At 60.4% G+C, this 57671-nt stretch carries 49 protein-coding genes, 2 tRNA genes, 1 other RNA gene and 4 pseudogenes (1 of these 56 running past the window's edge); 31 read left to right on the forward strand and 25 right to left on the reverse strand.

Features of this window, described 5'->3' with window-relative positions:
* The 3 genes and pseudogenes from ACFQ3C_RS17600 to ACFQ3C_RS18915 all read left to right on the forward strand — a co-directional run.
* Nucleotides 1-209, forward strand: a 209-nt coding sequence (locus ACFQ3C_RS17600) for an LrgB family protein (protein WP_380794656.1), incomplete at its 5' end; no start/stop codon positions are given.
* 118 nt (nt 210-327) lie between these two features.
* A pseudogene (locus tag ACFQ3C_RS18910) lies at nt 328-526 on the forward strand (IS6 family transposase); the annotation flags it as partial.
* A gap of 112 nt (nt 527-638) precedes the next feature.
* Nucleotides 639-914, forward strand: a pseudogene (locus ACFQ3C_RS18915) (IS6 family transposase); the annotation flags it as partial.
* A gap of 28 nt (nt 915-942) precedes the next feature.
* On the opposite strand, the gene ACFQ3C_RS17610 reads toward ACFQ3C_RS18915, so the two are convergent.
* The 8 genes from ACFQ3C_RS17610 to ACFQ3C_RS17645 form a co-directional block, all read right to left on the reverse strand.
* A complete protein-coding gene (locus ACFQ3C_RS17610) occupies nt 943-2268 on the reverse strand; it encodes an aspartate aminotransferase family protein (RefSeq protein WP_380794661.1) in 1326 nt (441 codons plus the stop codon).
* A gap of 10 nt (nt 2269-2278) precedes the next feature.
* Nucleotides 2279-3250, reverse strand: a complete 972-nt coding sequence (locus ACFQ3C_RS17615) for a C45 family autoproteolytic acyltransferase/hydolase (protein WP_380794663.1) — start codon at nt 3248-3250, stop codon at nt 2279-2281.
* 13 nt (nt 3251-3263) lie between these two features.
* Complete coding sequence (locus ACFQ3C_RS17620) at nt 3264-4724, reverse strand: biotin carboxylase (protein ID WP_380794666.1); 1461 nt, start codon at nt 4722-4724, stop codon at nt 3264-3266.
* 12 nt (nt 4725-4736) lie between these two features.
* Complete coding sequence (locus ACFQ3C_RS17625) at nt 4737-7478, reverse strand: ornithine decarboxylase (RefSeq protein WP_380794668.1); 2742 nt, start codon at nt 7476-7478, stop codon at nt 4737-4739.
* A 64-nt stretch (nt 7479-7542) separates the two neighbouring features.
* Nucleotides 7543-8517 (reverse strand): carbon-nitrogen hydrolase family protein, encoded by a 975-nt coding sequence (locus ACFQ3C_RS17630; protein WP_380794670.1) that lies wholly within the window; start codon nt 8515-8517, stop codon nt 7543-7545.
* A gap of 68 nt (nt 8518-8585) precedes the next feature.
* Nucleotides 8586-9017 carry a universal stress protein gene (locus tag ACFQ3C_RS17635; protein ID WP_380794672.1) on the reverse strand — a complete coding sequence of 144 codons (432 nt, stop codon included), beginning with the start codon at nt 9015-9017 and terminating at the stop codon, nt 8586-8588.
* 12 nt (nt 9018-9029) lie between these two features.
* Nucleotides 9030-11801: a TRAP transporter permease gene (locus tag ACFQ3C_RS17640; RefSeq protein WP_380794675.1), complete on the reverse strand. Its 2772-nt coding sequence runs from the start codon at nt 11799-11801 to the stop codon at nt 9030-9032.
* Nucleotides 11802-11908: 107 nt separating this feature from the next.
* Nucleotides 11909-12865, reverse strand: coding sequence for a TAXI family TRAP transporter solute-binding subunit (locus ACFQ3C_RS17645; protein ID WP_380794797.1), 957 nt, complete (start codon nt 12863-12865; stop codon nt 11909-11911).
* A 330-nt stretch (nt 12866-13195) separates the two neighbouring features.
* On the opposite strand from ACFQ3C_RS17645, the pseudogene ACFQ3C_RS17650 reads away from it, so the two are divergent.
* The 12 genes and pseudogenes from ACFQ3C_RS17650 to ACFQ3C_RS17705 form a co-directional block, all read left to right on the forward strand.
* A pseudogene (locus ACFQ3C_RS17650) lies at nt 13196-13669 on the forward strand (IS6 family transposase); the annotation flags it as partial.
* A 505-nt stretch (nt 13670-14174) separates the two neighbouring features.
* Nucleotides 14175-15323: a TRAP transporter substrate-binding protein DctP gene (gene dctP, locus ACFQ3C_RS17655; RefSeq protein WP_380794677.1), complete on the forward strand. Its 1149-nt coding sequence runs from the start codon at nt 14175-14177 to the stop codon at nt 15321-15323.
* A 60-nt stretch (nt 15324-15383) separates the two neighbouring features.
* Nucleotides 15384-19133, forward strand: coding sequence for a response regulator (locus tag ACFQ3C_RS17660; protein ID WP_380794679.1), 3750 nt, complete (start codon nt 15384-15386; stop codon nt 19131-19133).
* Complete coding sequence (locus ACFQ3C_RS17665; protein ID WP_380794682.1) at nt 19130-19510, forward strand: Hpt domain-containing protein; 381 nt, start codon at nt 19130-19132, stop codon at nt 19508-19510. The genes ACFQ3C_RS17660 and ACFQ3C_RS17665 overlap by 4 nt, the downstream gene beginning before the upstream one ends.
* The gene (locus ACFQ3C_RS17670; RefSeq protein ID WP_380794684.1) at nt 19507-21030 is read left to right on the forward strand and encodes a response regulator; all 1524 of its coding nucleotides are present in this window, start codon (nt 19507-19509) and stop codon (nt 21028-21030) included. The genes ACFQ3C_RS17665 and ACFQ3C_RS17670 overlap by 4 nt, the downstream gene beginning before the upstream one ends.
* Nucleotides 21031-21152: 122 nt before the next feature.
* Nucleotides 21153-21857, forward strand: coding sequence for an IS6 family transposase (locus tag ACFQ3C_RS17675; RefSeq protein WP_380794686.1), 705 nt, complete (start codon nt 21153-21155; stop codon nt 21855-21857).
* A 98-nt stretch (nt 21858-21955) separates the two neighbouring features.
* The gene (locus tag ACFQ3C_RS17680) at nt 21956-23107 is read left to right on the forward strand and encodes an amidohydrolase (RefSeq protein WP_380794688.1); all 1152 of its coding nucleotides are present in this window, start codon (nt 21956-21958) and stop codon (nt 23105-23107) included.
* A 77-nt stretch (nt 23108-23184) separates the two neighbouring features.
* Nucleotides 23185-23891: pseudogene (locus ACFQ3C_RS17685) on the forward strand (IS6 family transposase).
* Between the two features lie 99 nt (nt 23892-23990).
* Nucleotides 23991-24353 (forward strand): hypothetical protein, encoded by a 363-nt coding sequence (locus ACFQ3C_RS17690; protein ID WP_380794691.1) that lies wholly within the window; start codon nt 23991-23993, stop codon nt 24351-24353.
* Nucleotides 24354-24461: 108 nt separating this feature from the next.
* On the forward strand, nt 24462-24833 hold the full coding sequence (locus ACFQ3C_RS17695) for a cation transporter (RefSeq protein WP_380794799.1): 372 nt from the start codon (nt 24462-24464) through the stop codon (nt 24831-24833).
* A gap of 243 nt (nt 24834-25076) precedes the next feature.
* A complete protein-coding gene (locus tag ACFQ3C_RS17700; protein WP_380794801.1) occupies nt 25077-26240 on the forward strand; it encodes an MFS transporter in 1164 nt (387 codons plus the stop codon).
* Nucleotides 26241-26324: 84 nt separating this feature from the next.
* Nucleotides 26325-27182, forward strand: coding sequence for a hypothetical protein (locus ACFQ3C_RS17705; protein WP_380794693.1), 858 nt, complete (start codon nt 26325-26327; stop codon nt 27180-27182).
* 353 nt (nt 27183-27535) lie between these two features.
* Here the strand turns inward: ACFQ3C_RS17705 and ACFQ3C_RS17710 are convergent.
* Together ACFQ3C_RS17710 and ACFQ3C_RS17715 are read right to left on the reverse strand one after the other, a co-directional pair.
* Nucleotides 27536-27610: transfer RNA gene (locus tag ACFQ3C_RS17710), tRNA-Asn, on the reverse strand.
* Between the two features lie 81 nt (nt 27611-27691).
* Nucleotides 27692-28603 (reverse strand): MBL fold metallo-hydrolase, encoded by a 912-nt coding sequence (locus ACFQ3C_RS17715; protein ID WP_380794695.1) that lies wholly within the window; start codon nt 28601-28603, stop codon nt 27692-27694.
* A gap of 40 nt (nt 28604-28643) precedes the next feature.
* Between ACFQ3C_RS17715 and ACFQ3C_RS17720 the strand changes: the two genes are divergently transcribed.
* Together ACFQ3C_RS17720 and ACFQ3C_RS17725 are read left to right on the forward strand one after the other, a co-directional pair.
* Entirely contained in the window at nt 28644-29960 is a 1317-nt protein-coding gene (locus tag ACFQ3C_RS17720; RefSeq protein WP_380794698.1) for an ATP-binding protein, read from the forward strand.
* Between the two features lie 118 nt (nt 29961-30078).
* Nucleotides 30079-30510, forward strand: coding sequence for a PACE efflux transporter (locus tag ACFQ3C_RS17725; RefSeq protein ID WP_380794701.1), 432 nt, complete (start codon nt 30079-30081; stop codon nt 30508-30510).
* Nucleotides 30511-30535: 25 nt separating this feature from the next.
* On the opposite strand, the gene ACFQ3C_RS17730 is transcribed toward ACFQ3C_RS17725, so the two are convergent.
* A tRNA-Ile gene (locus ACFQ3C_RS17730) sits at nt 30536-30611 on the reverse strand.
* 134 nt (nt 30612-30745) lie between these two features.
* Between ACFQ3C_RS17730 and purM the strand changes: the two genes are divergently transcribed.
* Nucleotides 30746-31825, forward strand: coding sequence for a phosphoribosylformylglycinamidine cyclo-ligase (purM, locus tag ACFQ3C_RS17735; RefSeq protein WP_380794704.1), 1080 nt, complete (start codon nt 30746-30748; stop codon nt 31823-31825).
* Nucleotides 31822-32412, forward strand: coding sequence for a phosphoribosylglycinamide formyltransferase (gene purN / locus ACFQ3C_RS17740; protein ID WP_380794706.1), 591 nt, complete (start codon nt 31822-31824; stop codon nt 32410-32412). Before purM ends, purN begins: the two co-directional genes overlap by 4 nt.
* A 46-nt stretch (nt 32413-32458) precedes the next feature.
* On the opposite strand, the gene ACFQ3C_RS17745 is transcribed toward purN, so the two are convergent.
* Entirely contained in the window at nt 32459-33661 is a 1203-nt protein-coding gene (locus ACFQ3C_RS17745) for an MFS transporter (RefSeq protein WP_380794708.1), read from the reverse strand.
* 193 nt (nt 33662-33854) lie between these two features.
* Between ACFQ3C_RS17745 and rnd the strand changes: the two genes are divergently transcribed.
* On the forward strand, nt 33855-35012 hold the full coding sequence (gene rnd / locus ACFQ3C_RS17750) for a ribonuclease D (RefSeq protein WP_380794710.1): 1158 nt from the start codon (nt 33855-33857) through the stop codon (nt 35010-35012).
* A gap of 2 nt (nt 35013-35014) precedes the next feature.
* Here the strand turns inward: rnd and ACFQ3C_RS17755 are convergent, their stop codons facing one another.
* Nucleotides 35015-35533, reverse strand: coding sequence for a hypothetical protein (locus tag ACFQ3C_RS17755; RefSeq protein ID WP_380794712.1), 519 nt, complete (start codon nt 35531-35533; stop codon nt 35015-35017).
* 139 nt (nt 35534-35672) lie between these two features.
* Here ACFQ3C_RS17755 and ACFQ3C_RS17760 point away from each other — a divergent pair, with 139 nt between their 5' ends.
* Nucleotides 35673-36083 carry a SufE family protein gene (locus ACFQ3C_RS17760; protein ID WP_380794714.1) on the forward strand — a complete coding sequence of 137 codons (411 nt, stop codon included), beginning with the start codon at nt 35673-35675 and terminating at the stop codon, nt 36081-36083.
* Nucleotides 36084-36096: 13 nt separating this feature from the next.
* Here the strand turns inward: ACFQ3C_RS17760 and ACFQ3C_RS17765 are convergent, their stop codons facing one another.
* The 4 genes from ACFQ3C_RS17765 to ACFQ3C_RS17780 all read right to left on the reverse strand — a co-directional run bounded on the left by ACFQ3C_RS17765 (nt 36097) and on the right by ACFQ3C_RS17780 (nt 39299).
* Nucleotides 36097-36783, reverse strand: a complete 687-nt coding sequence (locus ACFQ3C_RS17765; protein WP_380794717.1) for a DUF1638 domain-containing protein — start codon at nt 36781-36783, stop codon at nt 36097-36099.
* A 39-nt stretch (nt 36784-36822) separates the two neighbouring features.
* A complete protein-coding gene (locus ACFQ3C_RS17770; protein WP_380794719.1) occupies nt 36823-37530 on the reverse strand; it encodes a corrinoid protein in 708 nt (235 codons plus the stop codon).
* Between the two features lie 182 nt (nt 37531-37712).
* Nucleotides 37713-38732, reverse strand: a complete 1020-nt coding sequence (gene bmt / locus ACFQ3C_RS17775) for a betaine--homocysteine S-methyltransferase (protein WP_380794721.1) — start codon at nt 38730-38732, stop codon at nt 37713-37715.
* Between the two features lie 252 nt (nt 38733-38984).
* Entirely contained in the window at nt 38985-39299 is a 315-nt protein-coding gene (locus ACFQ3C_RS17780; RefSeq protein ID WP_380794723.1) for a DUF1476 domain-containing protein, read from the reverse strand.
* 157 nt (nt 39300-39456) lie between these two features.
* Here ACFQ3C_RS17780 and purC point away from each other — a divergent pair, with 157 nt between their 5' ends.
* The 9 genes from purC (at nt 39457) to ACFQ3C_RS17825 (ending at nt 51352) form a co-directional block, all read left to right on the forward strand.
* Nucleotides 39457-40218, forward strand: coding sequence for a phosphoribosylaminoimidazolesuccinocarboxamide synthase (gene purC / locus ACFQ3C_RS17785; RefSeq protein ID WP_380794803.1), 762 nt, complete (start codon nt 39457-39459; stop codon nt 40216-40218).
* 93 nt (nt 40219-40311) lie between these two features.
* Nucleotides 40312-40551 (forward strand): phosphoribosylformylglycinamidine synthase subunit PurS, encoded by a 240-nt coding sequence (gene purS / locus ACFQ3C_RS17790; protein WP_380794725.1) that lies wholly within the window; start codon nt 40312-40314, stop codon nt 40549-40551.
* Complete coding sequence (gene purQ, locus ACFQ3C_RS17795; RefSeq protein ID WP_380794727.1) at nt 40551-41219, forward strand: phosphoribosylformylglycinamidine synthase subunit PurQ; 669 nt, start codon at nt 40551-40553, stop codon at nt 41217-41219. Before purS ends, purQ begins: the two co-directional genes overlap by 1 nt.
* Before the next feature lie 156 nt (nt 41220-41375).
* Nucleotides 41376-43061, forward strand: a complete 1686-nt coding sequence (locus tag ACFQ3C_RS17800) for a sensor histidine kinase (RefSeq protein ID WP_380794806.1) — start codon at nt 41376-41378, stop codon at nt 43059-43061.
* Between the two features lie 5 nt (nt 43062-43066).
* Nucleotides 43067-44401, forward strand: a complete 1335-nt coding sequence (locus tag ACFQ3C_RS17805) for a sigma-54-dependent transcriptional regulator (protein ID WP_380794730.1) — start codon at nt 43067-43069, stop codon at nt 44399-44401.
* Between the two features lie 504 nt (nt 44402-44905).
* Nucleotides 44906-47704 (forward strand): Rne/Rng family ribonuclease, encoded by a 2799-nt coding sequence (locus tag ACFQ3C_RS17810; RefSeq protein ID WP_380794733.1) that lies wholly within the window; start codon nt 44906-44908, stop codon nt 47702-47704.
* Nucleotides 47705-47884: 180 nt separating this feature from the next.
* Nucleotides 47885-48637 carry a cytochrome c biogenesis CcdA family protein gene (locus tag ACFQ3C_RS17815; protein ID WP_380794735.1) on the forward strand — a complete coding sequence of 251 codons (753 nt, stop codon included), beginning with the start codon at nt 47885-47887 and terminating at the stop codon, nt 48635-48637.
* Nucleotides 48638-48716: 79 nt separating this feature from the next.
* Nucleotides 48717-49973: a hypothetical protein gene (locus tag ACFQ3C_RS17820; protein ID WP_380794738.1), complete on the forward strand. Its 1257-nt coding sequence runs from the start codon at nt 48717-48719 to the stop codon at nt 49971-49973.
* Nucleotides 49970-51352 carry a cytochrome P450 gene (locus ACFQ3C_RS17825; RefSeq protein ID WP_380794740.1) on the forward strand — a complete coding sequence of 461 codons (1383 nt, stop codon included), beginning with the start codon at nt 49970-49972 and terminating at the stop codon, nt 51350-51352. The genes ACFQ3C_RS17820 and ACFQ3C_RS17825 overlap by 4 nt, the downstream gene beginning before the upstream one ends.
* 78 nt (nt 51353-51430) lie before the next feature.
* Here the strand turns inward: ACFQ3C_RS17825 and ACFQ3C_RS17830 are convergent, their stop codons facing one another.
* The 8 genes from ACFQ3C_RS17830 to ACFQ3C_RS17865 form a co-directional block, all read right to left on the reverse strand.
* Nucleotides 51431-51658, reverse strand: coding sequence for a ribbon-helix-helix domain-containing protein (locus ACFQ3C_RS17830; protein ID WP_380794743.1), 228 nt, complete (start codon nt 51656-51658; stop codon nt 51431-51433).
* 4 nt (nt 51659-51662) lie between these two features.
* The gene (locus ACFQ3C_RS17835; RefSeq protein WP_380794745.1) at nt 51663-51839 is read right to left on the reverse strand and encodes a DUF4169 family protein; all 177 of its coding nucleotides are present in this window, start codon (nt 51837-51839) and stop codon (nt 51663-51665) included.
* On the reverse strand, nt 51836-53230 hold the full coding sequence (gene fumC / locus ACFQ3C_RS17840; RefSeq protein WP_380794747.1) for a class II fumarate hydratase: 1395 nt from the start codon (nt 53228-53230) through the stop codon (nt 51836-51838). The genes ACFQ3C_RS17835 and fumC overlap by 4 nt, the downstream gene beginning before the upstream one ends.
* Nucleotides 53231-53331: 101 nt before the next feature.
* Nucleotides 53332-53799, reverse strand: a complete 468-nt coding sequence (locus ACFQ3C_RS17845; protein WP_380794750.1) for an SspB family protein — start codon at nt 53797-53799, stop codon at nt 53332-53334.
* Nucleotides 53800-53895: 96 nt separating this feature from the next.
* Nucleotides 53896-55158, reverse strand: a complete 1263-nt coding sequence (gene chrA / locus ACFQ3C_RS17850) for a chromate efflux transporter (protein WP_380794752.1) — start codon at nt 55156-55158, stop codon at nt 53896-53898.
* 3 nt (nt 55159-55161) lie between these two features.
* On the reverse strand, nt 55162-55974 hold the full coding sequence (locus ACFQ3C_RS17855) for a chromate resistance protein ChrB domain-containing protein (protein ID WP_380794755.1): 813 nt from the start codon (nt 55972-55974) through the stop codon (nt 55162-55164).
* A gap of 119 nt (nt 55975-56093) precedes the next feature.
* Nucleotides 56094-56444, reverse strand: a transfer-messenger RNA (tmRNA) gene (ssrA, locus tag ACFQ3C_RS17860).
* 19 nt (nt 56445-56463) lie between these two features.
* A complete protein-coding gene (locus ACFQ3C_RS17865) occupies nt 56464-57207 on the reverse strand; it encodes a FadR/GntR family transcriptional regulator (RefSeq protein ID WP_380794757.1) in 744 nt (247 codons plus the stop codon).
* 124 nt (nt 57208-57331) lie between these two features.
* Between ACFQ3C_RS17865 and ACFQ3C_RS17870 the strand changes: the two genes are divergently transcribed.
* On the forward strand, nt 57332-57671 hold the start of the coding sequence (locus ACFQ3C_RS17870; RefSeq protein WP_380794808.1) for a DUF2182 domain-containing protein. The gene runs 395 nt beyond the window's last position; the window shows 340 of its 735 coding nt (coding positions 1-340); its start codon is at nt 57332-57334; its stop codon lies off the right edge, out of view.

Consider the following 57671-nt stretch of genomic DNA (forward strand, 5'->3'; position numbering starts at 1 on the left):
GCGCAGCTTTCGGCCCATTCCTCCTCGAAGCCGGCGGCGTAAGGGACGAGCGCGCCAAGGGGTTTGCGCTTGGCATGGGGGCGAGTGCCATCGGGACAGCGCGGGCCTTTCAAATGTCCGACACGGCCGGTGCTTTCGCCAGTGTCGGTATGATCCTGAATGCCATAATGACCATGCTTCTGGTGCCCCTCTTCCTTGCAACTAACTGAAAAGAGAATGCGTCGGGGTGCTGTCCGATCATACTAACTTGAGCGGGACAGGGGGGGCTGGATAGCGTTCATATTAAGAAAATCTGGCTCCGTCCACGGGTTCAAGACATCTTCGGAAATCATCTGCCTAGCTGTGATGTGTTGCATGGGTTTCCCGCTGTCATTGCTGAATGTCGAGGATTTTCTGCATGAGTGGCGGGATCGAGATAAGCCAAGAGACTGTCGGATTCTTGTGAAACAGGTTTGGCCCGATGCTCGCCGCTGAGATCTGGCGGAACCGGATCAGCCGTATGCGTGCAAGCTCGGACTGGCAATGGCACTGTCAGGGTTGAGACTGGCTCGAATTCGTCTGGCAGCTCTCAATCTGCATCTGCATGGCCGCAGGCATACGGGCGGCGAAGTGTGGGATTTACTACACTGAAGCAAATCGGCGCTGCCAATCGGCAAGAAACCGGTCGATGGCTGAACCGTCGGGCGGAGCACTGAAACCTTCCGCTCCGACGATGGGAGCGCGTAATACTCCGCTTCCGTCAGATGCGATATTTGCTGAAATTCGCCGCTGTTCATTCTTCCGTCTACAATCACTTCAACCAGCAACGCCACCTTTGCTCACGTGACGATTTCAAGCTCAATCGCGCCGATTCACTGGCCGAGTGGCATGGCCTCTGCGCGGCAAAAGGGGCAGCCCCACTTGTCCTTACATAAACGGGTTCGAATTGGTCTGACAGCTCCCTTAATTCTGCAGTGCTATTTCAATCGCGCCCGCCAGTTTTTGGACCAATTCGTTAATCTGGTCGTCACTTATAATGAACGGGGGCGCCAAAAGGACATGGTCGCCGGTTTGGCCATCGATTGTGCCACTCATCGGATAGCAGATCATGCCTGCGTCAAACGCTGCTTTCTTGATCTTGGGGGCGACTTTGCGCGACGGATCGAATGGCGCTTTGGTGTCCCGGTCCGCGACCAGCTCAATACCTTGAAACAGCCCACGGCCGCGTATGTCCCCCACATTGGGATGCTGGCCGAACTGGGCCTGTAACGCCGCCATCAGCTTGTCGCCTTGGGTGTTCACGCGGGGGATCAGTCCGCGATCCAACATGGCGTTAACGACTGCGACCCCAGCGGCGGCAGCGGTCGGATGCCCAAGATAAGTATGCCCATGTTGGAAAAAACCAGAACCGTTCTCGATCGTCTCATAGATTTCGCGGCTACAGAGCATGGCCCCAATCGGTTGGTAACCTGCACCCAAACCTTTGGCGATACACAGGATATCCGGCGACACACCGTCTTGTTCGCAAGCAAACAAACTACCGGTGCGTCCCATGCCACACATGACTTCATCAAGGATCAGAAGGATGCCGTATTGATCACATATCTCGCGGATGCGTTTGAAGTAACCTGGGGCAGGGGGCAATGCGCCTGCCGTTGCTCCAACAACAGGTTCGGCGGCGAAGGCCATCACGTTTTCGGGACCAATGTGCAGAATTTCTTCTTCAAGCAAGTTTGCGGCGCGCAGCCCATATTCTTGTGGCGTTTCGTCATTTCTTTTGAGACGGTATTCATAGCAGGGGTCAATATGGCTCATGTCGATCAAAAGTGGGCCGAACTGCGCGCGTCGCCATGCGTTTCCGCCAGCCGACAATGCACCCAAGGTGTTGCCGTGATAGCTTTGTTTGCGCGCGATCAGACGGCCACGCTGTGGTTCGCCCTTTTCGACAAAATACTGGCGTGCGAGCTTAAGCGCGGCTTCCATCGCTTCTGATCCACCAGACACAAGATAAACGCGGTCTAAACTGCCCGGTGCGTGCTCGATTAACAAATCTGCAAGTGCTTCAGCGGGCTCTGTTGTAAAGAAACCCGTATGTGCATAGGCCAGTTTGTCCAACTGGGTTTTGACTGCATCAATAATGGTTTGATCCCCGTGCCCCAAACAGGATACTGCTGCTCCACCGGATGCATCCAAATACTGTTTGCCATTGCCATCATACAGATAACATCCCTCCCCGCGTACAGCGATGGGCGGAAACTGTTTGGTATGGCGTGGAAAAATATGTGACATCGGCTGATCCTTATGCAGCGCCTGGGATTTGTACGTGGCGGCCGCCTTCTTGGAAATTTGCCATCTCCAAACGCCAAGTGGTGCCTGGCCAGCGTACTTCCATCTCCTGTAAACGTGGTCGGTAAACAGCGGTGTAGAGCGTGCCAAAGCCAGCAGCAAACGCGGTAGAATAGAGCGGTGGTCGCAAGAATGCTCCTATGAACTTGTCCTGCGGGTCACGATGCAGGGTTAGCCGTTGCAGCAGAAACCTCTCTCGCTCAACGGTAGCCGTAAAACGGGCATGGCTAAGCCATTCGACGTTCTCTTGATGGTTTGTTGCGACTGCCGCATGTGTAATTATAGTGCGCCGATCCGGGGCCATCATGGCGGTCAAGTACTTGCGTTTGGCATCCAGCACGGTCACGTTATAGCTCATATGGGTTGGTACCCGTGCCAAAACCACGCTTGCCTCTTCGGCGGTTGTACAGGTCTGCAAGACGTAGCGTAGGATCAGAGGTACCCCGAAACCATCGCCGACAACCCGCCTTCCGCCAAACGTCAGAGAGATAGCAAGACCAGCATCATTCATCCCGTCGACCAGACCCCAAAGCCCGTCTGACGTTCCCATGACCCCGCGGCCCTGCCAACCTGTGCGGAGCACCAGACTGTCAAAGGCATTCGAGTCATAATCGTAATTTCGCACCATCACAGGTTCTTCGCCTGGCCAAATGGCTTGGCTACATCCGGAAAGATAGGGAGGTGGACAATAGAAACTCAAGAAGCGCGCGGCGTGATCTCCACCGCCCGCTAGTTCACACAGATCGTCGTAGAGCGGCACAATTTCGGGCATATGCTCTTTAAGCGCGCGGCGGCTTTCTAGGTAACTGGGCCGTGCCGCGTCGCCCTCTTTCAGCCACCAGCGTTTGTAGTCAGGCCAATATTCCGCGAAAAGCCCGGCCCACTTGTGACCGGGCAAATCTTCGCTGATGGCACGCCAAAGCATCGATCGCTTCCCCTTAGAGAATTTTGAACGCGGGCTCTGCGATCGCTGGTCCAGCATTGGCAACGGGCAATGCTTTTCCGTTGACGCTTTGCTTGATGCCGTGGATCCATTTTTTCGCGCGCTCGTTCAGTTGGAAACTCTTTGTCATGGACCGGCCGCGGGTCACAAGAATACCAATGTCGGCGCCTTCATAGCGGTAACTGCCCGGTTGCATGATCTGCAAGAAGAAAGCTTCGTTCTCAGATTCGACCGCACGCCTGTGATAATCGAAGCGGTCAAAGACAACGCGCCCGTCTTCGAGCATCTTGTAAATGCCAGTTTCAGGTGCTGCCGTGCAGATATCAACGTTGTCGTCTGTATGCTTGATGACCATCTGCGACCAACTGTCGATCATGTCGGGGTCGGCCCAGCGATCATTCAACTCTGTGGTGTCTAATTCGAACTGTTTCTTCGAGAATTCGAGCAGGTGGAACAGAAACAATGGTGCGTCCGCATGCGCGAACGCCGCATGGTTCGTCATCGACGATGCGCCAGTAATGCGCGGGTTCAGTTCGCCGAGCCAAAGATCTCCGGTCTTTTTGTCGATCAGGAAATCAAGCTCAAAGTAACCACGATAGCCTTCTTTGCGCAGCTGTTCACCAAACTTAAAAGTCAAGTCGCGCGCCTTCTGGCGCACTTTGGGTGGAAATGCACTCGAGAGTATCTCGTTGCCGCACCAACCGCCGCGGTATGGTGTCAGTTCCTTGAAACCGACAAGTTCGGTCATCAGCGGGCCGACAATTGTACCTTCCTTGGTAGCACAAGCCTCGATCGCCGAACCCCGGCAATCAATGCGTTTCATGATCTTGATTTCGCCTTCGCCGATTATCTCGTGCTCGTGACGTCTGAAATCAGCCTCGGATTTTATAAAGAAGGTCGTGTGGCCGCTGTCGCCAAAGGCAGATTGCAGCACTAGATCGTGACCGATTCCGGCCTTTTCGCAGGTCTTTCTTAGGTCTTCATAAGACTTCACTTCGGCCAAAACATTAGGTACCGAAGGCACACCTGCCTTGTTGCCGATGCGGACAGTTTCGATTTTGTTGTCCATCGCCGTGCGCAGCTTTGCCTTCGGGAACCAAACATCGGCGCCCAGTTCTTTCGACAGACGCTCAGTTTCTTCGTCAAACATCAAGAACACAAACTTTGGTTTGCCCCCACGCCGCTTGATAAAGTCGATGACCTCTTTGTGCTGCAACAGATAGTTGTTGATGTCCTCGATGGATTGGAATTCCGCGTGCGGTTGCTCTGACGGGCAAAAGACGTTCGGGTGCTTGCCACCGTAACAGTCAATGTAGCAGATATACTTGAAATTCTTGACCCACTCATCAAGGCCCAAAAGGTTAAAGTTCGTCGCCGAAATGAAATAGATCGGATCTTCGTTGCGATGAAAGAAGCGGCGGATCTCAGAGATATTCTTAAGCACTGTTGCCATCATATTTTCCTTTTCTTATTCGGCGGCGGTTTTGAGGGGCTTGGAGGCCAATAACTTGGCCAGCGCCTCGGGGGTGAAAACGCGCAAACCCAGATCGGCGCGGTAGCCATGGATTTCGTTCACATCAAGCGCGAGCATAAATGCGAGAATTTCCTGGCTGATGACTTGCCCGGGTACCAAGATTGGAAAGCCGGGCGGGTAGGGGATGATGAACCCTGCCGAGACCACTTCTTGTCCGGCATCCAGGGCATCTTTCAGCGAGCCCGTCAATTCCAGATAGTCGCAGTTGGACTCTTCATAACTGAGGTAATAGGCGGTCCGTATATCACCTTCTGGCGTGATCTGATCGGGACGGAACGCATCGTGGAACCGGCTAAAATCGGGCAGAGGCGGATAGTTCTCCGTAAGATTCTTTACCCGTTTGTCAAAAGAGAGCCGTTCCATCCGTGATGCATCGTCTAGCAAATCATCTAGTTCGTTCGCGATCTCGACCAGCACTTCGATCAGATAGGCGACGGAAGACCGAGTTGTACCGATATTGGTCATGAACAGGACGGTATTGCGCGACGTCTTGTTGATCTGGATACCATATTTATCCATCAGCACATCGTTCTTGAATGTATCGCCATCCCAGCCAGTGCCACCGACAGCTAGAGTCACGCGAGTGGCGTCGAGCACGAAATCATCCTGTTCCCAGCAATCCCACATATCCGTCCAACCTTGATCGTTGTCGAAATAGCTGGTGACACCGCTTTGCCGGTATTGATCGGGGATCATGTCGCCCGCAGTCAGCACCTTGAAATACTTTTGTAGTAACGGATGGCTGCTGATCGCTTTGCGCATCGACATGGCAGCCTCGATCTGGCGTTGCACAAATTCGAACCCTTCCAATTCCACCTGACGGCGGCCCACATCAAGCGAGGCAATGATCTGATAATTTGGCGAGGTCGACGTATGGGTCATATACGCCTCGTGGAACGACTGCTCCACTTCGCCCTTAAAGTCCTGATCATTCACGTGGATCATCGACCCTTGCCGCAATGATGTCAGCGTCTTGTGCGTCGATTGCGTCGCATAGACCCTGATCCGCGCGTTTGGTGGTGCAATCAGGCGGGTATTCAGTAGGTCGTCGTCATTGGCGTCGGCCAGTACCTTTTGCTGTGCCTCATAGGCCGCGCGGTGTGTGTCGGTCCTCAGCCGCTTGCGCAGATTATTGGCCGTGCGCATGCTTGTCCGTTGGCGGTACGTGGGACTGAAACGTGCAAATGCAAACCATGCTTCGTCCCACAAGAACACTAGGTCAGGTTTAATCGCGAGGCATTCTTCCATGACCCGCTCGACATTGTAGACCAGACCATCAAAGGTGCAGTTTGTGAGCAAAAGCATCCGCACGCGGTCCAGCTTGCCTGCCGCTTTGAGGGCAAGCAATTGGTGCTTGATTTCTTTGAGTGGCACCGCCCCATACATGGAATATTCATTAAGCGGGTAGCTATCGAGATAGACAACCTCGGCCCCTGCCAGAACCATGCCGTAGTGGTGTGATTTGTGGCAGTCACGGTCCACCAGAACGATGTCACCCGGCCGCACCACCGCCTGCACGACGATCTTGTTGCAGGTTGATGTGCCGTTCGTCGCAAAGAAGGTTTGTTTGGAACCAAACGCCCGGCTTGCCAATTCCTGCGCTTCTTTGATCGGGCCATGCGGTTCAAGAAGGCTATCCAGTCCACCAGACGTCGCAGAGGTTTCTGCAAGAAAAATATTTGGGCCATAGAATGCGCCCATATCTTGAATCCAGTGCGACCGAGTAATGGATTTACCGCGACTGATTGGCATGGCATGAAATACGCCGGTCGGCTGTTTGGAGTAGTTCACCAATGCCGTGAAAAACGGTGTCTTGTTGCGGGCTGCCACACCGCGCAGAATGTTCAGGTGGAGCTCCATGAAGTCTTCTTGATTATAAAAAACGCGACGGCAAATGCCGAGGTCAAGCCCGGCAATATCCTCAACAGATCGCTCGGTGACCAGATAGGCATCCAATTCCGGCCGGACTCGCGCAATCAGGCGGCAAAGTTCCGGTCCGTAGTTCTCGGGCAGCATCGCGTCAAGTTCACCTGAATCACTCGCGTTACTCAGGTATTTGGTCAGGATTTCGTTGGCGTTCTTGGATTTCAAGACAAGCCCAGGGCGCACGACAATTGCTTGAATGTTGTGATTAAACAGAACGGCAATCAGTGCATCTTCAAGGCTTGGCACCACGACGGCTTCATAGTGAAAAGGATCTTCTGGCCGCCGCATCCGCGAAACGTTGCTTTTTAGCCAGCGTTCCTGTTGGTCGTTGACGTTGTCGACGATGAGCACTTCGAAATAGGGGCGGGACATTGCGCGCGCTTCGGGCGAAAGCATCGCTTCGTCGTTGTGGTCCTCGTCTTCGGGTCCTTCGCGGTCCAGTGGTATGCTGCGGCGACGGTATGCCCCTGTCGTTAGGGCGCGGGTGACGCGCTGAACGGTGAATGCTAGATCGTCATGGTTTTTGTGTTCAAATTGGCGCCGCATATGGTCAAAGGCCGCCATTCCGGGGAAGGCCCAATAGGGCTCGATCAGCGCGAGTGATTCAAATAGATCGTTGATCCGGGCTTTAAGTGCAGCTGCCGGTTTGCCGCCACTCTCACGGCTGATCGACGTTGTAGCCTCTCGGAGCGCACTCCACCTGTCTGAGCGCAGCTGCGTTGCCGAGTAGTAGTCGCTGACGGAATCCATAGGTCGTTCTCCTAATTCTGGCCGACAGGCGACGACTGGCTCAAACTACGAGCCGTCCCAACCTTCAGCCGCTCGTTATCTTGCCCATGACGGGTGATAAGCCCGGCACACGTGCCTGCTGGACCGCCTGTGCTTCAGCCTCAGCCTTTGCCGGCAAATCTACATGCAGTCCGGCCCGTGAACCCTGTTGTGGAATTTCAAGTGGCCCAAGCGACTTTAGGTAAGCGTCTGTGCCACTGTTGCGATCATAGACGGAAAAATCAGTTGACCGATCGCGGAAGCTCTTCAGGACTTGGCCCAAACCCTTCATTCCAGTTTCGCGCTGGCGGCGGACCATCGACAGATCCACTTCGATCGGGAACATGTCCTCTTGGCCAGCTGATTGGTGTAAAACCAGCGAAGTCGGATCAACAACAAGCGATTTACCGACACCACCTGCGCCAAGGCCATTCACATCTATGACGTAGCACTGAAATTGCGCCGCCGTGGCCCGCGCAATCGCCAACTCCGCATCACGGTCAGTCGTGCCGGTAAGAACCGGATGCAGGAGCACCTCGACGCCCTGCGACGTGAGTTGGCGCGTTGTTTCAGGGAACCACATGTCATAGCAGATCGATAGGCCGAAACGGCCCACATCAGGGACGTCAAACACGCAGAACTCCGTACCCGCCGCGATGCCCGCTTCGTAGGGTAGGAACGGAAACATCTTTGCGTAGCGGCGGATAACGTTACCGTCGGGATCAATGACAAGTGAGGTGTTGTAGACCCGGCCATCATGTGGATGGCTCAGGAACATAGAGCCTGGGATCAGCCAAATCTTGTGACGCCGCGCAGACTCGCAAAATTGGTTGATCACGTCATTTTCTGGCGGCAGTTTGAACTTTTCCAGTGGTCCGAACGGCGCAAGTTCGCTGAACAGCACCATCTGAGTCCAAGGAAAGCGCAGCATCAAAAGATCAATGCGATGCAGCATGCCTTCGACATTTGAATGCAGGGCGTTGACGTGCATCTGCACGCCAGCAATTGCGAAAGGTGTCATAGCTTGATTTCTCCGTAAATACGGAGGCGCACCTTGAGGGCCGTCATGATCTCCGCTTCTGTCAACCCTTACGCCCTTACGACCAGAACAGAAACAGGTGATCGACGCACAACACGGTCCGCATTTGAGCCGACGAGAAACTCGCGTACACGGTCTGGTTTGTGCGAAGCCATAATAACCAAATCGCACTCGATCTCTTCGATTGTCTTCAAGACCTGCTTGTGGATTTTGCCGAAAGCCAAATGTTGTTTTACAGAAACATCTGCCGGCACTTCGGCCCGCACCAGTTCATCAAGAGCCTTGCTTGCAGCTGCGACGGCCCGTTTTTCAAAGTCATCGGGGAAAAACCCTTCGACAAGCGGTGTGCCCATGTCAGGCACCACAGACATGATGTGCAGTTTGGTCTTGGAAGCCCGCACCAACTCAATCGCTTGAGGCAGTGCTTTCGCCCAAGATGCCGTATGGTTGAGGTCAACGGTCAAGAGAACACAGTTGAACATAGTCTATCCTTTCTATGCTTCTGAGGTCTTGCGAGCGTCAAGACCGTTCCGACCACGCTGAAGAAAAATCACCAGAACCAACAACAACAATGCAGGAATGAACATCAGATACTTCGTCGGCTGACCGACCGGGCGCAACACGCGCAGAACCTCTTGATCCCAATCCAGCCCAGCAGTTGCGGCGGCACTCCCAAAGCCGACATCGTCAATGATCAGAGTGTCGCCGTCTTGGCGGAACATGAGGCCCGCGTTTTCCAAGCGCTCTTCGCCGGTCGCACCATCTGGTATTGTCAGAATCGCAACAAATTCAATTGGGTCGCCAAGATCATTCAACCCAGCAACACGCAGACGTAAGTCTTCGCCTGCCGGTGTAGAAAGGGCCGCAGCCGCGATCTCAGTCGGGTTTTCCTCAGTGTATGGCGGGTAGACCATATCCATCCAGAAGCCAGGACGGAACAACGTGAAAGCGATTAGGAGAAGAGCAGCCGTCTCGTAGATACGGTTCTTTGCCAAGAACCAGCCTTGCGTCGCTGCCGCGAATAGGAGCATCGCTATGGTTGCGACAATGAAGACGAAGACACCTTGTGCCCATGTAACGTCGATTAGTAACAGCTCGGTGTTGAAGATAAACAGGAAGGGCAGGGCAGCTGTGCGTAGGCTATAAAAGAATGCAACAACGCCTGTCTTGATAGGATCACCGCCTGAGACTGCCGCGGCCGCAAAGCTCGCCAAGCCCACCGGTGGAGTGACGTCAGCCATGATCCCGAAGTAGAACACAAAAAGGTGAACCGCTATCAGGGGTACGATCAGGCCATTTTGTTGGCCGAGAGTGACAATAACGGGTGCGAGCAGTGCTGAAACGACGATGTAGTTCGCAGTTGTAGGCAGGCCCATTCCCAAGATTAGTGACAAGATTGCAGTTAGGAACAATATAGCCAAGATATTGCCACCTGACAAAACCTCCACGACGTCCGCGAGCGCCGAGCCAACGCCTGTTTGGCTGACCGCACCCACGATGATACCCGCCGTTGCGGTGGCTATCCCGATGCCAATCATATTGCGCGCGCCTGTTTCAAGACCGTCAATCAGGTCTTTCCCGCCTTGGAAGACAGCTGCACCCAATGCGCCTTCGCCGCGCATAAGCGCAGTTAAAGGGCGCTGTGTGAGCAGAATGAAAACCATGTAAGCCGTCGCCCAGAATGCGGAAAGCCCGGGCGAAAGGCGATCCACCATGAGAGCCCAAACCAGCACAACAACTGGCAGGATGAAGTGCAAACCTGACCGGATCGTGGGGCCTGGCAGAGGCAATGTAGTTACTGGCGCATTGGGATCATCAAGCTCAAGTGGTTCCTCTTTCGACGAGACATAAAGCAAGCCCACATAAACAAACGTCAAGAAGGCAAAGATGATGTAGGCCGCCGAATTCGGGAAAGCCGGACGAAGCCAGCCCATGCCGTAGTAGACAATGAAAGAGATGGCGCAAATCGCTGCGATCGTGAACGCGATCCCGATGAGGCGCTGCACGATGGGCTTGGGCGTATATGCGCGGGGAAGGCCCTGCATGCCGGCCTTCAGTGCCTCAAGGTGCACGATATAGACTAGTGCGATGTAGGAAATCACAGCTGGCAGAAACGCGTGCTTAACCACGTCAAAGTAGGGGATGCCCACATACTCGACCATGAGAAAGGCCGCAGCGCCCATAACCGGCGGCATGATCTGTCCGTTCACGGAAGAGGCTACTTCTACAGCGCCGGCCTTTTCAGATGAAAAGCCAACCTTTTTCATAAGCGGTATTGTGAAAGTACCGGTTGTGACCACGTTGGCAATGGACGAGCCCGAAATCAAGCCAGTCATGGCGGAAGACACTACTGCCGCTTTGGCCGGTCCGCCTTTCATGTGCCCCATGAGGCTAAAGGCGACTTGGATGAAATAGTTGCCCGCTCCTGCGCGGTCCAGCAATGAGCCGAAAAGCACGAATAGGAAAACAAAAGAGGTCGATACACCCAAAGCAATGCCAAAGACGCCTTCGGTCGTGATCCACTGGTGGTTCACAATCTCAGAAAGGCTGTTGCCTTTGTGTGCGATGATGCTGGGCATATTAGGGCCAAGAACCGTGTAGACGAGGAAAACAGACGCCACGATCATCAGCGCGGGGCCAAGTGCACGACGCGTGGCCTCCAAGAGCAGCATCAGACCGATGACTGCCACAACAAAGTCTTGCAGGATCGGCGCGCCAACCCGGTTCGCAATGTCGCGGTAGTAGACATAGAGGTAGAGGGCGGCCATAGCGCCGACTACGGCCAGCGCCCATTCCCAAACCGGCACGCGGTCTTTGGGAGAGCCAAGCACGACAGCGGCAATGACAGCGAGGCTAACCAGCGGAATCCACCAGATTACCGAGCCTTCTTTGGCTGCTACCATGAATAGGAACGCCAGAACGACAGGAACAACGAACCCGAGTCCAAGCTGAAATTTTGAACGTGTGGCGGGAAAGGCTGCAAAGGCAAGAAAGATGGCAAAGGCCAGATGGATAGACCGACTTTCAGTGTCGTTAAAAACGCCCCAGCCAACAATAAACGGGATCGGGGATGCGATCCAAAGCTGAAAAAGCGACCACGCAAGCGCGACGCAGGTCAGGAATATCCCGACGGTGCCCGCCGCACCGCGACCGCCTGTGTCAGAAGAGGCTACCAGCGCGTCAAGCTCTGCTTGGCTCAGTCCACCGCGTCCGGCAGCTGCATTCTCGACAGCGGCAGATTGCTGTTGATTTGGATTGTCTGTCATGCGGTTCCCCTTGCGCGCTTTATCAAGACGCATCGTCTTAGCTTCAACGTCTGATTGGTGCGGCAGGATCACTCGCCGCACCAAAGGTCATGCGATGCTGGGTAGGATTACATCCAGCCACGTTCTTTGTAATAACGCTCTGCGCCGGGGTGCAGCGGAGCGGATAGACCATCGCGGATCATCTGTTCTTCTGACAGGTTCTCGAATGCTGGATGCAGACGCTTGAACCGGTCAAAGTCGTCAAACACGGCCTTAACCACCTGATAAACCACCTCTTCGTCAACATCGGCAGATGTCACGAAAGTGGCTTTCACACCAAAGGTTGCAACGTCATCGGGTGACCCTTCATACATGCCGCCGGGGATAGACGCGGCTGCATAGTAAGGGTTGTTCGCGATCAGTTGGTCAATCTCCGGGCCATTGACTGGGATCAGTACAGCATCAACGGTTGAGACCGCTTCTTGGATCGATCCGTTGGGATGACCGACAGTGTAGATGATCGCATCCACTTTGTTGTCGCCCAAAGCGGCGGCTTGTTCGGCTGGCTTCAACTCAGAAGCCAATGCAAAGTCATCCATCGTCCAGCCCAAGGCGTCCATGACAACCTGCATGGTCGCATATTGGCCAGAGCCGGGGTTGCCGATGTTGACGCGCTTGCCTTTGAGGTCAGCAAACGTCGTGATCCCTGCATCTGCGCGAGCAATCACAGTAAAGGGTTCACCATGCACGGAAAAGACAGAGCGTTCTTTTTCGAACCGGTTTCCTTCAAACTCTGATGTCCCGTTGTAGGCGTGGTACTGCCAATCGGATTGGGCCACGCCCATGTCCATATCGCCAGCCATGATAGCATTGATGTTCGCTATCGACCCACCGGTTGACGGGGCTGTGCACTTCAGATTGTGTTCTGCAGTGCCGCGATTGACCAGGCGGCAGATCGACTGACCGACAACAAAGTATACGCCAGTTTGACCACCGGTACCGATGGTGATGAACTGCTCCTGAGCAGTCGTTGCGGTGCCGGCCAACATGGCCCCCGCAAAAGCAAGGTGCTTAAAAATCCTCATAGATTTCTCCCAGTTGATTACGTCGTGTCGCGCCTTCCTTTTCGGAAGGATTGTTATTTTTTTAGGGGCGGCTAGAGCAAGCAGCACCGCACCCTTCCAAGTCATTTCTCAGTCGTTTGGCTGTCAATATTCCCAGCCAATAGAACGAAAAACTTGTCAAACTAGACTGGCAAACGGTGTTGGTTTATGCAACTTAAATCACCTGAAATATTTTAAGTTTCTGAATCTATTGAATAAATTAGAAAGATGAGGTGAAAAGTAAGCGCTGTTTAGGGCACTGTCAGACAGGGCCGGCTTGAGACAGACAGGGTGATTTTGTAACCTCCCTGGATGATAAAATGCTCCCCATTTCGCTACTTTAGCACTAGTCCTGAGATCATCCGCCTAGCGTTGATGATGTATGTCCGGCTCGGGTTATCTACAACGAACATGGAAGATCTTCCGCATGAGCGCGGGATCGAAGTCAACCACGAGACTGTCCGGTTTTGGTGCAGCCGTTTTGATCCAATATTTGCCTCTGAAATTAGGCTAAACAGGATCAGCCGGATGCGAGCATATTCGAACTATTCTCTGCAAGTGCTGGTGTCCGATAAGTTGTGGCCCTACGTCGCGGCTATGAAAATCGCCGTCTAGGCACCGAGACAACAAACTTGACGCTGGCTGAAATAACGAGTGGAGAACACTCGCCTGCAATTCTGACGACGAAAACGGCCCATGCTTGATTTCAGGCGTATGCGAAGTTTGCAGAAATTCGCCTCCGTCTACGCTTCTGTCTACAATCACTCTAGCCAGGGCCGCAGCCTTTAAAGTTGACCTGATTTCAAGCTTAACCGCGCCGCCGCTCTCGCTGAATGGCGCCAACATGGCGGGGGATAAACGACAACTCAACAGTACTAGCAGAGAATGGTTCGAATTGGTCTGACAGCTTCCGGAAAACACTGAGGGCTAGAGGCCAACCAACGCAGGGAGGCGTGGGATAAATCCAGGCAGGAAAAGGGGAGGTCCGACCCTCACCCGATTTATGCAACAAATCTCATGTATCCGGCCATCAGGTGCTCGTAACTCGCGGTTAAACTTGACCCGCCGACGCCCGAAATGGGCGCTGTGAAACCGTGATGGCAGACTAGCCTGAAAACACTCGTGGTCTGTTGGGATTAGTCGAATTTTCCGAAAAAGTCGTCTTTGAGTTGTTTTTTGTAGCGATGAATCCCTTCCTGGCCAATAATGCCTTTGAATTCTGATAATCTGGCGCAGCTGCCCCAAGGCATGAGATGCCCGGTCAGGCCGCACCGACGGAGGGAGAGGTTACTTGAAGCACAGGATCCATTCCGATCGAGAGACGAAACAGTCGACACTGAACAAGGGGAGGCGCGGCGCGCTATTCGCCACAGCTGCGGTCAGTGTGGGCGCCCTTACGGCACCCTTTATCGGAAATGCGCAGGTCTCGGACGGGCGGAAACTTACGATACAGTCTCTCTGGACCGAGAACACGATTGGATACCGGACTTTCAAGAACTGGTGCGAAAGCGTCGTTGAACTTACCGGAGGCGAAGTTGAATTTGTTCCCTTTGCCGGTGGTACGGTTTCGGAAATATTCGACATGATGACGGCCACTTCGGCCGGCGTTCTCGATGGAATGCATTGGGTTCCCCACTATGCTGCTATAAGCGGGGCAATGCCTGCGGGTGCCTTCCTGACGTCCTTCCCGATGGGGCTGCCGCATCCGCATCAGTGGGACATGCTGTTTGATAGTTATGGTGGAACAGAGCTTGCCCGCGATCTTTACGCACGTCATGGCCTTCACTTCGTAGGCCACGTTCACCACGACATGAACCTGATCCACTCGAACAAGCCGATCCGGTCTCTGGACGACTTTCGGGGTTTGAACCTGCGGATGCCGGGCGGCCTTATTGCCGACTGTTTCGAGGCCATAGGCGCACGTACCATTGCTCTGGCAGGTTCAGAGGTGCAGCCTGCGCTTGCGTCAGGCGCCATTGACGCAGCGGATTTTACCGGGCCGGCAATGAATTTTGATCTCGGCTTCGCAGATGTCAGCAAGTACATTGTAATGGGGCCGACATCGACGCCTTGCTTGCATCAACCCGTCGACCTGACGATCGTGGTTTTCAACCAAACTGTCTGGCAAAGCCTCGCGCCGGCCACACAGGACCTACTGACCGAACTTGTCAGGGCGTTTTCTGTCAAGCACTTCACCGCTCACCAGCAGGCAAACATAGATGCATGGGCCCGCTTCACCGAGGCAGGAGTCGAAGTGACGCGGCTGTCCGAGGACGACGTGGCGCGATTTCGCAAGATAGCTTTGCCGCTCTGGTTTGAATGGGCGAACCGCGACCCAGACTCTGCTCGGGTGTTCAAACTGCACCTCGATGTGATGCTCAACCCGGCGGTAGCATACATCAGCCCGGACGACATCAAGGACTTTGAATTGAAACTCTGACCATCAGATGCCAGCCGGCCGAGGGTGCGCCAGGGTCCTGCCGTCGAGGAATATTACGCAATGGCAACGGCAGAACACGAACGGTCCGGTTTGGCGGCCTTCCTCCCCTACACCATCCGGGGAAAACTGCTTCTGGTGATTGCGATCATTTTTCTGGCAGCAGCCGTGAGCGCGGTGATTGCCCATCGTGCCAACGTTGTCATTCAGAAACAACTGACGTCGATCACTGAAGACAACATGCCTTCTCTCATTATCGCTCATCGCGTTTCCGAGGATACAACGAACATTAGAAATGCAGCCGCCTCGGTCGCCACGTCTGAGAACGCAGACCAACTCGCGGCGCGAATAGAGACGCTAGAGGGGCATCGCCAGCGTGTCGGCGCCGTCATAGGCGAATTGGAGTTGCGCGGCAGCAGCGCTGAGACGGTTGCCAGCCTGAAAACATCAATCCGCGAATTAGGTACGGTGTCCGAGGCCCTTGCGGCCACTATCGCGCAGAGGATCGAAGTTGCGGAGACGCTCGCCAAAAATATCCGGGACCTTGCGCGAACCCACACGGACTTCAATCGTTCCATAGAACCAGTAATCGACGAGCAACTGGACGTTCTCAGCGCCGAAACTGAGCGTGTAAATGGAAACACGAAGGCCTCTGTCGAATTCCTCAATGACCTAGGAGTTCGGGGACTGATCCCGCTTCTCACAATGTGGGTTCAGCTTGGGCTAATCGAACAATCTATGATTGGCGCTCTTACCGCGCAAACTGAAGATGCGGTTCGTGACACATGGAGCGCCTTCGTCTCATCAAGCTCGGTCGCCGCACGCAATGTCGAGGAGTTGCGGGGAAACCGTGCCGTTGGACAGGTTGTCGATGTCGATGAACTATCCGAACTCATTGAACGTATCATTGCCTTCGGCGCGGGCGATGACAGCATATTTGAAAGGCGCCGGGCGGCACTTGCCGATGCTGCGAACGGGTTTGATCAGGAAAAGGCTGAACGTGACCTGCGTCAGTACTTTTCAAAAGTCGAAAGCGTCCTGCGCCGCTCGATCATCCTTATCCGGGGGCAGACAGTGACCGTGGGCGCTGATCTGAACAGCGAGGTTTCGGCCAGTCTTGAAGCTATCAACGGTGCTAGCGTAGTTGGTTACGGGGCGCTGCTCGCACTCGAGACACTAGGCAATCGGACTGTCGGCATATTGTCTCTGGTGCCTTTCGCGGAAGACCGAGCCGCACTCGAAAGGCTGATAACTGACCTGAACGAAGTCGAGGCTCAAACTTCGGAATTGATTGTCCGGCTCGGTGCGCGCACTGACATTTCGGAAATAGCAGAGCTTGCGGAAAGGTTGATCGGTTTCGGAGGAGGGAACGCAGGCGTCTTCAATCTTCGCATGCGGGAACTGAGCGTGCTAGAGCAAGCGGACGGGTTGCTGCTCCAGACGAACGAGTTGACCGAGAGGATGAGCGATCTTGCGGCGACCATCGTCGCCAACACCCGTCGGGCAACAAGTGCTTCTGCTGAAGCTGTGCTTGTCTCGCTCGCGTCCAGTCGATCGACCCTTGTCATCGTTCTCATTTTCTCGTTTGCAATCATTCTCGGCGCCATCGCCTATGTGAACCGCAGCCTCGGCTCAAGGCTTGCTGCTTTCAGCAATGCCGCTTTGTCCCTCGCCGAAGGAAATCTGCATGTTGCCCTGCCAGAACCCAGCGGACGGGATGAGGTCTCGCGCCTAATGCGGGCTCTGACCGTCTTCCGCGACACTGCTGTGAAGATGGAGCAAAGCAACATGCGCGAAATCGCCGAGACCCGTCAGCGGTTGATGGACGCCATCGAGAGCAGTTCAGAGGGTTTCGCCTTTTATGACTCCGACGACCGCCTTGTACTTTGCAATACTCGCTACAGGGGTTTCCTGAACGATCCCGATGGCGCTTTCGTCCGCCCAGGCCGTTCCGCAATGGAGATTGCGAAGGATGTGCCTCCCGGTTCAGGGATGCGGCTGGAAGCCAGTACTGGAGAACGTGGTACACGGCGGGACGTGCCGGCCTCGAATGTTCGGCTGTTGCAGGATGGCCGATGGGTGCAGATCGACAAGCGGCGGACAACTGACGGAGGCGCGGTATTGGTCTATTCCGACATCAGCGAACTGAAGCAGCGGGAAGCCGAACTGACTGAGGCCAAGGAAAACGCTGAAGCCGCCAATGCAGCAAAAAGCGCGTTTCTGGCCACAATGAGCCATGAAATCCGTACCCCGCTAAACGGGATCATGGGAATGAGCAGCCTGCTCGCCTCGACGAAGCTTAACGTCGAGCAGCGTGACTTCGCCAACACCATTGGCGATGCGGCCGACACATTGCTTACAATCATCAACGACATCCTCGACTTTTCCAAGGTCGAGGCAGGCGCGCTCGATCTCGAGTATCTGGACATTGATCTGGCCGAGGTGGTTGAGTCAGCGGCCGAACTTCTTATGCCGAAGGCCGATGAGAAGGGTGTGGAGTTGGCGTGCAGTATCGCTCCCGAGGTCCCGCGAGGTGTGATTGGCGATCCGACCCGGTTGAAACAGGTGCTTCTCAACCTGCTCAACAACGCGGTGAAGTTCACTGAAAAGGGAGAAGTGTTGCTAAGCGTCAAACTTGCCGAACCTTTGCTTGCGGATACTGCAACAGCGCAGATCATTTTCGCAGTCAGCGACACGGGCATCGGCATTCCTACTGACCGGATGCACCGGCTGTTCCGATCTTTCAGCCAGGTCGATGCTTCAACGACGCGGCGCTATGGTGGAACCGGCCTTGGCCTAGCCATCAGCCAGCGTCTGGTTGAAAAGATGGGAGGAAAGATCGAGGTCGCAAGCAAGCCGGGACATGGTTCAACCTTTTCCTTCATACTCCCGATGCGGCGTTGCGTTCTGTCTGACCAAATCGACCGGCAGGCGCGCATCAAAGCGCTGGAAGGCAAGACGGCGATTGTCGTGGACGACAACCAGACTAACCTTCAGATCCTTGACCAGCGACTCCGCGCTTGGGGCATGGTACCGGAAACATTAGGCAACCCGGACGATGTGCTGCCCCGTCTTCAGGACGGACCGTCGGTTGATGTTCTGATCCTTGACTACAAGATGCCAGGAATAACTGGGCTCGACCTTGCTTGGCAGGTCCGCGCGACCCTTGCCGATGCTACGCCACCGATGATCCTGTTCACATCGCTCACCCCCGCCGAGCCAGGATTTTGGGCCGAAATCCGCGAAGCGGGATTCGCCTCGGTCATGGCGAAACCTGCGAAGTCAGCGCAGCTTTTGCACGCCTTGGCTTTGGTTTTTGGCGGTCAGGATCAGGACCCTGGAATGGTGGCCGGCTCGTCCAATACCTCTGAGGATACGACAGAGCCCCTTACGATTCTTTTGGTCGACGATAACCGGATCAACCGTAAGGTCGGACAGAAGATGCTTCAGAAGAACGGGTATGAAACTGATCTCGCCAAAGGGGGAGCAGAAGCGGTCGCACTTGCGACAAGCAACTCGTTCGATGTCATACTTATGGATATCGAGATGCCCGAAATGGATGGAGTCGAGGCTGCTGCCCAGATCAGGCAGGCGTTGGAGGGGCAGCCGCGACCCTATATTGTGGCGTTGACGGCGAACGCGCAGTCCTCGGCGCGCGGTACTTATCTTGCGGCAGGTATGGACGATTACCTCAGCAAGCCGGTGGACGAGGGGGCGCTGCTGGAGACGCTGAAGCGGGGTGCTGCGTTCCGCAGGTCACAGTGCTCTGAGGATGTCAGTCACCGGCGGGCAGAAACAAGGGTTAAACAATGAGCACTTCAGAGATAGATCATAGTTCGCTGAAGCGGCTTCTTGATGTCTTGGGCAACGACACCGCAGAACTTCAAGACCTCCTCCAGGATTATATAGAGGACGCCCCGGACCTCGCGCGGCGCATCACCGAAGCGGCCGCTCAGGGCGACCGGACAGCTCTCAGGATTGCTGCACATACGCTCAAGTCGAATGCCCGGGATTTCGGTGCAACGCGGCTTGCCGAACTTTGCGCCGGCCTGGAGAAGGCCTGTGTCGAGGGCAGACCTGAAGACCCCGAGGGCTATGCTGACCGCATCCGTCAAGCAGAACAAGCCGCACGGCTCGCGTTGCTGGACGTTAGCCTTGATGATCTTGACGGTCCGGGTTCGGTCGCATGACAGGTAAGGGGCCTTGCGAGACCATAGAGCCGGCATCTGTTCTGATCGTTGACGACAGCCGGGTCAGCGGAAGAAAGCTGGCAAAGGCGGTTAGTGCGCTAGGTCACCGAGCCAAAATTGCCGCGGACGGCGTCGAAGCGCTTGCGATTATGGGCCAGAGGCCTCCCGACATCGTTCTTCTCGACATCGTCATGCCGGATATGGACGGCTATGCGGTCCTCAGCGCGATGAAGGCCGACGCCGCGCTTCGGGATATCCCGGTGATTGTTGTCTCATCGCTTGATAGCGAGATTGACAGCGTGGCCCGCGCCATCGAGCTTGGCGCCGAGGATTTTCTTCCGAAGGATTTCGAGCCGACCATCCTCAGAGCCCGGATGAACGCCTCGTTGGTCCGCAAGCGGTTCCGTGATCGTGAACTCGCCTATTTCCGAGACATCGACACGCTTACTCAGGCCGCGCAGATCGTAGAAGGCGGGGCCTTTCGTCCGTCTGAACTGGACGTTGGTGCCGTGGCCGCGCGGGACGACTCCCTTGGTAGGCTTGCCAAGGTTTTTCACAGTCTCGCTGAAGAGATCTACGACCGAGAGCGCCGCGCGGACCTGACGGTTCGCACTTTACGCGGAACGCTTCTTGTTCTGGTGGCTGGCAGCATCTTCGGGATAGCACCCTCACTCGGCCGACTTGCTTCTGTGCGCGATATCCCGGCGTTGGGGCTTGTGTTCTGGTCGGCAATCGTCGCTGCAGTGCTGTGCCTTTCAGTTTCGATTTCACGCCGGGGACTACCCCCTGTCAAGTTGCAGGACTTCGGCTTTCTCGCTCTCTGGGCGCTTGTTCTCGGCTGTTTCTACCAATTGATGACAGTCGTGATCGCGGGGCATGTCGAGGCGAGCATGATTGCCCTGATCGGAAGCTCGCGGGGCTTCATGGTCTTTTTGCTGGCTGCCTTGCTTGCTATCGAGAAGCCGAGCCTGCGGCGCTTCTTGGGTCTTGGACTTGGTTTTACAGCTGTGGCCGCGGTTCTGCTTGTGCAAGATACCGGTGCAGAGATCGACGTTGCCTGGCTTGCTTCAGCGCTCGCGTTGCCGTTCCTTCTGTCACTCCATACACTTTTGATGTCCTGGCGTCCGAGGCATATTGATGCCGGTGCGACTGTGGGCATGATGATGGCGCTTTCGGCACTTTTCCTCTTGCCGTTTGTTCTTGCACAGGATGCGCTTTTCTTGCCTTCAGTGCCCCTCGGAATACCTGAGGCAATCACGCTCGCACTTGGGGTTTCGACAGCGGTTGCGCTGGTCCTGGCACTTGATCTCGTGGCCACTGCGGGGCCGGTCTTTGCAAGCCAGATGGCTTATTCGCAGACGCTGGCCGGGATCGCATGGGCAATGCTGCTTCTTGATGAGCGCCTTTCCCTGCTGGCATGGGGATCATTCGTGCTAGTGATCGTTGGGTTTTGGCTTGTGGAACCCAGACGTGCCGGCGACGATTTTCGGATCACGCTAAGGGTACGAAGCGATCGCTGACAATCGTGAAGCAGGCGGTTCCCGTGTGGCCACACCATTTTTTCGATTGCACAGGGACTTAGGTGGGTTCTGTCAGAGCAAAATCACTTGAGGCGGGCAGGGTGGTTTCGTAGCTTGCCGAGATGACAAAACGCTCCTCATTCCGCTACCTCAAAACCAGTCCGGAGATCATCCGTCTTGCTGTGAGGCTGTATGTCCGGTTCCCGCTGTCCCTTCGCAATGTGGAGGATTTGCTGCACGAACGCGGCATCGATGTCAGCCATGAAGCTGTTAGATTCTGGTGGCATCGGTTCGGTCCGATGTTTGCGTCTGAGATACAAAAACGGCGGATTACCTGTATGAAATCCAGCGGTTGGCGGTGGCATCTGGACGAGGTTTTCGTGAAGATCAACGGCGAGTGGCATTATCTATGGCGGGCTGTCGATCATGAAGGCGAAGTCCTGGAACGCTTCGTCACAAAGACACGTGACAAGAAAGCTGCGTTGAAATTCTTTAAGAAAACAATTCGCAAACACGGTCGATCCGAGGTGATCGTCACGGACCTGCTACGATCGTACGGAGCGGCGCTGAAGGAGATTGGCGCAGCACACAGGCAAGAAACCGGTCGTTGGCTGAACAATCGAGCAGAGAATTCGCATCTGCCTTTTCGACGACTAGAACGGGCCATGCTCCGCTTCCGGCGCATGCGACGTCTGCAGAAATTTGCCGCTGTTCACAACTCCGTCAACAATCACTTCAATCATGAACGCAGCCTCTCAAGTCGACCCAATTTCAAACTCAACCGCGCCGCTGCTCTTGCCGAGTGGCGCGGTATTTGCGCGGCATAAGGGGCAGCTTCTCTGTCCTAGCAGAGACTGGTTCAAATTAGTCTGCCAGCACCCGAATCGCGCTTGTAAAGTCATCATGAGAGTTTCAGGGTTGGATTATGGACGGATTTCACAAGAGGCTGATGGCCCTGCGCCACGACTTTCATCGCCATCCCGAACTTGGGTTTCAGGAGGAGCGGACGAAGGCAAAGGTCGCTGCGATCCTGCGCGACCTGGGCCTTGAGGTGCATGAAGGAGCGGGTGTTGTGGGCATCCTGCGCGCAGGCGGCGGCAACCGCGCGATTGGTCTGCGCGCCGACATGGATGCGCTGCCGATCGCCGAGCAAGGTACGCATGACCACGTCTCGACCAAAGCCGGGGCGATGCATGCCTGTGGGCATGACGGGCATATGACCATGCTGCTTGGGGCGGCAGAGACGCTGGCCCGCAACCCGGATTTCGACGGGACCGTGGTTTTTCTATTCCAGCCAAACGAAGAACACGGTCTGGGCGCGCAGGCGATGATCAAGGAAGGCGTGCTAGACCGATTCCCGATCGACGAGGTCTATGCCATTCACAACTTGCCCGGCGCGCCGACGGGGCAGATCTCGACCCGGGTCGGGCAGATCTGTTCCAGCGAAAGCCTCTTTGAGATCTCTATCGCCGGTCGTGGCGGGCACGCTTCCATGCCGCATGTCGGTGTCGACGCGATCACCGTCGGAGCGGAAATGGTACTGGCGCTTCAGACCATCGTGTCGCGCAAACTGGCGCCAAGTGCCGGCGCGGTCGTTTCGGTAACCGAATTCCTGACGGACGGACAGCGCAACGTGTTGCCGGGTCGTGCGGTGCTGAAAGGCGATGTCCGGGCGCGTCTGCCGCAGGACCGGGACGCGGTCGAGCGTTTCATGAAACAGATCGTGGACGGTGTTGCCGCGACCCACGGCATCACCGCCACGATGAGCTTCAACACTGAATTCATCGAGACGATCAACGCGCCGCTGTCTGCCGAAGCCGTGGTCCGCGCCGCCCGAGCGGCCGGGCTGGAGGCAGTCGGTGATCGCCAACCGATGAGCTTTTCCGAGGATTTCGCCCATTTCAGCGCCGCCGTTCCGGGGTGCTTCCTGCTGATGGGGAATGGAGAGACTGGACCGCATGGCCAGCCGCTTCACGCGGCCGATTACGACTTCAACGACGCGCTGTTGCCGATAGGGGCCGCCTTCTGGGCAGAACTGGTCCGTGATCGCCTGCCAGCCCGAAAGGACACCAGATGACCAATCTTCTTCCGTCCGCAGGTGCTGTCAAAAGAAACTGGCTTACGACGGCCAGGGCGGCTTCGTAGCCTCTCTGGATAACAAAACTCTTCGCATTCCGCTACTTCAAAACCAGCCCAGAGATCATCCGCCTGGCGGTGATGATGTGTGCCCGGTTTCCGCTGCCACTTCGCAATGTCGAAGACCTACTGTATGAGCGCGGCATCGAGATTAGCCATGAAACGGTTCGGTTTTGGTGGAACAGATTTGGCCCGATGTTCGCCGCTGACATCCGGCAGAACCGCGTCAGTCAGATGCGCGCCCACTCTAACTGCCGTGGCGCCTGGACGAAGTTTTCGTGAAGAGCAACGGGCAGACGCAATACTTGTGGCGGGCCGGCGACCACGAGGGGGAGGTGCTGGAAGCCTTCGTCACCAAGCGCCGGGATCGCCAGTCGGCATTGAAATTTATCAGAAAATCAATGTAGCGCTTTGGTCAGCCGGAAGTGCTGGTGACGGATAAGCCGCGATCCTATGGTGCTGCGATGAAAGTCGTTGGCAACATCTGGAAACAGGAAACAGGGCTCTGGCTGAACAATCGGGCGGAGAATTCCCACCTACCATTTCGACGACGGGAGCGTGCGATGCTCCGTTTCCGACAGATGCGATGTTTGCAGAAATTCGCCGCTGTCCATTCCTCGGTTCACAACCACTTCAATCAGGAACGCCACCTTTGTTCACGCGAAAATTTCAAGGTCAACCGCGCCGCCGCCCTGGTCGAGTGGCGCGGTCTCGGCGCGGCATAAGGGGCAGTGTCACTGTCTAAGCTGAGACTGGTTCGAATTTGTCTGACAACACCCATCTAACCGTTTGGCTGTCGGTTGCGCCGGGTCTACTTTGCCACCATGACCGACAATCAACTCTCCGAAGCTTTACTTATTCGCTACCGTGTCTGGGGCATGGACTGCGCCATGGATGCGGCGCAGATAGAACGCGCGGCACAGACCGCCGGAATTGCGCCAAACGCGGTGAAGGTATCGGCAGCCACTCACATCATGACCCTCAATGTACCTGAGGGGCGGCTCCCGGAGATCGAAAAAGCAGTTGCTGTTACAGGGTACGGATTTGACCGCATAGAGGGCGACGATGATGCTCGGCCCGGCGCAGCGCACCAAGACCCGGCCTACCGTCGTGCTCTCTGGATCGTAGTCCTTCCGAATGTCGGCTACGGAGTGATAGAAATGGTTGGCGGATTTCTGGCTGAGTGACAGGCCGTCAAGGCGGACGCGCTCGATTTTATCGGCGACGGCCTCATTACGTTTCTTGGTCTTCTAGCCATTGGTTGGAGCCTTGCGTGGCGAGCGCGATCTGCTCTGATCCAAGGCATATTCCTCGGCATCCTTGGTCTCGGTGTGCTCGCAACAACGCTGTGGAGGGTATTCACCCAGACCATGCCGGATGCGACACTGATGGGTTTGTTCGGGATCGTTGCTCTGGTCGTGAACGTTGTCGCCGTGCTACCACTCATGCGGTTCCTCAACGGTGATGCAAATATGCGGGCCGTTTGGCTGTTCTCACGCAACGACGCTATTGGCAACGCCGCCGTCGTTGTGACGGCTGAACCGGTCGCGTGGCTCGGCAGCGGTTGGCCCGATCTGATCGTTGCCTTTGGGATTGCCGGACTATTCTTGCATTCGTCTTGGTTGATCATTCGCGATGCGCAGACTGATTTGAGAGCTACCCGATAAATCGAAAAAGCAGACATTGCGTTTGAGTTGGCAAAAGGGGGCTTTGTCCCGCAAAGCAGTCGGTAGAAACGATCGCAGCGAACGGCCGTTTTAGAGCCCAAGGTGGACTTTTAGGAATTGAGCTCCAATCGTACCCAATGGCAAAATGCTTGCCTGCTTTTTGACTTTAGACGTAGCGTACTTGCGACAGACTGCCGATGGCCTTTGATCGCATCGGTGTCTTGGAGGATTTTTCTCGTGCCGATGCGATGGGTCATTCTGTTTGTGCTGTTCTTCGCCCGAACGGTCATGGCCATCCAATTCCAGTCCGTGGCGGCGCTGTCTCCGTTCATCATGGACAGCCTCGCGATAACGCTCACGGAGATAGGGATCCTGATCGGTCTTTACTCGGGACCCGGTATTATTGTCGCGGTTGCGGGCGGTGCGGTTGCAAACTGGTTTGGTGACAAGCGGACAGTCACCGCAAGTCTGGTGCTCATGGTCGTCGGCGCGGCGATATTCACGACAACGACAACTCTTGCATGGGCTGTTGCCGGTCGGATCATTTCAGCGGTCGGTGGGCTGGTTCTCAACGTTCTGATGACCAAGATGGTGATCGACTGGTTCGCCGGGAGGAATGTTTCAACGGCTCTGGCGATCTTCATCAGTTCCTGGCCCGTCGGGATCGCGCTTGGACTGCTGATACTGCCGCCACTCGCCGCCAACGAGGATTTGCGGACAGCCTGGATCGCGCTGACGATCCTAACCGTGGCGGCCCTTCTGCTCTTCGCCGTCGTCTACCAGGTACCGCCCGGCGCGGTACCTGGTAACGCGCGGATCAGCTTCTCCGCTTTGCCCTGGACGCCACTGGCATTCGCCGCAGTTCTGTGGGGCCTCTACAATTGCGCCTTCGCGATGATCTTCAGCTTCGGCACCCTTGTTCTCGCTGAGCGCGGCATGCCGGTCATCGCGGCCAGTTCCGCGATCAGCTTCTACATCATTGCGGGCGCGATATCGATTCCGGTCGGAGGATGGCTGGCAGATCGGACCGGACAGCCCAATCGGGTCATCCTCGTAAGTCTGGTTGGCGGCATGCTCGTATTTCCGGCAGTTCTTTATCTGCCAAATAGCTTCTTGCTCGCCGCACTCGTGCTGGGCGGCCTGCTGGCCGGGCTGGCGCCTGGGCCCGTGGTCGCCATGCCAGGCCTTATCCTTGCGCCCGGCATGCGCGCCTTCGGGACCGGCGTGTTCTACTCCATCTACTACGTGCTGACGATGATCGCCCCAGCTTTGGCGGGCGCCCTTGCCGATTACGTCGGCGATGTGAGCGTCGCCTTCGTTCTGGGTGCCGGCATGATGCTGCTCGCGATCTTTGCGCATTGGGCGTTTCGGCAAACAGCCTCTTCGCCGCAGGTCGCGGGATCATGATCCGGCCATCGCGACAAGAGAAGGCAAAGCCGAGTGGTTCACAGGCTTGGCTCGCGCGATGACAGCCTGCGAGGAAAGGCTAGGATGGACCGCGGTTTTGCCGAGACCGAGAATGGCAGGATACTGGCTGAGATGGCTCGAAACTGCCGCATGATCTTTTTCACCGGGCTGCCAGCATCCGGCAAATCGTTCTTTCTCCGCGAGCTGATTTCAATCGCAGGGAATGTCGGGCGCTGCGTCCACCTGATCCGCTGGGATGCGGCCCTGGCATCGTTTCAGACGGATGAAATCCTGGCCAGCTACCCGGATGTCGCGGATGGAAGCCACCCGATCGTTCGAAGGGCGGCCGGACTATGGGGGCGGCAGGCTGTTGCGCGTTGGCTGGAAATGCATCCGGATGACGCGGACGTTCTTATCGGGGAAGTCCCTATCGTCGGCAACCGGTTTTCGGAGTTGGTGAAAGTGCTTTCGGACGAGGTCGAGGCAGCGTTGGCGTCCGAGACGACGACTTTTGTCTATTCAGTTCCTACCAAGGAAATACGAAGCAAACTGGAAGCCATTCGGAGAGAGACTTTTTCGAACCCAAAGCACTCACATGAGGCTAACGATGCACCTCCCGCAACCATGGACCTAGCGTGGAATCTGACCTGTACAAAGTCCATCGAACTCGGGCTGCTCCCGTCAGCAGAAGGCGAGAGCCCGCGGAGATATGACGAGGTATTGTATCGTCGGTTCTTCGATCATCTGCTGCGGAATCGGAACGCAGAGGCTCTGGACGTGGACACATTGTATGCGAGTAGCGGATCGGCCCACGATATTCAGGGTGACATTTTCGAAATCTTCGCGACGCCTAGAGAGGTCGCGGATGCGATCGCAGCGATCCAAGCTGACATGGACGCCGAAGCCGCCACCCGAGCAGTCGAAAACTGGCATCGAATATGACTTGCCCGCGCTGGCACCTTCGTCCCCGTAGCTGACCTTGGCCCAAACTACAGCGAGGGTCTGCTTTCCGCCCTTCGTATCGGATCCCACACTCCTTGCGCGTAGAAGGGGATAAGCCACAGCAGTTTATGGATCCACTCGCGAGGTTGGTGTTGCAAGTCCCATGATCCTGATGGTGGGGGCTAGCGGTCTCGGGAAATGAGGAAATTCGCCAAGAGCGGGGCTTTCTTCATTGAAGAATCTGGGGTGTTTCGATGGTGAAAATTCAGTGACAAATCCGGTTACAAATAAATAAATCGACCAGAGCCACCCAATTTAACAGGGTGGCAACTAGCTGATTTTATTATGATTTTTGGCTCCGGCGGTAGGGATCGAACCTACGACCAATTGATTAACAGTCAACTGCTCTACCGCTGAGCTACGCCGGAACACGAGGGCGGATATAACAACAGGGTTTTGTCGCGTCCAGAGGCATTTGGCATATTTTTGCAAAAGCTTTGATTACGCTGTCAAAGCAGGTGGAATGGTGCGCTCCAGGCCAGGGGGCCCTCGGGGGCGATGATGTTTTTTCCCGTCAGATCAACAAGATGGGCAAAGACGTTGCGCGTGGCGGCGGGCAGAAGCGGGGCGGGTGTGTCGGTGTAGATGCGCCGGGCCAGTGTCTCGGCCGTGGCGGGGCTTTCGCGCAGCACCGCAAGGATCGCCGCTTCGCGCGCCTCGCGATGTGCGATCAGCCAGTCGATCCGCGCGGCCGGATCCGTCACCGGCGCGCCGTGGCCGGGCAGGTACATCCGGTCCCGGCGCGCGCGCAAACGGCGGCAGGAGGCCATGAAATCGGTCAGGTCGCCGTCGGGCGGCGAGACAAGGGAACTGGCCCAACCCATGACCAGATCGCCCGTGAACAGAAGATCGCCCAAGGCAAGGCACAGGTGGTTGCCGAAATGGCCCGGTGTCCAGATCGCCTGCAACTGCCAGTCCGATCCGGTCACGGTCGCCCCGTCGTCCAGCCGGACATCCGGGACGAAGCCCGCGTCCACGCCTTCGCCGCCACCGGCCAGTCCGGCGGTTGCCAGATCCTGCATCACGGCGCTGCGACCGGCCCGGGCATCGCCGTAAGCCAGCACGGGCGCGCCTGTCGCCTGGGACAGGGCCCTTGCCAGGGGCGAATGGTCGACATGGGCATGGGTCACCAGGATATGCGTGATCCGCTGTCCCGGGCCGCAGGCGGCAAGAATCGCCTCGAGATGCGCGGCACTGTCAGGGCCGGGGTCGATCACGGCCAGTTCCGTCTGTCCCACCACATAGGTGTTGGTGCCCCGAAAGGTCATGGGCGAGGGGTTGGGCGCAAGGATGCGGCGCAAGCCGGGTCTGATCTCCTCGGGCACGCCGGCTGTTGGGTCAAAGCCCGGGTCCGCTTGCATTCTGCTTCCTTTGACGTCTGGCTGCGTCTAGGTTTAGCGCATGTTCTTCGGCTGGCTCAAACGCTTTTCCCCGCGCGGTCTTTATGGCCGGGCTGCCCTTATCCTGATCCTGCCGGTGGTGACGCTGCAACTGGTGGTGTCGGTGGTGTTCATCCAGCGCCATTTCGAAGGGGTGACACGCCAGATGACGCGCACCGCGGCGCGCGAGGTCCAGATGCTGATCCTGGATATGCGCGGCGCAGCTGATCCGCAAACCGCGCTGGCGGGCGTCTCTGGCGTGGCGTCCCTGCTGGACATCAGCCTGCAATTCCTGCCGGCCAATGCGGTTTCGCCGTCGGTGCGCCGCTGGTATGACCTGTCGGGGCTGCGGGTGATCGAGACTTTCGGCGCGCTTCTGCCCGGTCTTGCGGCGGTGCAGTTGCCAGATGACAGAATTGTCCTGCTGGTGCTGGAAACAGAACATGGATTGCTGGAAGTCGCGCTGGACCGGCGGCGGGTCTCGCCGACCAATCCGCATCAGCTGTTCGTGAACATGGTGTTCTTCGGCGCGCTCATGACGTTGATCGCCTTTATCTATCTCCGCAACCAGTTGCGGCCGATCACGCGGCTGGCGCAGGCCGCCGAAGCCTTCGGCAAGGGGCGTCACATGGCCTACAAGCCTTCGGGCGCGGTCGAGGTGCGCGCGGCGGGCAATGCGTTTCTGGACATGCGCGCCCGGATCGAACGGCAGATCGAGCAGCGTACGCTGATGCTGTCGGGGGTCAGCCACGACCTGCGCACACCGCTGACCCGCCTCAAGCTTGGACTGTCGATGCTGGATGAGGATGAGGTCGCTGACCTGCAGCGCGATGTCGACGAGATGCAGTCGATGCTGGATGAATTCCTGAATTTCGCCCGCGGCATTTCCGAGGCCGAGCCGGAATCGGTCGAGCCGGCAGAGCTGTTGCGCGATCTGGTCGAGGATTTCGTGCGCGCGGGCAAGCCGGTGACGCTGGCCGCGATCGACGGGCAGGGCGAGGTGCCATTGCGCCGTCTGGCGATGCGTCGGGCGGTCGAGAACCTGATCAACAACGCGGTCCGCTATGGCAGCCATGCCGAGGTGTCGATGCTTCTGACCGACAAGTCGCTGCGGATCAGGGTCGAGGATGACGGCCCCGGCATTCCCGCCAACCAGCGCGGCGAAGCGGTCAAACCCTTCACGCGGCTGGACCGTGCGCGCAACCAGAACAAGGGGTCGGGTGTCGGGCTGGGGCTGGCCATCGCCACCGATATCGCCCGGGCCCATGGCGGCGTGCTGCGCCTTGGCCAGAGCGAGCGTCTGGGTGGCTTGCGCGCGGATATCGTGATCGCGCGCTAGCCGGGCCTGCTTGCCTGCGTGTGGCAGGGGTGTATATCGAGGCCAAACGCGAACGACTTTCCCCGGCGCGGGGGGCGGGCAATTTTCCGGGACGGCCCGGCCACGACGGGAGAGCGCGATGCGCCGCACGGCAGACCGGATTCGTCACGCGATCAGCTTCGAAGTGATTGCGCTTGCCATCATCACGCCGCTGGGGGCATGGGTGTTTGACACCGCCTTGCGCGACATGGGCGTGGTGACCGTGGTCAGCGCCACCATCGCGACCGGGTGGAACTATCTTTACAACCTGCTGTTCGATCACGCGATGCTGCGGCGGCGCGGCGATGTGCACAAGACGCCCGCGATCCGCGTTCTGCATGCGGTGCTGTTCGAGGCGGGGCTGCTGGTGGTGCTGATCCCGTTCATCGCGCTATTTCTGGGGGTCAGCCTCTGGACCGCCTTCGTGATGGATGTGGCCTTTGCCGGCTTCTACCTGGTCTACGCTTTCTGCTTCAACTGGGCGTATGACGTGATCTTTCCGATCCCTGACCCCAAGGGGGCGAAGGGCTGACCCGGGTCGGTGGCAGGGAATCGTTTGGTAGGCCCGGAGGGACTCGAACCCCCAACCAAAGCGTTATGAGCGCTCTGCTCTAACCATTGAGCTACAGGCCCGACCTGTCGTCTTGCTAGCAGAAGGGCGGGGCGCGTCAAGGGTTTCGCCCCCGGTGCCCCGCGCAAGGGGCTTTCAGATTGCCAAGCGGCGGGCTTTGGATTAACCCGCAGGCCAAGCGATGAAAGGATTTTCCATGTCGGATGCAGAGCAGGCCGCAGATCGCGCCAAGGGCGCGAAGAACGGGATCACCTATGCCGATGCGGGCGTCGATATCGACGCGGGCAATGCCTTGGTCGAACGGATCAAGCCGGCGGCCAAGCGCACGACGCGCGCAGGCTCCATGTCCGGGCTGGGCGGGTTCGGCGCGCTGTTCGACCTGAAGGGTGCAGGCTATAGCGATCCGATCCTGGTGGCGGCCACCGATGGTGTGGGCACCAAGCTGCGGATCGCCATCGACACGGGCAATGTGGACAGCATCGGGATCGACCTTGTCGCCATGTGCGTCAACGACCTGGTCTGCCAGGGGGCAGAGCCGCTGTTCTTCCTGGATTATTTCGCCACCGGCAAGCTGGAACTGGACAGCGCCGCCCGCATCATCGAGGGCATTGCCGACGGGTGCGCCCGGTCGGGTTGCGCGCTGATCGGGGGCGAGACGGCCGAAATGCCGGGCATGTATCACGGCGGTGATTTCGATCTGGCGGGCTTTGCCGTCGGGGCGATGGAACGCGGTCAGGATCTGCCGGCGGGTGTCGCGGCAGGCGATGTGCTGCTGGGTCTGGCCAGCGATGGCGTGCATTCCAACGGCTACAGCCTGGTGCGGAAACTGGTCGAGGTTTCGGGCCTGGGCTGGGCTGATGCCTGCCCCTTTGGCACCGGCACGATGGGCGAGGTGCTGCTGACGCCGACGCGGCTTTACGTGCGCCAGGTTCTGTCCGCGATCCGGGCAGGGGGCGTGCATGCGCTGGCCCATATCACCGGCGGCGGGCTGACCGAGAACCTGCCGCGTGTCCTGCCTGACGATCTGGGGGCGCGGATCGATCTGGATGCCTGGGATCTGCCGCCGGTATTCCGTTGGCTGGCGCAGACCGGCGGCATGGCGCAGGCCGAGATTCTGAAGACCTTCAACTGCGGGATCGGGATGATCCTGGTGGTTGCGCCGGATCGTGCTGATGCGCTGACAGCCCTGCTGCGCGAGGCGGGTGAAGCCGTCTATCCGCTGGGCCATGTCACCACGGGCGGTGCGGGCGTGTCCTATACGGGCGCGCTTTTGTGAGCAGGCGTGTCGCCATTCTGATCTCGGGTGGCGGGTCGAACATGATCCGTCTCGTCGAAAGCATGACGGGCGACCATCCCGCAAGCTGCGTGCTTGTGGCCTCGAACGACCCTGAGGCCGCTGGCCTCGCGCGCGCCAGGGCCATGGGCATTCCCACGGCGGCGGTGGATCACCGCGCCTACAAGGGGGATCGCCCGGCTTTCGAGGCGGCGCTTCAGGCCGAACTGGACAAGGCCGCCCCAGATATCCTGTGCCTGGCGGGTTTCATGCGTATCCTGACGCCGTCATTCGTCCAGCACTGGGAAGGCCGGATGCTGAACATCCACCCCTCGTTGCTGCCCAAATACAAGGGGCTGCACACCCATGCCCGCGCGCTTGAGGCGGGCGACAGCGAGGCCGGATGCACCGTTCATCTGGTCACGCCCGCTCTGGACGACGGCCCGATCCTGGGCCAGGCGCGGGTGCCGATCCTGCCGGGCGATACAGAGGCCAGGCTGGCCGCGCGCGTGCTGGCGCAGGAGCATCGGCTTTACCCCCTGGTGCTTGAGCGGTTCGCGCGTGGCGACATGACACGGATCGACCTTTGACAGGGGCCGCGCCCCGCCACCAGCAGAGCCAGCAGCCCCGCCACCGCTAACGCGGGATCATTTTCAGCGCCATCGCCCCCAGCGCGGCAAGGCACAGCATCGCCAGCAAGGCGGCGCTGGCACTCCACCTGTCGATCAGCAACGCAATTCCGAAGGGCGCGATTGCGGCCATCACCATCCGGATCGAGGCCAGCCGCCCCAGTCGCGCGGCAAAGCCCTGCGCGCCGAACAGCACCAGCGGCACGGTGCCCCGCACGATGGATGTCAGCCCCTGCGCGAGGCCGAATAGAACCGCAAAGATCATGGCCCCCGCCAATGTCGGTCCCGTCAGCCACAGCACGGCCAGCGCCAGCATCAGCAGAAGGGTCGATATCATCGTGGTCGTCAGCGGGTGCAGCCGCAGGCCGAACAGCATGTCCAGCACCCGTACACCAACCTGTGCCGGCCCCATCAAGGTGCCCGCGGTCACGGCGGCGGCGGCGGGCAGGCCAAAGGCGGTCAGCGTCGTGACCCAGGAGGCGGAAAGCGCCGAGAACACCAGCCCCGCCACGGCAAAGGCGGTGCCGACCCAGATCATCGCGCGGCGGTGCTGTTCCGCGGGCAGGGGGGCGAATTGCAGCGGCGCTGCCGGCCTGGCGCCAGCGACAGGGGCCAGATCCGGGGCGCGGGTCAGCGTCAGGTGCAGGGGAAAGCAGATGCACAGGTTCAGCGCGGCAAAGACCAGATAGGCCGTGCGCCAGTCTGCCCAGACCTGGATGGCTTGCGTCAGCGGCCAGAACACGGTCGAGGCAAAGCCGCCCAACAGCGTCATTTGCGTGATCGCGCGTCGGGCGCGGGCCGGGCCAAGCCCCTGCGCCAGCGCCGCGAAGGCCGCATCGTAAAGGATCAGGGTGGCCGTCACCTCCATCGCGAAAAGCGCCAGCACCAGCGAGACCAGGCCCTGCGCCTGGCTGAGTGCCGTCAGCGACAGCGCCGCCAGCACCGATCCCGTCGCCATGACGACGCGCGCGCCCTGCCGGTCCACCAGCCGCCCCGCGGTCGGCGCGGCCAGCGCGCCGATCAGCAATGCGGCGGAAAAGGCGGCAAAGGCCGTGCCTGGCGTGATGCCCAGCTCATCCGAGAGGGCAGGCACCACGCTGCCGAAGGCGTAGAACATCGTGCCGAAACCGATGATCTGGGTGATGCCCACGCCGATGACCAGGCGCAGGTGCAGCCAGCGTTCGGGATCAGGCGACGTAAGGCGGGACATCATGACTTCATGCGGATCATCTTGCGCGCCGGGTTTGGCTTCGCCTAGCGGCACCATTTGGGCCGCTATTGTCAAGCCGGGTTGTGACCGCCCGCGCGCCGTGGTTTCGTGCGCTTTCCTTTGGCGCGACAATCGCGTAAGAGCCTTCAACCTGCGTTGCGTCCGGCGCGCAGTTGCCGCAACAGGGCCCTCAATGCGAACACTGACCACGACCGAAGAACTTGCCGCTTTCTGCCAAGAGGCGCGTCACCATCCTTTCGTGACGCTGGATACTGAATTCCTGCGGGAACGGACCTATTATTCCAAGCTCTGCCTGATCCAGATGGCGATGCCGGGGAATGATGACAGCACGGCTGTGCTGGTCGATCCGCTTGCGGATGGCCTGTCACTGGAACCGCTCTACGAACTTTTCCGCGATACCTCCGTGGTCAAGGTGTTCCACGCCGCGCGTCAGGATCTTGAGATTTTCTTTGTCAACGCGCGGGTCTTTCCCAAGCCGCTGTTCGACACCCAGGTCGCCGCGATGGTCTGCGGTTTCGGTGAGCAGGCGGGCTATGAGACCCTGGTCAAGAAGATCGCGAAAGCCAGCGTCGACAAATCCTCGCGCTTTACCGACTGGTCGCGCCGCCCGCTGAGTGACGCGCAGAAAGCCTATGCGCTGGCGGATGTGACCCATCTTCGCAAGGTCTACGAATACCTGGCCAAGGAGCTCAAGAAGACCGACCGCGCCAAATGGGTCGAGGAAGAGCTTGAGATCCTGACGACCCCTGACACCTATATCACCCATCCCGAAGATGCCTGGGAACGGGTCAAGACACGCACCAATTCCGGCAAGTTCCTGGCCATCGTGCGTGAGCTTGCGCGCTTTCGCGAGGATTACGCCCAGTCCAACGATGTGCCGCGCAGCCGTGTGTTCAAGGATGACGCCCTGGTCGAGCTGGCCTCGACCAAGCCGGTCACGATGAATGACCTTGGCCGGTCGCGTCTTCTGCTGCGCGAGGCGCGCAAGGGCGAGATTGCGGATGGTATCCTGGCCGCGATCAAGGCAGGCATGGACTGCGCGCCCGAGAATTATCCCCGCCCCGATCTGAGCCGCGAGAAGATGCAGGTCAATCCGGCGCTGGCCGATCTGCTGCGGGTCCTGCTGAAGGCCAAGACCGAAGATTCTGGCGTGGCGTCGAAACTGATCGCGACCAGCGCCGATCTGGATGCGATTGCCGCCGGCGAACGCGATGTGCCAGCCCTGCGCGGCTGGCGGGCCGAGGTGTTCGGCCAGGATGCATTGCGCCTGTGCGAGGGCAAGATCGCCCTGTCCGCCAAGGGCAGCGATGTCAGGATCGTGGAGCTGTAACCTTACCGGCGGGTGCTGGTGGCCGCGTTGCGCGCCGCCTGCACCCGGATCAGGCGCACGCCTTCCAGATCGCCGTCGGTGACATGCACCGCCGCCACATGGCTGCGGGCGCGTTCGGGCATGGGGACGCGGCCCGCCGGCGCCGTGAAGGCGCGCAGCTCATAGGTCAGAACGCCATCGACCGGCACGCCGTCATTCACAGGGGCAAGCGACACCTCGAAGGCGCCGACCGTATCGGACAGGGCCGTGGCCCGGATCAGCGCGCCACCCGGAACACGCTCGACCGTCAGGTCCGAAACCTGTGCGGCCAGCGGCGCCACGACCGCGGCGCGCGCCGCGCGCCGGTTGGCGAAAATGCCGCCGGTGCCCGTGGGGATCAAGGGGTTCACATTGGCATCCTGCACCGGTTCGACCGTCGCGCGCCCGAACCAGTTGAACGGGTTGAAGCGCGACTCGCTGATGCTGCCGCAGCCTGACAGCACAAGGGCCGAGACCAAGAGGGCCGAAGTAAGGTTCCGCATCCTGTGCTGCCCCATCCGCTGATTGACCTGTTCCATTCTGCCTATCTTATCGGGGCCGCATTGAAAAGACGCAAGCCCGGACTGGACCTTTGCCTGTCGCTTGCCTAACTGAAGGGGCATCAGTGAAAAGGGGCAGAGCATGGCCAGCGAAAGGTTCGAGGCGATCGTCGAGGATTTCGAGTTCCTTGAAGATTGGGAGGATCGCTATCGCTACGTGATCGAACAGGGCAAGGCGATGGACCCTTTGCCCGAGGCGTTGCGTGTGCCCGCCACCAAGGTCGACGGCTGCGCCAGCCAGGTCTGGCTGCATCCGGTGATCGAGAACGGGACCTTTCATTTCGAGGGCGACAGCGATGCGATGATCGTGCGTGGGCTGATCGCGCTGCTGCATGCGCTTTACGACGGGCTGCCGCTGGCCGAGGTGGGGCGCGTCGATGCGCCCGCCGAACTGGCGCGGTTGGGCCTGAATGATCACCTTTCGGCGCAACGGTCGAACGGATTGCGCGCGATGATCGAACGCATCCGCCTGGTGGCGGCGCAGGCCAATTGACCGGGCCGCCTGATCAGGCGGACAGGCCCGACAGCGCGGTTTCCAGATCGCCATAGCCGGTCAGGCGACGCTCGAACGCCAGCCCCAGCCGCGCGGCGCAGTCCTGCGCGCGGGCGGTCAGGGCGGGGTCATCGGTCTGGGCCTGATAGACCAGCTTGGTGTAATGGCCGAAATAGGTGTCGCGCAGCTGCGGGTGCCGGTCCAGGCCCAGCGGTTCCCAGACGAAGGCATCGAACTGGCGGACAAGGAAATCGGTCAGGTAGAAGGCGGTGAATTCTTCCTCTGCGGTGGCGGCGAAGCGGGCGTTGCCCTCAAAGAAGCTGTAGCAATGCGGGCCGTCCACCATGTCCAGGCCCAGCCGGTCGCAGGTCGCGCGCAGGCGCCCGCCGGTGCCGCAATCGGCATAGACCACGAAGATGCGGGCATGGGAGGCGCGATGCTTTTGCACGGCCTCTTCCACGGCGTCCGGGATACGGTCGGGGTGATTGTGCAGGATCGCGGGCAGGCAGGTCAGATCCATGTGCGACCAGCCATTGCGCGCGATCAGGTCCAGGATTTCGCGGGCCAGCGCGCCACAGGCGATCAGCAGCACCCGTTCCGGCGTTGGCGGGGGGGCGGCGAGGTCAAGCCCCTCACGGGTCAGGTGGTCATCATCGGGCAGGTCCATGATCATCCCCTCATGTGACAAGACCCGCGCCATGGGCGCGGGCCTTCGATCCGGTCAGCCCTGCGCCAGGTGTCAGGCGCGCATTGCGGCCTGGTTGTGCTTGCGCGCGACAAAGGTCTTTGCGGTTTCCACCGCGACGGCTGCGTCGCGGCAATAGGCGTCAGCCCCGATCGCACGGCCGAATTCCTCGTTCAGGGGGGCGCCGCCCACCAGCACGATGTAATCCTCGCGCATGCCTTTCTCGACCAGCGTGTCGATTACGACCTTCATGTAGGGCATGGTCGTGGTCAGCAGCGCGGACATGCCCAGGATGTCGGGCTTTTCGTTTTCCAGCGCTTCCAGATAGCTGTCCACGGCGTTGTTGATGCCAAGGTCGATCACCTCGAAGCCCGCGCCTTCCATCATCATGCCGACAAGGTTCTTGCCGATGTCGTGGATGTCGCCCTTGACGGTGCCGATCACCATCTTGCCCTGCTTGGGCGCGCCGGTTTCGACCAGCAGCGGCTTGAGGATGGCCATGCCGCCCTTCATCGCGTTGGCGGCCAGAAGCACCTCGGGGACGAACAGGATGCCATCGCGGAAATCCTTGCCCACGATGGTCATGCCGGCGACAAGCGCCTCGGTCAGGATCTCGTAGGGCTGCCAGCCACGCGCCAGAAGGATGTTGACGCTTTCCTCGATCTCTTCCTTGAGACCGTCGTAAAGGTCGTCGAACATCTGCTGGACCAGTTCGTCATCGTCGAGGTCTGCGAGGATGATGTCTTCTTGATCGTCGGACATGGCGGGTTCCTTGGCTGTGCGGCGCGATTGCGCCAGCGTCTGTCTGTGGTCTGCCCCATCTGGGGCTTTTGTGTCACGCACACTGGTCGATTTGCGACACTGCCGAAACCTGTTCCGACCTGCGCCGCAGAATTGGGCGTGGCGTGGCCGGAATGATGCGCTTTCGGCGGTGTCGCGCGCGATTATTCCGCCCGGCGGCTGCCGCGCCGGCTGCGGCGCGGGGCGGCCGCATCATCGCCCGTGCCGTCGCCCGCACTGGTGAACCCACCCAGCAGGCTGGTGATCTGATCCAGCGTCGGGCGCGGCCCGCGCGGCCGGGTTTCCAGCGCGCGTTTCATATGTTCCAGATGCTCCGGCATGGTGCCGCAGCAGCCGCCGATGATCGTGGCGCCCGCATCGCGCGCCAGCACGGCGTATTCGGCCATCAGCTCGGGTGTGCCGTCATAATGGATGTGCCCGTCATGATATTTCGGGATGCCCGCGTTGCCCTTGGCGATGATCGGGCGTTCCGTGCCTTGCGCCGCAAAGCCCAGGACCGTGCGCAGCAGATCGGACGCGCCGGTGCCGCAATTGGCGCCGAAGGCGATCGGCGGGTTGGGCAGGGCCTCGACCATATCGACCATGGCGGCGCTGGTCACGCCCATCATGGTGCGCCCGGCGGTGTCGAAACTCATCGTGCCGCACCAGGGCATGCCCGCCAGGGCGAAGGCTTCGGCCGCGGCGCGATATTCCTCGGGGGCCGAGATGGTTTCGAGCCAGAGCACATCGGCCCCGCCTTCCTTGAGACCCTCGGCCTGTTCATGGAAGATCTCGACCGCGACCGCGTGGGTCAGCGGGCCCATGGGGGCAAAGATTTCGCCGGTGGGGCCGACAGAGCCTGCCACAACGACAGGGCGCCCGGCCTTGTCGGCGATCTGGCGGCCAAGTTCCGCGCTGATCCGCGACAGCGCGCGGGCGCGCTTTTCAGCGCCATGCAGTTTCAGACGGCTGGCGTTGCCGCCAAAGGAGTTGGTCAGAAAGATGTCGCTGCCCGCGTCCACGGCGGATTTGTAAAGCGACAGGATGCGGTCGGGATGTTCCTCATTCCACATCTCGGGCGCGTCGCCGGATGTCAGGCCCATGTTGAACAGGTTGGTGCCGGTGGCCCCATCGGCCATCAGCCAGTCGCGGGTTTCAAGCAGGCGGGACAGCGCGTCAGTCATAGAATGGTCCTGTTCAAATGGGATGCGGTTGTGCCCGCGCCCCCCGTGTCCTGTCATATCAGAAGGGTGCAGGCAAATTCATATGTTTCATGAAGATCGTGAGGCAGGTTGCATCTGTCGGTGCAACGGGCGGCCATTTCGGGCGGGTGGGCCTGGTCAGCGGGCCTGGTCAGGTGGCATGGTCAGCTGGCATGGCCGGTGGCGCAGGGCATGCCGGTCAGGCATGCCCCGGTCCGATCACGCTTTGGCGGATCAGATTTCGCTCATCAGCTGGGCCTTGGCCACGACCAGCAGTTCGGCCATCTTGGCGCGCACGGCGTCGGCATCCGCGATGCCGTCCAGATCGGCTGCGACCTTGCGTACGACGTCTTCATGCCCGGCTTCCTCGAAATCGGCCTTAATCACGGCGCGCGCGTATTCCGCGGCCTCCTCGGCGGATTTGCCCAGCAGTTCTGCCGCCCAGAGACCCAGAAGCTTGTTGCGGCGCGCCTCGGCCTTGAACTTCATTTCCTCGTCATGGGCATATTTCGCCTCGAACGCATGTTCGCGGTCATCGAAGGTTGTCATCTGTCACTTCCTCGGGTGGCGGTTTCGTCATAGTCCGATATGCACACCTGCGACGCTTGGCGCAAGGGGCAGGGCGCATCTTGCGACAATGCCGCCCATGGACTAAAGGGGGGACGACTGGATGGGACTCATGCCCGTCCCCAGCACCGGAGTGGCCATGGCACGGCGCAAGAAAATCTACGAAGGCAAGGCAAAAACCTTGTATGAAGGGCCCGAGCCCGGAACCATCATCCAGTATTTCAAGGATGATGCGACGGCCTTCAACGCTGAAAAGCGCGACGTGATCGAAGGCAAGGGCGTGCTGAACAACATGCTGTCCGAATTCTTCATGACCGGGCTTGCGGGCGTGGGCGTGCCCACGCATTTCATCCGCCGCCTGAACATGCGCGAGCAACTGGTGCGCGCCTGCGAGATCATTCCGCTTGAAGTCGTCGTGCGCAACTACGCCGCCGGGTCGATGTCCAAGCGTCTGGGGATCGAGGAAGGGCTGCAACTGCCGCGTCCGATCATCGAATACTACTACAAGGATGACAAGCTGGGCGATCCGCTGGTCACCGAGGAACATATCGCCGCCTTCGGTTGGGCCAGCCAGCAGGACATGGACGATATCCTGAGCCTGGCGCTGCGCGTGAACGATTTCCTGTCGGGCGTGATGTTCAGCGTCGGCATCAAGCTGGTGGATTTCAAGATCGAGATCGGCCGCATCTATGATGGCGATTTCCAGCGCCTCGTGGTCGCGGACGAGATCAGCCCCGACAGCTGCCGCCTGTGGGACATCGAAACCGGGCGCAAGCTGGACAAGGACGTGTTCCGTCGCGATCTGGGCAGCCTGACGGATGCCTATTCAGAGGTCGCGCGCCGGCTGGGCGTGATGCCCAAGACCGCAACCCCGATCACGAAACCCACGCTGATCAACTGATACGTGAGTGTACCGCCGCAAGCGGTGCATTCGGATATTTGAAGCAAGAAGAAGCAGGGCCGCGAATGCCCCTGCGAGACCGGAGAGAGACCGATGAAGGCACGGGTGCATGTGATGCTGAAGAACGGAGTGCTGGACCCGCAGGGCGAGGCCGTGCGTCACGCATTGGGAACGCTGGGCTTCGAGGGTGTGAACGGCGTGCGCCAGGGCAAGGTGATCGAGCTGGATCTGGCCGAGACGGACCCGGAGGCCGCGCGCGCGCAGGTCGCCCGCATGTGCGAGACGCTGCTGGCGAACACGGTGATCGAAAGCTACACGGTGGAGATCGCCTGATGCATGCCGCGGTGATCACCTTTCCGGGCTCGAACTGCGACCGCGATCTTGTGACCGCCTTCGAGAAGGCGGGCGCGCGCGTCAGCCGGGTCTGGCACAAGGATACCGAACTGCCCGCGGGTGTCGATGTGGTGGGCATTCCGGGCGGGTTTTCCTTTGGCGATTACCTGCGCTGCGGGGCGATTGCCGCGAATTCGCCGATCAGCCGCGCGGTCGTGTCCCATGCCGGGCGTGGCGGTTATGTTCTGGGGATCTGCAACGGGTTCCAGGTTCTGACCGAGACACGGCTGCTGCCCGGCGCCCTGATGCGCAATGCGGGGCTGAAGTTCATCTGCCGCACGGTCGAACTGGACGTGGCCACAACGGACAGCGCCTTTACCGCGGGATACCAGGCGGGGCAGCGGCTGCGCGTGCCCGTGGCGCATCACGACGGCAATTACACGGTTGGCGCCGATCTTCTGGCGCAATTGCGCGACCAGGACCGGATTGCATTCACCTATGCCGCGCCGGTCAACGGCTCGACCGGGGAGATCGCCGGGGTGCTGAGCGAGAATCGCCGCGTCCTGGGCATGATGCCCCATCCCGAGCGCGCCGCCGAAGAGGCCCATGGCAGCACCGATGGCCGGCAGATATTCGCCGGTCTGGTGGGTGCGCTGACGGCGGCCTGACTTGAGCACGGGGCCCGGCCGGCGTAGTCTGGTCCCATGAAACCTTCGTCCAGCGCATCCCTATCCCGAGACCGCGCCACCACCACCCACGGCCGTCGACGGTCCGAGACATCGGGCAACGTCAGTTGGCGTGGGCGCGTGGGGCTGGGTTTGCTGATGCTGGTCGCGGTGATCACTGTCGCGGTGACCAACCGGCTGCTGACGGATCGCTTCACCGAAACCACCCGGAACCGCGCTGAACTGCGTCTGGCGCTCTATGGCGGCAACCTGCTGAGCGAGCTGCGCCGCAACGCGATCGTGCCGCAGCTGCTGGCGCGCGATCCGACGCTGATCTCGGCGCTGGCGACGCGGGACTATTCGCTGTCGACCCAGCGCCTGATCTCTTTCGTCGAGGAAATCGGCGCGGCCTCGTTGATGCTGCTGGACCGCGAGGGGCGCACCGTTGCCTCGACCGATCGCAACAAGCTTGGCAGCAATTTCCGCGCTGAATCCTATTTCGTCGAGGCGTTGCGTGCGAATGAGACGATCTTTACCGCGCAGCGCCGCGAGGCGGGCAGTTACCAGTTTTCCTATTCGCGCCGGATCATCGACAAGGGGCAGACCCTGGGCGTGATCGTGGTCGAGGTGGATCTGCAGAAATTCGAACGCGCCTGGGCGGGCATTTCGGATGCGGTGCTGGTGACCAATTCCGAAGGCATGATCATGCTGGCGACCGAGCCGCGCTGGCGCGGCCTGACCGAGGCCGAGGCGCTGGCGCAGCAGCCGCCCGAAAGCGCCATCCAGCGCGCGATACAGGCCACTGCGGACTGGACCGCGCTGCCGGCGGATGCCTATCTGCAGGGCGAGGCGGTGATCCGCATGGAGGGGCGCATCCCGTTCCGTGGCTGGCGCATCGCCAGTTTCACCGCCTATACCAGCGTGCGCGAGCGCGTGAACGGCGTGCTGGCGCTGGAGATCATGGGATTCGCGATCCTGCTGGCGCTGGCCTTCTACATGGCCAGCCGCAAGACCGCGGTGCGCCTGGCGCTGTTTCAGCGCGAGTCGGCGGAACTGCGCCTGCTGAACGCGCGTCTGCAGCGGGAAATCGCCGAGCGGGAAAAGGTGCAGGAAACCCTTGCCGTGGCTGAACAGACGCTTGCACAAAGCTCGAAACTGGCGGCTTTGGGCGAGATGTCGGCGGCCGTCAGCCACGAGCTGAACCAGCCGCTGGCGGCGATGAAGACCTATCTGGCGGGGGCGCGTCTGCTGCTGCGCCGCAACCGCCCCGAAGAGGCGCTTTCGTCCTTTCAGCGGATCGACGATCTGATCGAGCGGATGGGGTCGATCACGCGGCAGCTGAAATCCTACGCGCGCAAGAGCGGGGACCAGTTGACCCCTGTAAACATGAGCGATGCGCTGGCATCAGCCCTGTCGATGATGGAGCCGCAACTGAAGCAGCGGCGCATCCGCATCACCCGCGCGCTGCCGGATCGGCCGGTGATGGTGATGGGGGATCGGGTGCGGATCGAACAGGTGATGATCAACCTGCTGCGTAACGCCATGGACGCGACCCAGGCCGTGGCCGAACCCGAGATCGACATCCTGCTGGCGGCGGGCGAGACCGCGACCCTGACGGTGCGCGACAATGGCGAGGGGATCAAGGACCTCGAGAACCTGTTCGAGCCTTTCTACACGACCAAGAAGCCGGGCGAGGGGGTCGGGCTGGGGCTTGCCATTTCGTCCGGGATCGTGAACGACCTTGGCGGACGGTTGATGGCGCGCAACGCCAGCGATGGCGGGGCGGTCTTTGAAGTCCAGCTTCCGATCCTGAGTAATGAAGATGAAATTGAAGCGGCGGAGTAGGATCCATGTCTAAGGGGATGAAAATCGCCATTGTCGATGACGAGCAGGACATGCGGCAGTCGATCAGCCAATGGCTGGCGTTGTCAGGCTATGACACGGAAACATTCGCCAGCGCCGAGGATGCGCTGAAGGTGCTGGGGCCCGATTATCCCGGTATCGTCATTTCGGACATCAAGATGCCCGGAATGGACGGGATGCAGTTTCTCAAGAAGCTGATGGGCAGCGACAGCACCTTGCCGGTGATCATGATCACCGGGCATGGCGATGTGCCGATGGCGGTCGAGGCGATGCGCGTGGGCGCCTTCGATTTCCTGGAAAAGCCCTTCAACCCTGACCGGATGAACGAGCTGGCGCGCAAGGCCACCAATACGCGGCGGCTGACGCTGGACAACCGCGCGCTGCGGCGCGAGCTGTCCGACGGCGGGCAGATCATGAAGAAGCTGATCGGCACCAGCCCCGCGATGGAACGGTTGCGCGAGGATATACTGGATCTTGGCCAGGCCGATGGCCATGTTCTGATCGATGGCGAAACCGGCACCGGCAAGACGCTGGTGGCCCATGCGCTGCATGCGGTGGGGGCGCGGGCCGGGCGCAAGTTCGTGCTGATTTCCTGTGCGGCCTTCGACGAGGAAAAGCTGGCCAAGCGGCTGTTCGGGCCGATGATGCCCGAGGACAGCCAGCTTCCCGCGGTCGAGGAGGCGCGCGGTGGCACGCTGGTGCTGGAGGATATCGAAACCCTGTCGGACAGTCTGCAGGCGCGCCTGCTGAGCTTCATCAATGAGCAGGGCACGCCCGCCGAGACACGGATCGTGGCAATTTCGAACCTGCAGGAGCAGGATCGCACCTGCGAGGATGCGCTGCGCCCTGATCTGTTCTACCGGCTTGCCGCTCTCAGGATCACGCCGCCGCCGCTGCGCCAGCGCGGCGAGGATATCCTGACGCTGTTCACCCGCCTGAGCGAGCAGTTCGCCGATGAATATGGCTGCGAGGCGCCGCAGGTCAGCGCGCAGGAGGCCGCACAGCTGTTGCAGGCGCCCTGGCCGGGCAATGTGCGCCAGTTGATCAATGTGGCCGAACGCGCGGTGCTGCAATCGCGGCGCGGGTCTGGCACCATCGCATCGCTGCTGATGACCGATAACGAGGAAATGCAGCCCGTGATGACGACCGAGGGCAAGCCGCTGAAGGAATATGTCGAGGCGTTCGAGAGGATGCTGATCGACAATACGATGCGGCGGCACAAGGGCTCGATCGCGGCGGTGATGGACGAGCTTTGCCTGCCGCGCCGCACCCTGAACGAGAAGATGGCCAAGTACGGGTTGCAAAGGTCCGACTATCTTTGATCGGCTTCTGATCCGCGATGATTTGCTTTTGACCTGCCTCTGATCTGGGCGCGCGCGGTGGCCCGGACCGTCGCGGGGCATTTTCCCCATTGTGTTATCCCTTGGCCTGCCGCTATGGTGAACCATGGTGTGTGGCACCTGATGTGACCCGCCATAGAGTTTCGCTGTATCCACCATGTGTAGGACGACTCCGGCACGGCTGATGCAGACCGATTGAGTCCCGGAAACGGGACTGACGAACCCCCGAACCTCCCGCGCTTGCGGGGTGGTGACGGCCTTGAACGGGCGCCCCATGACAATGAGGGCGTCGGAGAAGAAACGCGATGAGGCGCGCGAGAGCAACCGATCCCATCCTGGTCCCCATTGGGGGAGCCGTGCACCTGTCGGTGACATGCAGGATGACCGGACGGTTCGCGCGCGCCGGATCCCTCGCCAATGATAGACACGTGACACAAGGTCTGCGCCCTCCGGGTGACAGGCCAGGTGCATGTGCGAATGGAAAAAATGGCCAAGAAAATGCTGATCGACGCCACGCACGCGGAAGAAACCCGCGTGGTCGTGGTGGATGGAAACAAAGTCGAAGAGTTTGATTTTGAATCTGAAAACAAACGCCAGCTTGCTGGTAACATCTACCTTGCAAAGGTAACACGGGTCGAGCCGTCGCTTCAGGCGGCCTTCGTGGATTACGGCGGAAACCGTCACGGTTTCCTGGCTTTCTCCGAGATACACCCGGATTATTACCAGATCCCCGTCGCGGACCGTCAGGCCCTGATGGCGGAAGAACACGCCTATGCCGAAGCGCAGCGCCGCGAGGACGAGGATGAAAAACCCCGTTCGAACCGCTCGCGGTCGCGGTCCGGGTCGCGCAGCCGGTCCGAAGCGGTGAAAAGCGATGATGCCGTCGCCACCCGCGACGCCGAGGCCGATGAAATTGCCGGGATGGAGACCATCGACCTTGACGAGGGCGAGGTGGCCGAAGGCACGTCCCCCATGGAAATCGTGAGCGAGACCCCGGTCGAAGAACCGGGCGATCAGCCCGAAGCCTTGGTTGAGGATGACGATACGGACGAGGATGACGGCGCTGTCGAGACTGTCGAGCGTGACGACAGCATCGAATCCGTGGCCGATGACGATGATGTCGAGGATATCCGCCCGACGCGCAAACCCCGCGCGCGGCGCTACAAGATCCAGGAAGTCATCAAGGTGCGTCAGATCCTGCTGGTGCAGGTCGTCAAGGAAGAGCGCGGCAACAAGGGCGCCGCACTGACCACCTATCTGTCGCTGGCGGGCCGCTATTGCGTGCTGATGCCGAACACCGCGCGCGGTGGCGGGATCAGCCGCAAGATCACCAACGCGGTTGACCGCAAGAAGCTCAAGGAAATCGCCAACGAGATCGACGTGCCGCAGGGCGCGGGTCTGATCGTGCGGACGGCGGGGGCCAAGCGCACCAAGACCGAGATCAAGCGCGATTACGAATACCTGCAGCGCCTGTGGGAACAGATCCGCGAGCTGACGCTGAAATCCATCGCGCCGGCCAAGATCTATGAAGAGGGCGACCTGATCAAACGCTCGATCCGCGACCTCTATAGCCGCGAGATCGACGAGGTTCTGGTCGAGGGCGAGCGTGGTTACCGTATCGCCAAGGACTTCATGAAGATGATCATGCCGTCCCATGCGGTGAACGTGAAGAACTACCGCGAGCAGATGCCGCTTTTCGCGCGCTACCAGGTGGAAAGCTATCTGTCGTCGATGTTCAACCCGGTCGTGCAGCTGAAATCCGGCGGCTATATCGTGATCGGCGTGACCGAGGCGCTTGTGGCGATCGACGTGAACTCGGGCCGGGCCACCAAGGAAGGCTCGATCGAGGAGACCGCCCTCAAGACCAACCTGGAAGCGGCCGAGGAAGTGGCGCGCCAGTTGCGGCTTCGCGACCTGGCCGGCCTGATCGTGATCGACTTCATCGACATGGACGAGCGGCGCAACAACGCGGCTGTCGAAAAGCGCATCAAGGACAAGCTCAAGACCGACCGCGCCCGCATCCAGGTGGGGCGGATCAGCGGCTTTGGCCTGATGGAAATGTCGCGCCAGCGTCTGCGCCCCGGCATGATCGAGGCCACGACCCAGCCTTGCGCCCATTGCCACGGCACCGGCCTGATCCGGTCGGATGACAACCTTGCGCTGTCGATCCTGCGCCAGATCGAGGAAGAGGGCGTGCGCCGCCGCTCGCGCGAGGTGCTGATCAAGGCGCCTGTCGCCATCGCCAACTACCTGATGAACCAGAAGCGTGAACATGTGGCCCAGATCGAGGGGCGCTATGGCCTGTCGGTGCGGATCGAAGGCGATCCCGGCCTGATCAGCCCTGACTTCACCATGGAGAAGTTCAAGACAGCAACCCGCGTCGTGGTCGAGGTGCCGCATGTGGTGTCGGGCGATGCCGCGCTGATGGACGAGGTCGAAAGCACGGTGTCCGCCTGGGATCTGGAAGAAGCCGAAGAGGCCGAAGCCGAAGCCGCTGCAAAGGCCGCGAACCGGACCGAACGCACCGAGCGTACCGAGCGCAGCCCCGAATCCCTGGACGAGGAAGGCAAACCCAAGAAGCGCCGTCGGCGTCGGCGCCGCAGCCGTTCCAAATCCGGTCAGGATGGCGATTTCGGCGCGTCGAATGACACGGACGAGGACGATCTGGACGAGGCCGAAGAAAAGTCGGACGCCGTCGCCACCGCTCAAGCGCCGCGATCCAAGCCTGTTGACACCGTGGCGGCAGCCGCAGTGGACGCGCGCGGAGCTGACGCGGAAGAGCCCGCAGCAGCACCGTCGGACGAGGCTGAAAAACCGGCCCGCAAGACCGTCAGTCGCACCCGGTCGGCCAGCAGCAAGGCTAAGTCTGCCGATACCGAGACGGCACCAGCCAAGGCCAAGGCACCCGCAAAGCCGAAGGCACCCGCCAAGCCGAAGGCGCCCTCAAAGGCGAGCGCGGCCAAAGCTGACGCGACTGTCTCCGATACTGGCACCGCAGCGGAGGCGGCTGAAAAGCCTGCCGCCCGCAAGCCATCGACGCGCAGCACCAGTTCCAAAGCGGCCAAGGAGGCGGCGGAAACCCCCGCAACCCAAGCCGCTGTGACTGAGGCGCCCGTGGCCGCGCATGCGGCTCCCGTGTCTGATGCCGCGCCTGCCGATGCTCCGGCGGCGGCAGCGCCGCAAGAGGCGCCGAAAGCGGCTGAAAAACCGGCCAGGACGACCGTCGAGAAGACCGAGGATTCGTCCAAGCCGAAGCGCAAGGGGTGGTGGTCTCTGGGCCGCTGAGCGGGCTGAAACCACTGTAAGCAGACCAGGAACCGCCCCCCAGGGGGCGGTTTCTTCATGTCGGCCAGGGTCGCAATCCTGCCCTGTCCTGCCGCCAGCCAGGTCGATGTCACGCATCGCCAACAAGGATGTGACAAGCATGCACGTGACCTTGCGGACGTGATGGCGTAAGGCTGACCTATGTTTGGAATCGAGATCATAGACGCGGGCCTTCTGCCCGCCATGTTCGTAGCGCTGCTGGCCGGGGTCATCTCGTTCCTCAGCCCCTGCGTGCTGCCTATCGTGCCGCCTTACCTGGCCTATATGAGCGGTGTGTCTCTGTCTGATCTGCAAACCGGGGGACAGGGCCGCAACCGCGCCATCCTGCCGGCGCTTTTCTTCGTGATGGGGCTGTCCACCGTCTTTTTGTTCCTTGGCTTCACGGCCTCCGCGATCGGGGCGGCTTTTCTGCAATATCAGGGCTATTTCAATACGATAGCGGGCGTTCTGGTGATGGCGTTCGGCGCGCATTTCATCGGGATCTACCGGATTTCCTTTCTGGACCGCGAAGCGCGTCTGGATGCCGGGGATCGCGGCGGATCGGCCTTTGGCGCCTATATTCTGGGGCTGGCCTTCGCCTTTGGCTGGACGCCCTGCATCGGCCCGCAACTGGGCGCGATCCTGTCCCTGGCCGCGTCCGAGGCTTCGGTGGCGCGGGGCACGCTGTTGCTGGGCGTCTATGCGGCGGGTCTGGGTATTCCCTTCCTGCTGGTGGCGGCCTTCCTGCCGCGCCTGACGGGTGTGATGGGGTGGATGAAGCGCCACATGGACCGGATCGAGAAGATCATGGGCCTGCTGCTCTGGACGATCGGTCTGCTGATGCTGACGGGCGGTTTCTCGGCGTTTTCGTTCTGGCTGCTGGAAACCTTCCCGGCGCTGGCCACCTTGGGGTGAAACGGGCCATCTTCGGGTCCGTCAAAAGTCTTACTCCGGCCCGAAAGCTGCGTTACTGTGACCTGGTAACGAGGTCCGGATGAGCAGTATGTCCCAACGACAGGTCGCGCGGCGCAGGGTGTTCTACGTGCCGGGCTATGATCCGATACATCCGCGCCGCTACCGCGAGCTTTATCGCAAGGAAGGGGCCGCACAGGCGGCAATTTCGGGCTACGAGATCGCGCTGCGGCCCAAGACCGGCGACGGCGCCTATGGCTGGCAGGTGGAGGGGCGTTTCGGGTCCCAGACTGTCGCGGCGGATGTCGAGGTGCTGATCTGGTCAGATATCGTGCGTGACAGCATGTCGAACTCGATCCCGGCGACCTATCAGCAATTGCTGGACACGGCATGGACCTATATCGCCTCCGGCGCGCTATGGCGGTTGATGCGGCTACGCAAGGGGCCGGTGATTGCGGCGCTCTATCCGGTCGTTTTCCTGCTGGCGCAACTGGCCTTGGCCTGTGCGGTGGCTTACGGCGTGGCGCGGCTGGGGACAGAGGCAATCCTGTGGCTGTTCGGGCCTGGGCAGACGGCCGCGTTCTTCGTCATGATCCTTGCGGTAGCTGCGCTGGCAGGGGGGTGCGCCTTGTTGGTCCTGCGCTGGTTTCGCGCCCGCGACAATCGGTTTTTTGCCTATTACCTGATGCATGATTACGCGCATTCCGCCTTGCTGAAAGGGGCCTATCCGCCCGAGCTGGAGGCGCGGCTGGCGGTGTTTGCCGATGCGGTCGCTGCGGCCTTGCAAGAGCCGTTGGACGAGGTTCTGGTCGTGGGCCATTCCTCGGGCGCGCATCTGGGCGTGTCGGTGCTGGCGGATGTCATCCGCGCGGGCCGCGTGCCTGCCGATGGTCCGCAACTGGCGTTCCTGTCGCTGGGGCAGGTGGTGCCGATGCTGTCCTTTCTGCCAGACGCGCAACGGCTGCGGGCGGATCTGCAATATCTGAGCGAGACTGACGCGCTGACCTGGGTCGATGTGACCGCGCCCGGCGATGGCTGTTCCTTCGCGCTCTGCGACCCTGTCTCGGTCACGGGGGTGGCGCGTCCGGGCAAACGCTGGCCGCTGGTCCTGTCGGCGGCCTTCACCCAGACCCTCAGCCCCGCGCGCTGGAAAGCCCTGCGCTGGCGTTTCTTCCGCCTGCATTTCCAGTATATGTGTGCCTTCGACCGGCCGGGTGATTACGACTATTTCGCGATCACGGCGGGCCCTGTCACCCTGGCGGATCGCTACCGTGGCCGCGCCCCGTCGAAATCCCGCATGGACCGGGCCGTGTCCGGTCACGTGACGGTCGCCCGATGACGGCGCTGCCACCCAAACCCGCCGTCCGCGCCGAACGCGTGTCGCTGCTGCGCTACATGCGCCTGTTCCGGCAAGATATCCTGTCGGCCCAGCCCGCGCGGCTGTATCGCGCCTGGATGGCCGATTTTCGCACGCCCTTCTTCCGGTCGGTGCTGGCGAACCAGCCCGAACTTGTTCGCCTGGTTCTGAAGGACAGGCCGAAGGACTTTCCAAAATCCATGCGCGTCGCGGAGGGGCTGCGCCCGCTGCTGGGCAATTCGGTCTTTCTGACCAACGGGGCGGCATGGGAGCGTCAACGACGTATCATCGACCCGGCGTTCGAGGGCGGACGCCTGCGTGATACATTCCCGGCCATGTGGCAGGCTGCGGAATCGGCAGTGGCGCGGTTGGGGCAGCAGGTGCGAGGCAGGTCCGATACCGGGATCGAGATCGAGGAGGTGACAAGCCACGCGGCCGCCGATGTGATCTTTCGCACGCTTTTTTCGATCCCGATCGAGAACAAGACCGCCACACGCGTTTTCACGGAATTCCGCGATTATCAACGCAGCCAGCCGATCCTGAACATCGCGGCCTTTCTGCCGCTGCCGCGGTGGATGCCCCGGTTTCACCGCCGCCGCACCCGGCAAAGCGCCGCCGCGATCCGGGGTCTGATCACGGCGCTGACGGCAGAACGGATGACCCAGATCGCGGCTGGCACCGCGCCGGACGATCTGGCGACCAAGATCATGACGACGGCCGACCCCGAGACGGGCGAGCGGTTCGACACAACCGAGATGGTGGATCAGGTCGCGATCTTCTTTCTGGCCGGGCATGAAACCAGCGCGTCGGCGCTGGCGTGGTGTCTGTACCTGGTTGCGATGTTCCCCGAATGGCAGGATCGGCTGGCCGCCGAGGCCGAGGCCCTGACGCAGCCCGATTTCGCGGTGATGTCGCGCCTGCGCCTGAGCCGGGACGTGTTTCGCGAGGCGCTGCGTCTTTACCCGCCCGTGCCCATGATGGTGCGCGAGACAGGCTGTCCCGAGCGGCTGCGCGAGCGCGACCTGCCCAAGGGAACGCAGATCGTGATCAGCCCCTGGCACCTGCATCGGCACACGCGGCTGTGGGACAATCCCGATGGGTTCGATCCCGCGCGATGGGCCACCGAGAACGGCAAGACCTGTCTGCGCGATGCGTTCATCCCGTTTTCGGCCGGGGCGCGGGTGTGTACCGGGGCGGGATTTGCCATGGTCGAGGGGCCGCTGATCCTGTCGATGTTGCTGCGCCACTTCAGATTTGAAGTCGTGCCCGGCAAAGTGCCCGTGCCGGTGGCCCATCTGACGGTGCGGGCAAAGGACGGGATCTGGCTGCGCGTGTCGCCGCGTCATCCGGCGCGCCCGTGACAGCAGGGACCAAATCGCGTGAAAAGAGAGAAAAGCACTGTCATCTGGACAGTGTGGCAGGATCACATGAAGAGCCGGTTAATCCCGCGCCGCCTTGCGGAAATGTTGAAGAACATAGACCCGGATCGCCGAGGCCAGCCCCGTGTCCGGATCGCGCGTTGCATCAATTTGTGACGCCAAGGCGTTGACTGCAATATCTTTTTCAGCGGCTATGTCGCGGAACGCTTGCCAGAATGCCGGCTCCAGCGTGACGCTGGTGCGATGCCCGCGCAGGGTCAGCGAATGTTTTTGCGGACCCGCACCCATGGTTTCAAGGCTCTTTCCGATGCGCGTCGAGCGCCTTGCGGGATTGGTCCGCGCGGGCCTTCTCCAGCTCTTTCTCGGCCTTGGTGCGGCCGAATTTTGCCGCGTTTTCCTGAGCGCGGGCCTTGGCTTCGGCCCGCGCCTTTTCTTTTCTCACACGGTTCAGATTGACCGGTGTGCTCACCCTTTGGGTCCGATCATGTCTTCGGGACGCACGACGCGGTCGAAGGTTTCGGCATCGACCAGACCCAGCGCGATTGCCTCTTCCTTGAGGGTCGTGCCGTTCTTGTGCGCGGTCTTGGCGACCTTGGTGGCATTGTCATAGCCGATCGTGGGCGCAAGTGCCGTCACCAGCATCAGCGATTCCTTCATCAGCTTGTCGATCCGCGCCACGTTGGCCTGGGTGCCCACAACCATGTTGTCGGTGAAGCTGGAGGCCGCATCGCCCAGAAGCTGCATGGATTGCAGCACGTTATAGGACATCATCGGGTTGTAGACGTTCAACTCGAAATGCCCCTGCGAGCCGGCAAAGCCCACGGCGGCATCATTGCCCATCACATGGGCGCAGACCATGGTCAGCGCCTCGGCCTGCGTCGGGTTGACCTTGCCGGGCATGATCGAGGATCCGGGCTCGTTCTCGGGCAGGATCAGCTCGCCCAGGCCCGAGCGGGGGCCGGAGCCCAGCAGGCGCATGTCATTGGCGATCTTGAACAGCGATCCCGCCACGGTTTTCAGCGCGCCCGAGAACATGACCATCGCGTCATGGGCGGCGAGGGCTTCGAACTTGTTGGGGGCCGTCACGAAGGGCAGACCGGTGATGGCCGCGATTTCGGCGGCCACGTTTTCGGCAAAGCCCTTGCGCGTGTTCAGCCCGGTGCCGACAGCGGTGCCGCCCTGGGCCAGTTCGTAGATATCGGGCAGGCAGGCTTCGACCCGTTCGATGCCCTTGGCGACTTGGTGGGCGTATCCGCCGAATTCCTGACCCAGCGTGAGCGGCGTCGCATCCTGCGTATGGGTGCGGCCGATCTTGATGATATCCTTGAATTCCTCGGATTTCGCGGCCAGTGCGCCATGCAGCTTGCGCAGACCCGGCAGCAGCGTGTCGCGCGCCATCATGCCGATGGCGACATGCATCGCGGTGGGGAAAGTGTCGTTCGAGGACTGGCCCATGTTGCAATGGTCATTGGGGTGCACCGGCGTCTTGGAGCCCATCTGACCGCCCAGGATTTCGATCGCGCGGTTCGAGATCACCTCGTTCGCGTTCATGTTCGACTGGGTACCCGAACCTGTCTGCCAGACCACGAGGGGGAAGTTGTCATCGAACTTGCCCTCGATCACCTCGGTTGCGGCTTGCTGGATGGCCTTGGACAGGGTGGGGTCCAGATCATCGAAGCCTTCGTTCACGATGGCGGCGGCCTTCTTGATCACGCCAAGCGCGCGCACGATGGCCACGGGCTGGCGTTCCCAGCCGATCGGGAAATTCATGATCGAGCGCTGCGTCTGTGCGCCCCAGTACTTGTCTGCCGGAACCTCGAGAGGGCCGAAGCTGTCGGTCTCGGTGCGGGTGGTCGTCATGGCAATGCCCCTTGCGATTACTCTTGCCCCCTCATACCGGAACGGGCGGCAAGATCAATATTGCATGCGGTTGCATACCAGGGCGGATCGGGCTGTGCGGGTTACTTGCGGAACCGGTCCAGCCTGACGACCTCGGCTTCCCTCTGGCCGCCTGGCGGGCCGCTGGGATCGTGATCGTCGCCGTCGTCATCATCTTCGGATTCGTCATCATCAAGACTGTGGGTCTCGAAGCGCAGGCCGAATTCGACGGAAGGATCCACGAAGGTCTTGATCGCGTCATAGGGGATATAAAGCGGCTCGGGCTGGTCTCCGAAGTTCAGCGTCACGGCAAAGCCGTCGCGCCGGACCTCGAGGTTGTCATACCAGTTCTGCATGACCACCGTCATTTCGGTGGGGTAGCGGTCGCGCAGCCAGTCAGCCAGCAGCGCCTGCGGATGAGTCGTGTCGAAGGTGATGAAGAAATGATGCGCGCCGGGCAGGCCATGATCAGCCACATCCTGCAACACTTCCTGGATCAGACCGCGCATCGCGCGATGCATCAGGTTGCCGTAATCGATGGTGCGCGACATTGAATAATCCCTGGATCAGATGAGGCCAGCATAGGGGATTCGGAACGAAACAAAAGACGGGGACACAAAAAAAGCGATCATGCCCGCAGGCGCGGGTCAGACGGGGACAAGGCTGATGGCGTAACCCGCCAGGGCCATTACCGCCAGAAACACCGGAAGCGGTAACGCCAGTCGCAGTTGGACCAGAAGGGCCAGCGCGGCAAGCAGGGCCGGCTGCCATTGAAAGCTGCTCCAGTCGGGCAGCGGGCCGAGCCGGGTAGATGTCACGCGGGCAAAGAGCACATGCAGCGCGAACCAGAGCGACAGGTTGAGAATGACCCCGACCACGGCGGCGGTGATGCTGGCCAAGGCCCCGCGCAGCCTTGGGCGGTGCGCCAGCGCGTCGATGTAGGGTGCGCCGGTGAATATCCATAAAAAGCAGGGGGTAAAGGTCATCCAGAGCGCGACAATGCCGGCCGCGATGCCCAAGGCGGCGCCGCCTTGCGCGATCCCGGCAAGGATGCCCACGAATTGCGTGACCAGGATCAGCGGGCCGGGGGTCGTTTCGGCCAGCCCCAGCGCGTCGATCATCTGCGCCGTGGTCAGCCAGCCGAAATCGGTGACGACGGTCTGCGTCATGTAGGACAGCACGGCATAGGCGCCGCCAAAGGTCACGATGGCAAGGGTGGAAAAGAACAGCGCCAGATCGGCCAGAACGCCGCCTTCGAAACCGATCAGCAGCGCCAGCGGCACCAGCCACAGGGTCAGCCAGAGGCCAGCGGTGGACAGGGTTTGCCGCAAGGGCACGGCGCCTGATGGCGGGGCAGCGGCGCGTGCCCCGTCGGCGGCCTGCCTGCCGCGCCACAACCCCCAGAAGGCCGCGGCGGCGATGATCGCCGGAAAGGGCAGTTGCAGCGCGAAGATCGCCAAGAAGGAGGCCAGGGCCAGCGCCACGTCCTCGCGCCCGCGCAGGGCACGTCGGGCCAGTCCGCGCAACGCCATCAGCACGATCACGACGACAGCGGCCTTGATCCCCAGAAACAGCGCCTGAACCACCGCGAGCTGGCCATAGCTTGCATAGGCCAGCGCCAGTGCAAAGATAACCATGGCCCCGGGCAGCACGAACAGCAGCCCCGCGATCAGCCCGCCCATCGTGCCGCGCAAGCGCCAGCCCGCGTAGGTGGCCAGCTGCATCGCCTCGGGGCCGGGCAGCAACATGCAAAAGGATAGCGCGCGCAGGAATTCGGCCTGATCAAGCCAGCCCCGCTCCTCGACCAGTTCGCGCTGCATCAGCGCGATCTGCGCGGCAGGCCCGCCGAAAGACAGAAGGCCAATGCGTCCGAAGACGCGGATCAGGTCAGGCGTGGAGATTGCCGGCATCCGTCAGGTCCTTGCCGCGGGCCAGTCATGGCCTTCCTCATGTCCGTCACGTGCCCAACGATAAAGCGAATCGTAGAGGATCATTCCCGCGTCCAGCTGTGCATGATCGCAGCGATACTGACGCGACAGGCCCACGGACATGGCCAGCAGCCCGGCTGCGGCAGGATGAAGATCATGCCGATTGGTATCCGCGCCGCGCACGACCAGCGCCAGGCGGTGCAGGGCAGGCGAGGTCAGGCCAAAGGTCTGGAGCATCGTGTCAAAGGTGCAGGTATCGGCCCGGTGGCTGAAGACGACGCCTTCGACATCGAAGGGCGTCGCGCGGAACCGGTCAGCGACGGCGGCGACTTCGGCAGGTGAGACGAACAGAAACCTTGCCGCGGGATCGACGAAGCGGCGGATCAGCCAGGGGCAGGCGATCCTGTCCACCTTGGGGCGGTGCCGCGTGACCCAGAGCGTTGCGCCCTCTACCGGGTCGGGCAGGGCCGCAAAGGGCAGCGATTGCGTGCCCTCGGCGGCGCGCCAGGCCTGCATGCCGCCCTGGAGATATTCGGCCTGCAGCCCCTCGGACGCAAGCCAGGCCACAACGCCCTGGCTGAGCTTGCGGCCCTTCTGGCACAGGATGACCGCGGGCTTGCCGTCAAGGCGACGGATCAGGCCGGGGATATCGCTGTGCGAATGGCGGAAAGCCCCCGGAACAAGGACAGGCGCGGCGTCGAAATCCTCTTGCAGGCAGATGTCCACAATCGCGGGGCAATCGGGCGTGCCGATCAGGCGATTGAGTTGGGACACGGTAATTTCACGGGTGCTGGGCATGGCACATCCTCTGTCACGTCAGTGGATGCGACTTTGGGCCTTGGCCTCACGGGGCAGTCGCGGCAGGCCCCCTGGGGACATCTGCACGTTTCCGCACGGCCCTGTCAATATGGGAATGAAGTGCAGGCTTCTGTTGCCAGGTGCCTGCGAACCCCGCCTTAAGCTGCTAGGCCCAAGGGCTTAGTTTTCGGTTTCTCCGACCGCTTACGCGGCCATTGCCACCGGAGCACGATTGTCATTTGCAATTGTACTTTTCGGACCGATAACGGTGGTACCTCACCGAGACAAAGCATACCCCTTTAGACGTTCGTCGATCCTGTTTCAGCCCCATTGCCGTCAAATGAACGGGTTTTGGTGGAGCTGCCGGGTACCGCCCCCGGGTCCGATCCGCTTATTACGAGCGCGTTTATGTCCATAGTCTGTTGCCAGACAGTTTCTATATAGGGCAGGCGCGCGCGGTTTTGAAGGGGGCAAATGCGGGATGCCGACCTAGGCTGCGCCGCCCTTGGCGTGCGCGGCCATCACATCGCGCCCAAGGGTCAGCGTGTAATCGGCAAGCTCGCTCAGCGCGGCATCCGCGGCGCTGGCATCCTGCGCCTGGATTGCATCCACGATGCGCGTGTGCAGACCAATGATCGCCCCGCGCGACCGGGCGGTGAAGGTGATCATGTTCATCAGGGGCTGCATGGCCTCGACCGCGCCTGCCAGATGATAGGACAGGACGGGATTGCCGGCCCCATCCACCAATGCGCGATGCAGGGCCACATCCGAGGCGCAGAAATCCTCGTCCGAGAGGCCGGGGCGGGACTGGCGCGCGATCTCGGCGCGCATCCTGTCCAGATGATCCTGCGCGCGCCTGGCAGCGGACAGCGGCGCGCAGGCGCGTTCCAGCGCATAGCGCGCCTCGCAGGCGACATCGAAGCTGACGGCGTTCATCGACAAGAGCAGGGTCGAGGTGGTGATCTGCTGGCCGTATGCCTCAGCGAAGGACAGCCGGTTGATGAAGGCGCCGCCGGTCGCGCCGCGCTGGGTGCGGATCAGGGATTGCGCCGCCAGCCGTTTCAGCGCCTCGCGCACCGTGGGGCGGGAGACGGCGAAATGTTCGGCCAGTTCCGACTCGGAAGGCAGGCGCGCATCCACGATCAGCTTGCCTGACACGATCTCGTCCCGGATCGCGGCGGCGATCTGGGCAGACAGGTCCAGGTCCTTGGGGCTTGCGTGGTCCAGTTTCATTTGTCTGACAATTGGGGCTTTACGCGGAAGGTAATTGTCTGACAATTTAATTGCAAGCGGAAGGCGGCGGGTTGAGTCGCGGCCTTCGGAGGAGGGGGCCATGCTGTCAGACAGGATCAGGGCGATGGGCGCGCCGCATTGGCTGGCGCTGTTCGCGGCGATCCTGGGGGCCTGGGTGATCCTTTATGCGATGGCGCTGCCGGCTGATCTGCGCGCCTCGGCCCGCATTTTCGGGGCGGAGTTCTGGGAAAGCCTTTGCACCGTCACGCCGGATGCGGCCGGGTTTGGCCGCGTCACCCTGATGTGGGCCCTGATGGTGGCGGCGATGATGGCGCCCACGGCGCTGCCCGCCTTTGCCACCTATGATGATCTTGGCCGCAGCACCCAGACCCGGTTCGGCCTGCTGGTGGCGGGCTACATGGTTGTCTGGCTTGGCTTTTCCGTTCTGGCGGCCGCATTGCAGA

This window comes from Seohaeicola saemankumensis, from assembly GCF_042678485.1.
In the GTDB taxonomy this organism is placed as follows: Bacteria; Pseudomonadota; Alphaproteobacteria; order Rhodobacterales; family Rhodobacteraceae; genus Seohaeicola; species Seohaeicola saemankumensis.

Bases quoted from the DNA above. Each gene is read 5' to 3' on its own strand.
- ACFQ3C_RS17610 (WP_380794661.1), bottom strand. From the start codon at position 2,268: ATGTCACATATTTTTCCACGCCATACCAAACAGTTTCCGCCCATCGCT.
- ACFQ3C_RS17615 (WP_380794663.1), bottom strand. From the start codon at position 3,250: ATGCTTTGGCGTGCCATCAGCGAAGATTTGCCCGGTCACAAGTGGGCC.
- ACFQ3C_RS17620 (WP_380794666.1), bottom strand. From the start codon at position 4,724: ATGATGGCAACAGTGCTTAAGAATATCTCTGAGATCCGCCGCTTCTTT.
- ACFQ3C_RS17625 (WP_380794668.1), bottom strand. From the start codon at position 7,478: ATGGATTCCGTCAGCGACTACTACTCGGCAACGCAGCTGCGCTCAGAC.
- ACFQ3C_RS17630 (WP_380794670.1), bottom strand. From the start codon at position 8,517: ATGACACCTTTCGCAATTGCTGGCGTGCAGATGCACGTCAACGCCCTG.
- ACFQ3C_RS17635 (WP_380794672.1), bottom strand. From the start codon at position 9,017: ATGTTCAACTGTGTTCTCTTGACCGTTGACCTCAACCATACGGCATCT.
- ACFQ3C_RS17640 (WP_380794675.1), bottom strand. From the start codon at position 11,801: ATGACAGACAATCCAAATCAACAGCAATCTGCCGCTGTCGAGAATGCA.
- ACFQ3C_RS17645 (WP_380794797.1), bottom strand. From the start codon at position 12,865: ATGAGGATTTTTAAGCACCTTGCTTTTGCGGGGGCCATGTTGGCCGGC.
- ACFQ3C_RS17660 (WP_380794679.1), top strand. From the start codon at position 15,384: ATGGCAACGGCAGAACACGAACGGTCCGGTTTGGCGGCCTTCCTCCCC.
- ACFQ3C_RS17665 (WP_380794682.1), top strand. From the start codon at position 19,130: ATGAGCACTTCAGAGATAGATCATAGTTCGCTGAAGCGGCTTCTTGAT.
- ACFQ3C_RS17670 (WP_380794684.1), top strand. From the start codon at position 19,507: ATGACAGGTAAGGGGCCTTGCGAGACCATAGAGCCGGCATCTGTTCTG.
- ACFQ3C_RS17675 (WP_380794686.1), top strand. From the start codon at position 21,153: ATGACAAAACGCTCCTCATTCCGCTACCTCAAAACCAGTCCGGAGATC.
- ACFQ3C_RS17680 (WP_380794688.1), top strand. From the start codon at position 21,956: ATGGACGGATTTCACAAGAGGCTGATGGCCCTGCGCCACGACTTTCAT.
- ACFQ3C_RS17690 (WP_380794691.1), top strand. From the start codon at position 23,991: ATGACCGACAATCAACTCTCCGAAGCTTTACTTATTCGCTACCGTGTC.
- ACFQ3C_RS17700 (WP_380794801.1), top strand. From the start codon at position 25,077: ATGCGATGGGTCATTCTGTTTGTGCTGTTCTTCGCCCGAACGGTCATG.
- ACFQ3C_RS17705 (WP_380794693.1), top strand. From the start codon at position 26,325: ATGGACCGCGGTTTTGCCGAGACCGAGAATGGCAGGATACTGGCTGAG.
- ACFQ3C_RS17715 (WP_380794695.1), bottom strand. From the start codon at position 28,603: ATGCAAGCGGACCCGGGCTTTGACCCAACAGCCGGCGTGCCCGAGGAG.
- ACFQ3C_RS17720 (WP_380794698.1), top strand. From the start codon at position 28,644: ATGTTCTTCGGCTGGCTCAAACGCTTTTCCCCGCGCGGTCTTTATGGC.
- ACFQ3C_RS17725 (WP_380794701.1), top strand. From the start codon at position 30,079: ATGCGCCGCACGGCAGACCGGATTCGTCACGCGATCAGCTTCGAAGTG.
- purM (WP_380794704.1), top strand. From the start codon at position 30,746: ATGTCGGATGCAGAGCAGGCCGCAGATCGCGCCAAGGGCGCGAAGAAC.
- ACFQ3C_RS17745 (WP_380794708.1), bottom strand. From the start codon at position 33,661: ATGTCCCGCCTTACGTCGCCTGATCCCGAACGCTGGCTGCACCTGCGC.
- rnd (WP_380794710.1), top strand. From the start codon at position 33,855: ATGCGAACACTGACCACGACCGAAGAACTTGCCGCTTTCTGCCAAGAG.
- ACFQ3C_RS17755 (WP_380794712.1), bottom strand. From the start codon at position 35,533: ATGCGGAACCTTACTTCGGCCCTCTTGGTCTCGGCCCTTGTGCTGTCA.
- ACFQ3C_RS17760 (WP_380794714.1), top strand. From the start codon at position 35,673: ATGGCCAGCGAAAGGTTCGAGGCGATCGTCGAGGATTTCGAGTTCCTT.
- ACFQ3C_RS17765 (WP_380794717.1), bottom strand. From the start codon at position 36,783: ATGGCGCGGGTCTTGTCACATGAGGGGATGATCATGGACCTGCCCGAT.
- ACFQ3C_RS17770 (WP_380794719.1), bottom strand. From the start codon at position 37,530: ATGTCCGACGATCAAGAAGACATCATCCTCGCAGACCTCGACGATGAC.
- bmt (WP_380794721.1), bottom strand. From the start codon at position 38,732: ATGACTGACGCGCTGTCCCGCCTGCTTGAAACCCGCGACTGGCTGATG.
- ACFQ3C_RS17780 (WP_380794723.1), bottom strand. From the start codon at position 39,299: ATGACAACCTTCGATGACCGCGAACATGCGTTCGAGGCGAAATATGCC.
- purC (WP_380794803.1), top strand. From the start codon at position 39,457: ATGGCACGGCGCAAGAAAATCTACGAAGGCAAGGCAAAAACCTTGTAT.
- purS (WP_380794725.1), top strand. From the start codon at position 40,312: ATGAAGGCACGGGTGCATGTGATGCTGAAGAACGGAGTGCTGGACCCG.
- purQ (WP_380794727.1), top strand. From the start codon at position 40,551: ATGCATGCCGCGGTGATCACCTTTCCGGGCTCGAACTGCGACCGCGAT.
- ACFQ3C_RS17800 (WP_380794806.1), top strand. From the start codon at position 41,376: ATGCTGGTCGCGGTGATCACTGTCGCGGTGACCAACCGGCTGCTGACG.
- ACFQ3C_RS17805 (WP_380794730.1), top strand. From the start codon at position 43,067: ATGTCTAAGGGGATGAAAATCGCCATTGTCGATGACGAGCAGGACATG.
- ACFQ3C_RS17810 (WP_380794733.1), top strand. From the start codon at position 44,906: ATGGCCAAGAAAATGCTGATCGACGCCACGCACGCGGAAGAAACCCGC.
- ACFQ3C_RS17815 (WP_380794735.1), top strand. From the start codon at position 47,885: ATGTTTGGAATCGAGATCATAGACGCGGGCCTTCTGCCCGCCATGTTC.
- ACFQ3C_RS17820 (WP_380794738.1), top strand. From the start codon at position 48,717: ATGAGCAGTATGTCCCAACGACAGGTCGCGCGGCGCAGGGTGTTCTAC.
- ACFQ3C_RS17825 (WP_380794740.1), top strand. From the start codon at position 49,970: ATGACGGCGCTGCCACCCAAACCCGCCGTCCGCGCCGAACGCGTGTCG.
- ACFQ3C_RS17830 (WP_380794743.1), bottom strand. From the start codon at position 51,658: ATGGGTGCGGGTCCGCAAAAACATTCGCTGACCCTGCGCGGGCATCGC.
- fumC (WP_380794747.1), bottom strand. From the start codon at position 53,230: ATGACGACCACCCGCACCGAGACCGACAGCTTCGGCCCTCTCGAGGTT.
- ACFQ3C_RS17845 (WP_380794750.1), bottom strand. From the start codon at position 53,799: ATGTCGCGCACCATCGATTACGGCAACCTGATGCATCGCGCGATGCGC.
- chrA (WP_380794752.1), bottom strand. From the start codon at position 55,158: ATGCCGGCAATCTCCACGCCTGACCTGATCCGCGTCTTCGGACGCATT.
- ACFQ3C_RS17855 (WP_380794755.1), bottom strand. From the start codon at position 55,974: ATGCCCAGCACCCGTGAAATTACCGTGTCCCAACTCAATCGCCTGATC.
- ACFQ3C_RS17865 (WP_380794757.1), bottom strand. From the start codon at position 57,207: ATGAAACTGGACCACGCAAGCCCCAAGGACCTGGACCTGTCTGCCCAG.